The sequence below is a fragment of the Mesorhizobium sp. B3-1-7 genome, from assembly GCF_006439385.1.
GTDB lineage: Bacteria > Pseudomonadota > Alphaproteobacteria > Rhizobiales > Rhizobiaceae > Mesorhizobium.
Genome location: NZ_VFTL01000011.1, coordinates 113,024 through 162,456, shown reverse-complemented (window position 1 = coordinate 162,456; position 49,433 = coordinate 113,024). Strand labels below are relative to the sequence as shown.

At 64.7% G+C, this 49,433-nt stretch carries 41 protein-coding genes, 1 pseudogene and 1 riboswitch (1 of these 43 cut by a window edge); of the genes and pseudogenes, 26 read left to right on the top strand and 16 right to left on the bottom strand.

Annotated features, from left to right (window positions below):
- Positions 1 to 82 precede the first annotated feature (82 nt).
- On the bottom strand, positions 83 to 709 hold the full coding sequence (locus tag FJ417_RS11970) for a TetR/AcrR family transcriptional regulator (protein ID WP_140783558.1): 627 nt from the start codon (positions 707 to 709) through the stop codon (positions 83 to 85).
- 120 nt (positions 710 to 829) lie between these two features.
- On the opposite strand from FJ417_RS11970, the gene FJ417_RS11965 reads away from it, so the two are divergent.
- The 4 genes from FJ417_RS11965 to FJ417_RS11950 all read left to right on the top strand — a co-directional run bounded on the left by FJ417_RS11965 (position 830) and on the right by FJ417_RS11950 (position 5,699).
- Positions 830 to 2,014, top strand: a complete 1,185-nt coding sequence (locus FJ417_RS11965) for an MFS transporter (protein ID WP_140783557.1) — start codon at positions 830 to 832, stop codon at positions 2,012 to 2,014.
- 14 nt (positions 2,015 to 2,028) lie between these two features.
- Positions 2,029 to 3,309 carry a D-arabinono-1,4-lactone oxidase gene (locus tag FJ417_RS11960; protein WP_140783556.1) on the top strand — a complete coding sequence of 427 codons (1,281 nt, stop codon included), beginning with the start codon at positions 2,029 to 2,031 and terminating at the stop codon, positions 3,307 to 3,309.
- Positions 3,306 to 4,442: an alanine racemase gene (locus tag FJ417_RS11955; protein ID WP_140783555.1), complete on the top strand. Its 1,137-nt coding sequence runs from the start codon at positions 3,306 to 3,308 to the stop codon at positions 4,440 to 4,442. Before FJ417_RS11960 ends, FJ417_RS11955 begins: the two co-directional genes overlap by 4 nt.
- Before the next feature lie 321 nt (positions 4,443 to 4,763).
- The gene (locus FJ417_RS11950; protein ID WP_140783554.1) at positions 4,764 to 5,699 is read left to right on the top strand and encodes a bifunctional helix-turn-helix transcriptional regulator/GNAT family N-acetyltransferase; all 936 of its coding nucleotides are present in this window, start codon (positions 4,764 to 4,766) and stop codon (positions 5,697 to 5,699) included.
- Positions 5,700 to 5,735: 36 nt separating this feature from the next.
- Here FJ417_RS11950 and FJ417_RS11945 read toward each other — a convergent pair whose 3' ends face one another.
- Positions 5,736 to 6,569, bottom strand: coding sequence for an AraC family transcriptional regulator (locus tag FJ417_RS11945; RefSeq protein WP_140783553.1), 834 nt, complete (start codon positions 6,567 to 6,569; stop codon positions 5,736 to 5,738).
- 145 nt (positions 6,570 to 6,714) lie between these two features.
- Between FJ417_RS11945 and FJ417_RS11940 the strand changes: the two genes are divergently transcribed.
- Positions 6,715 to 8,208: a winged helix-turn-helix domain-containing protein gene (locus FJ417_RS11940; RefSeq protein ID WP_140783552.1), complete on the top strand. Its 1,494-nt coding sequence runs from the start codon at positions 6,715 to 6,717 to the stop codon at positions 8,206 to 8,208.
- A gap of 112 nt (positions 8,209 to 8,320) precedes the next feature.
- Here the strand turns inward: FJ417_RS11940 and FJ417_RS11935 are convergent, their stop codons facing one another.
- The 5 genes from FJ417_RS11935 to FJ417_RS11915 all read right to left on the bottom strand — a co-directional run bounded on the left by FJ417_RS11935 (position 8,321) and on the right by FJ417_RS11915 (position 15,121).
- On the bottom strand, positions 8,321 to 8,653 hold the full coding sequence (locus FJ417_RS11935; protein WP_246672278.1) for a hypothetical protein: 333 nt from the start codon (positions 8,651 to 8,653) through the stop codon (positions 8,321 to 8,323).
- 28 nt (positions 8,654 to 8,681) lie between these two features.
- Complete coding sequence (locus tag FJ417_RS11930) at positions 8,682 to 9,095, bottom strand: hypothetical protein (RefSeq protein ID WP_140783551.1); 414 nt, start codon at positions 9,093 to 9,095, stop codon at positions 8,682 to 8,684.
- Positions 9,096 to 9,169: 74 nt separating this feature from the next.
- A complete protein-coding gene (locus FJ417_RS11925; protein WP_281405919.1) occupies positions 9,170 to 12,274 on the bottom strand; it encodes an efflux RND transporter permease subunit in 3,105 nt (1,034 codons plus the stop codon).
- A gap of 118 nt (positions 12,275 to 12,392) precedes the next feature.
- Positions 12,393 to 13,967, bottom strand: coding sequence for an FAD-dependent monooxygenase (locus FJ417_RS11920; RefSeq protein WP_140783550.1), 1,575 nt, complete (start codon positions 13,965 to 13,967; stop codon positions 12,393 to 12,395).
- A complete protein-coding gene (locus FJ417_RS11915) occupies positions 13,964 to 15,121 on the bottom strand; it encodes an efflux RND transporter periplasmic adaptor subunit (protein ID WP_140783549.1) in 1,158 nt (385 codons plus the stop codon). The genes FJ417_RS11920 and FJ417_RS11915 overlap by 4 nt, the downstream gene beginning before the upstream one ends.
- 333 nt (positions 15,122 to 15,454) lie before the next feature.
- Positions 15,455 to 15,661: riboswitch (cobalamin riboswitch) on the top strand.
- Between the two features lie 195 nt (positions 15,662 to 15,856).
- Between FJ417_RS11915 and FJ417_RS11910 the strand changes: the two genes are divergently transcribed.
- From FJ417_RS11910 to FJ417_RS11895, 4 genes are all read left to right on the top strand, one after another.
- Complete coding sequence (locus FJ417_RS11910) at positions 15,857 to 16,240, top strand: DUF1636 family protein (RefSeq protein WP_246687436.1); 384 nt, start codon at positions 15,857 to 15,859, stop codon at positions 16,238 to 16,240.
- On the top strand, positions 16,237 to 17,025 hold the full coding sequence (locus tag FJ417_RS11905) for an ABC transporter ATP-binding protein (protein ID WP_140783547.1): 789 nt from the start codon (positions 16,237 to 16,239) through the stop codon (positions 17,023 to 17,025). Before FJ417_RS11910 ends, FJ417_RS11905 begins: the two co-directional genes overlap by 4 nt.
- A 32-nt stretch (positions 17,026 to 17,057) precedes the next feature.
- Positions 17,058 to 18,005 carry an ABC transporter substrate-binding protein gene (locus tag FJ417_RS11900; protein WP_140783546.1) on the top strand — a complete coding sequence of 316 codons (948 nt, stop codon included), beginning with the start codon at positions 17,058 to 17,060 and terminating at the stop codon, positions 18,003 to 18,005.
- A gap of 352 nt (positions 18,006 to 18,357) precedes the next feature.
- Entirely contained in the window at positions 18,358 to 19,344 is a 987-nt protein-coding gene (locus tag FJ417_RS11895) for an iron ABC transporter permease (RefSeq protein ID WP_140783563.1), read from the top strand.
- A gap of 7 nt (positions 19,345 to 19,351) precedes the next feature.
- Here FJ417_RS11895 and FJ417_RS11890 read toward each other — a convergent pair.
- Positions 19,352 to 19,532 (bottom strand): annotated as a pseudogene (locus FJ417_RS11890) (phosphatidate cytidylyltransferase); the annotation flags it as partial.
- Positions 19,533 to 19,661: 129 nt separating this feature from the next.
- On the opposite strand from FJ417_RS11890, the gene FJ417_RS11885 reads away from it, so the two are divergent.
- The 3 genes from FJ417_RS11885 (at position 19,662) to FJ417_RS11875 (ending at position 23,310) form a co-directional block, all read left to right on the top strand.
- A complete protein-coding gene (locus tag FJ417_RS11885) occupies positions 19,662 to 20,141 on the top strand; it encodes a MarR family transcriptional regulator (RefSeq protein WP_140641096.1) in 480 nt (159 codons plus the stop codon).
- On the top strand, positions 20,138 to 21,364 hold the full coding sequence (locus FJ417_RS11880) for an HlyD family secretion protein (RefSeq protein WP_140783545.1): 1,227 nt from the start codon (positions 20,138 to 20,140) through the stop codon (positions 21,362 to 21,364). The genes FJ417_RS11885 and FJ417_RS11880 overlap by 4 nt, the downstream gene beginning before the upstream one ends.
- A 413-nt stretch (positions 21,365 to 21,777) precedes the next feature.
- Positions 21,778 to 23,310 carry a DHA2 family efflux MFS transporter permease subunit gene (locus FJ417_RS11875; protein WP_140783544.1) on the top strand — a complete coding sequence of 511 codons (1,533 nt, stop codon included), beginning with the start codon at positions 21,778 to 21,780 and terminating at the stop codon, positions 23,308 to 23,310.
- Positions 23,311 to 23,340: 30 nt separating this feature from the next.
- Here the strand turns inward: FJ417_RS11875 and FJ417_RS11870 are convergent, their stop codons facing one another.
- Positions 23,341 to 23,847 carry a CAP domain-containing protein gene (locus tag FJ417_RS11870; protein ID WP_140783543.1) on the bottom strand — a complete coding sequence of 169 codons (507 nt, stop codon included), beginning with the start codon at positions 23,845 to 23,847 and terminating at the stop codon, positions 23,341 to 23,343.
- Between the two features lie 224 nt (positions 23,848 to 24,071).
- Between FJ417_RS11870 and FJ417_RS11865 the strand changes: the two genes are divergently transcribed.
- Positions 24,072 to 24,896: a DUF2189 domain-containing protein gene (locus tag FJ417_RS11865; RefSeq protein ID WP_140641104.1), complete on the top strand. Its 825-nt coding sequence runs from the start codon at positions 24,072 to 24,074 to the stop codon at positions 24,894 to 24,896.
- Between the two features lie 25 nt (positions 24,897 to 24,921).
- Here the strand turns inward: FJ417_RS11865 and FJ417_RS11860 are convergent, their stop codons facing one another.
- The 3 genes from FJ417_RS11860 to FJ417_RS11850 form a co-directional block, all read right to left on the bottom strand.
- Entirely contained in the window at positions 24,922 to 25,554 is a 633-nt protein-coding gene (locus FJ417_RS11860) for a LysE family translocator (RefSeq protein ID WP_140783542.1), read from the bottom strand.
- A gap of 87 nt (positions 25,555 to 25,641) precedes the next feature.
- Positions 25,642 to 27,615: a pilus assembly protein gene (locus tag FJ417_RS11855; RefSeq protein WP_140783541.1), complete on the bottom strand. Its 1,974-nt coding sequence runs from the start codon at positions 27,613 to 27,615 to the stop codon at positions 25,642 to 25,644.
- Between the two features lie 298 nt (positions 27,616 to 27,913).
- Positions 27,914 to 29,854: a pilus assembly protein gene (locus FJ417_RS11850; protein WP_140783540.1), complete on the bottom strand. Its 1,941-nt coding sequence runs from the start codon at positions 29,852 to 29,854 to the stop codon at positions 27,914 to 27,916.
- Between the two features lie 305 nt (positions 29,855 to 30,159).
- Between FJ417_RS11850 and FJ417_RS11845 the strand changes: the two genes are divergently transcribed.
- The 3 genes from FJ417_RS11845 (at position 30,160) to FJ417_RS11835 (ending at position 32,571) form a co-directional block, all read left to right on the top strand.
- Entirely contained in the window at positions 30,160 to 31,020 is an 861-nt protein-coding gene (locus FJ417_RS11845) for a TIGR01459 family HAD-type hydrolase (protein WP_140783539.1), read from the top strand.
- A gap of 32 nt (positions 31,021 to 31,052) precedes the next feature.
- Complete coding sequence (locus tag FJ417_RS11840) at positions 31,053 to 32,036, top strand: bifunctional riboflavin kinase/FAD synthetase (RefSeq protein WP_140783538.1); 984 nt, start codon at positions 31,053 to 31,055, stop codon at positions 32,034 to 32,036.
- A gap of 208 nt (positions 32,037 to 32,244) precedes the next feature.
- Positions 32,245 to 32,571, top strand: coding sequence for a hypothetical protein (locus FJ417_RS11835; RefSeq protein WP_140641115.1), 327 nt, complete (start codon positions 32,245 to 32,247; stop codon positions 32,569 to 32,571).
- 7 nt (positions 32,572 to 32,578) lie between these two features.
- Here FJ417_RS11835 and FJ417_RS11830 read toward each other — a convergent pair whose 3' ends face one another.
- From FJ417_RS11830 to FJ417_RS11820, 3 genes are all read right to left on the bottom strand, one after another.
- On the bottom strand, positions 32,579 to 33,133 hold the full coding sequence (locus FJ417_RS11830; protein WP_140641117.1) for an HdeD family acid-resistance protein: 555 nt from the start codon (positions 33,131 to 33,133) through the stop codon (positions 32,579 to 32,581).
- A 291-nt stretch (positions 33,134 to 33,424) separates the two neighbouring features.
- On the bottom strand, positions 33,425 to 34,855 hold the full coding sequence (locus FJ417_RS11825) for a glycosyltransferase family 1 protein (protein ID WP_140783537.1): 1,431 nt from the start codon (positions 34,853 to 34,855) through the stop codon (positions 33,425 to 33,427).
- Positions 34,856 to 34,865: 10 nt separating this feature from the next.
- Complete coding sequence (locus tag FJ417_RS11820; RefSeq protein ID WP_246687438.1) at positions 34,866 to 35,822, bottom strand: glycosyltransferase; 957 nt, start codon at positions 35,820 to 35,822, stop codon at positions 34,866 to 34,868.
- A 62-nt stretch (positions 35,823 to 35,884) separates the two neighbouring features.
- Here FJ417_RS11820 and FJ417_RS11815 point away from each other — a divergent pair, with 62 nt between their 5' ends.
- The 7 genes from FJ417_RS11815 (at position 35,885) to FJ417_RS11785 (ending at position 45,287) form a co-directional block, all read left to right on the top strand.
- Positions 35,885 to 36,934, top strand: a complete 1,050-nt coding sequence (locus tag FJ417_RS11815; RefSeq protein WP_210240643.1) for a hypothetical protein — start codon at positions 35,885 to 35,887, stop codon at positions 36,932 to 36,934.
- A 177-nt stretch (positions 36,935 to 37,111) separates the two neighbouring features.
- Positions 37,112 to 38,227 (top strand): glycosyltransferase family 4 protein, encoded by a 1,116-nt coding sequence (locus FJ417_RS11810; protein WP_140704285.1) that lies wholly within the window; start codon positions 37,112 to 37,114, stop codon positions 38,225 to 38,227.
- A 262-nt stretch (positions 38,228 to 38,489) separates the two neighbouring features.
- Positions 38,490 to 40,040, top strand: coding sequence for an acid phosphatase (locus tag FJ417_RS11805; RefSeq protein ID WP_140783534.1), 1,551 nt, complete (start codon positions 38,490 to 38,492; stop codon positions 40,038 to 40,040).
- Positions 40,041 to 40,063: 23 nt separating this feature from the next.
- A complete protein-coding gene (locus tag FJ417_RS11800; protein ID WP_140704281.1) occupies positions 40,064 to 40,276 on the top strand; it encodes a hypothetical protein in 213 nt (70 codons plus the stop codon).
- A 129-nt stretch (positions 40,277 to 40,405) separates the two neighbouring features.
- Positions 40,406 to 41,203, top strand: coding sequence for a MipA/OmpV family protein (locus tag FJ417_RS11795; RefSeq protein ID WP_140783533.1), 798 nt, complete (start codon positions 40,406 to 40,408; stop codon positions 41,201 to 41,203).
- Positions 41,204 to 41,452: 249 nt separating this feature from the next.
- Complete coding sequence (ileS, locus tag FJ417_RS11790; protein WP_140783532.1) at positions 41,453 to 44,410, top strand: isoleucine--tRNA ligase; 2,958 nt, start codon at positions 41,453 to 41,455, stop codon at positions 44,408 to 44,410.
- A 202-nt stretch (positions 44,411 to 44,612) separates the two neighbouring features.
- Positions 44,613 to 45,287, top strand: a complete 675-nt coding sequence (locus FJ417_RS11785; protein ID WP_140704275.1) for a hypothetical protein — start codon at positions 44,613 to 44,615, stop codon at positions 45,285 to 45,287.
- Positions 45,288 to 45,351: 64 nt separating this feature from the next.
- On the opposite strand, the gene FJ417_RS11780 is transcribed toward FJ417_RS11785, so the two are convergent.
- On the bottom strand, positions 45,352 to 45,807 hold the full coding sequence (locus FJ417_RS11780; RefSeq protein WP_140783531.1) for a nucleoside deaminase: 456 nt from the start codon (positions 45,805 to 45,807) through the stop codon (positions 45,352 to 45,354).
- 180 nt (positions 45,808 to 45,987) lie between these two features.
- On the opposite strand from FJ417_RS11780, the gene FJ417_RS11775 reads away from it, so the two are divergent.
- The 3 genes from FJ417_RS11775 to FJ417_RS11765 all read left to right on the top strand — a co-directional run.
- The gene (locus tag FJ417_RS11775; RefSeq protein WP_140783530.1) at positions 45,988 to 47,991 is read left to right on the top strand and encodes a pseudouridine synthase; all 2,004 of its coding nucleotides are present in this window, start codon (positions 45,988 to 45,990) and stop codon (positions 47,989 to 47,991) included.
- Positions 47,972 to 48,526 carry a 16S rRNA (guanine(966)-N(2))-methyltransferase RsmD gene (rsmD, locus tag FJ417_RS11770; protein WP_140783529.1) on the top strand — a complete coding sequence of 185 codons (555 nt, stop codon included), beginning with the start codon at positions 47,972 to 47,974 and terminating at the stop codon, positions 48,524 to 48,526. The genes FJ417_RS11775 and rsmD overlap by 20 nt, the downstream gene beginning before the upstream one ends.
- An 83-nt stretch (positions 48,527 to 48,609) precedes the next feature.
- On the top strand, positions 48,610 to 49,433 hold the 5' portion of the coding sequence (locus FJ417_RS11765) for a pitrilysin family protein (RefSeq protein ID WP_140783528.1). It continues 538 nt past the right edge of the window; the window shows 824 of its 1,362 coding nt (coding positions 1–824); the start codon lies at positions 48,610 to 48,612; the stop codon falls past the right edge of the window.

Sequence of the window (49,433 nt, the reverse complement as noted above, 5' to 3'; positions counted from 1 at the left end):
CCCCCCTCGTGGGGGAGATGTCCGGCAGGACAGAGGGGGGCGCGAAGGAACTCCACGGTTCCATTCTTCAGCAAGCCGAGACCTACAGAAACAACCGCAACTGCGTGTGAATGATCGACCGATAGTCGTCGATCGTGCGCCGGCCTTCTTCCTTGTCCTGCGTCAGCGCCAGCCGCACGACGCCGCCGGCAAGCTGGAAGATGAGGAACACGACACGCCCGAACGCCTCGCGCCGCTCCGGCGCGATCATCGGACCGACATGGTCGCAGAACATCTTCGCCTGATGCCGCGTCTCGGCGATGTCGAGATGCTGCAGCGCCTTGTCGGCCTGGATGGCGTTCTGCAGGTCCTGGATGGCCGGGTCGGCGGCGACGCGGGCATAATAGTCGTCGAGCAGGCGGTCGGCCGCCGCGGTCACGTCGCCCAGCCCGCCTATCCCGGCGATGATGGCGCCGAATCGCGCCCGGCTTTCCTCGGAAAACCGCTCATAGAGCATCGCCAGGATCGCCGACTTCGACGGAAAATAGTGGTAGACGGTGGCGATCGGCCCGCCGGCCAGCGCGCCGACTTCCTTCATCGTCACCGCGTCGATGCCCTTTTCGCCGATCAGCCGCATGGTGGTGGCGAGGATCGCGTCGATGCGCTCGCGGCTGCGCTCCTGCTTCGGCCTGCGCCGCGGTTCCGTCGCCGTTCGCCTTGTCTGCGTCATGCGCCAAATCCCGTGGGAGCTCGCGAATTCGTGGTTGACAAGAAACATGATCAAGTATCAGTTTCGTGAAATACTGACAACTTGTCAGTTTTTCGATCGAGCTGCAAGGGAGGGGCACTCGTGACCGCATCGCAAGCCGCGCAGGCGGAAAATGACGACTGGCTTGTCGGCAATCCGACCGGACTGCAGCTCGCCTCGGCGCTGTGGATCGGCTCGGTCGGCCTGCTCATCCTTGGCCTGCAGCCGGTGCTGCTCGGTGCGCTCTACACTGAAGGCCATGTCACCGGCGACGAACTCGCGCTGGTGGCCACCGCCGAGATGATCGCCATCGCCATCGGCTCGGGCGTAGTGGCAATGCTGCTCCCTGCCAGGAACATGCGCCGGAAGAGCGCGGTGCTGCTCGTGCTGCTCGCGCTCGCCAATTTCTGGACGGCTTATGCCGGTACTCCCAATGCGCTGATCGGCGCGCGCACGCTGGCCGGCTTGGCGGAGGGCGGGCTGGTCGCGGTCGCCACCGAATTGATCGCCCGCTCGCGTCGCGCCGAGCGCATCGGCGGCTATTTCGTCACGCTGCAGACCTTGGCGCAATGCGCGCTGGCGCTGATCCTCGCGCTCTATGCCGTGCCGCGAGCCGGCTCGGCCGGCGGCTTCATCGCGCTCGGCATCGTCTGCCTGCTGTCGCTTGTCGTCGCCTGGACCGTGCCGGACGACTATGCCGACCTGCCAAAGGAAGAGCAGTTCGCCAATGTGGCAACCGTCCCGGCGCTCACCGCGCTCTTGTCGATCTTCTGCTATTTCATGTTCTTCGGCGCCGTCTGGGCTTTCCTCGAGCCCATCGGCGCGCAGTTCGGCATTGATGGCCGCACCGTCGGTCTGATGGTTTCGGCGAGCCTTGCCGCGCAGGTGCTCGGCGCCATGACCGCGACAATCTTCGAGGCGCGCATCGACTATCGTTTTGCCATCACCGCCATCGGGGTCATCGCGGCGATCAGCTCGGTGCTGCTTGCCTCCGGCCCGGGTCTTTCGACGTTCTGGGCGGTGGCGCTGGTGATGGGCTTCATCCTGCTCTTCATCGTGCCTTACCAGATCCGCCTCGCCATCACCGCCGACGAGACGCGCACCGCGGCACTCCTGGTGCCGGCCGCGCAACTCTTCGGCCTCGCCATCGGCCCGATTGCCGCCTCGCTGCTGATCGACGGCGAGAATTTCCGGCCCGTGCCCGAATTCGCCGCCGCCACCGCCTTGGCCAGCGTGCTTTTGCTCGGCGTCTTCGTGCTGGTTGCGCGCCGGCGCGGTCGGGCCTGAGCGGGAGGATTGGGATGGCAGCCGCCTGGAGCAACTGGTCGGGCTTCGTCACGGCTTCCCCGCAATTGATCGCGACCCCGGCCGATGCCGGGGAACTGGCCGATCTGGTGCGCTCGGCGCCCGGACCGCTGCGCGTCGCAGGCGCCGGCCATTCCTTCACGCCGCTGGTGCAGTCCGAAGGAGCCATCGTTTCGCTGGAGAAGATCGAGGGGCTGGTCTCGCATGAGGCGGCGGCCAACCGGGCGCGGGTGAGGGCGGGAACCAGGCTCGGCGCCCTGATGCGCATCCTGCAGGACATCGGCCAGGGCCTGCCGAACATGGGCGACATCGACCGTCAGGCGATCGGCGGCGCGCTGGGCACGGCGACGCACGGCTCGGGCTCCGCGCTCGGCGCCTATCACACGCAGCTCGAGGCGCTGCAACTGGTGGATGGGCAAGGCAAGTTGCGCGAGTACAGCCGCGCTGGCGACCTGGACATGATCCACGCCACCGGCGTCGCGCTGGGCAGCTTCGGCGTGCTGACCGAAGTGACGATGAACAACATGGCGACCTATCGGCTGCGCCGCCGCAAATGGATTCTGCCGGTCGGCGACATGCTCAAAAACTTCGAGACAATGATGGCCGCGCATCGCTCGGCCGAGTTCTACTACATTCCCTTCGCCGACTACGTGCAGTTCATTGCCAGCGATCTCAGTGGCGCAGCGCCGACGCCGCGGCCGACCGAGGATGACGAGGAAGGATTGGCGACTTTGCGCAAGCTGCGCACCGCTTTGCGCTGGCTGCCGTCGCTGCGCCGCGCGCTGATCAGGGGCGCGGTGAAGAAAGTGGCCTCCGAGGACTATGTGCAGGATTGGCTCAACGTCTACGCCAGCGACCGTCGCACCAAATTCAACGAGATGGAGTACCACCTGCCTTACGAGGAAGGCCCCAAGGCGTTGGCCGAGATCATCGCGCTGACGGAGAAGCACTTCCCGGAAGTCTATTTCCCGATGGAGGTGCGTTCGGTGGCGCCAGACGAATTCTGGCTTTCGCCTTTCTACAAAAGGCTGACCTGCTCGATCGCCATCCACCACGATGCGGCGAACGACCCGCTGCCCTTCATGCGCGCCGCCGAGCCCATCTTCCACAAGTATGGCGGCAGGCCGCATTGGGGCAAGATGCACGGCCTGAAGGCAACGGATTTCAAGAAACTTTATCCGCGCTGGGACGACGCGATGGCGGTGCGGCGCGACATCGATCCGCAAAACCGTTTCGTCTCGCCTTACATGGCCGGCCTGTTCGGCATCCAACAATGAGCGCCTATTTCACCGCTCTGTCCGACGCATTGCGAGCCGCCGAGATTTTCCGGCCCTGCCTTGTTCTCGACCGAGACCGGCTGGACGGCAACATCGCGCTGGTTAAGGAGAGGCTGGCGCCGGGCCTGGCGGTGCGACTGGTCGACAAGTCGCTGCCTTGCATGCCGCTGCTCTCGCACATCGCGCGAGCACTCGAAACCAACCGCTTCATGACCTTCCATCCGCCGGTGACGCAGGCCGTGCTCGACGCTTTTCCCGAGGGCGACCTGCTCTATGGCAAGCCGATGCCGGTCGGCGCCGCCAGGGCCGCGCTGACGAGAGGCGGCGCCGGCTGGTGGTCGCGCGTCTGCTGGCTGATCGATACGCCGGAGCGGCTGGCGGAATATGGCGCGCTCGCTGCCGCGCTCGACACCGAATTGCGCTTCGCTTTCGAGGTGGACGTCGGCCTGCATCGCGGCGGCTTTTCCAGCCCCGCCGAGATCAAGGCGCTGCCGATACCGGATCGTCTGCACTGCGAAGGCATCATGGCCTATGAGGCGCATGCGCCGGAAATCCCCGGTTTATTCGGCGGGGCGGAGAAGGCGCTGAAGCAGGCCTCGACCAAGGCTGCCGGCTTCATCGATGCGCTGGAGCCGGAGGCGCGCCGCATCCTCAACATCGGCGGCTCGAAGACGGCGCTGCTGCATGGCTCGGGCGTCGCTAACGAAGTGTCGATCGGCTCGGCCTTCGTGCTGCCCAAGGATTTCGACACGCCCGGCCTCGGCGGCTTCCAGCCGGCGGCTTTCATCGCCACGCCGATCCTCAAGGCGGTCGATGCGATGCTGCCGGGGCCGCCGGCGGTTTCCAGGGCGTTGCAGTCGCTCGGTCTCTTCGCGCGCAAAGGCTGCTATCTCTATGGCGGCAAGTGGATGGCCGAGCCGGTGTTTCCCGAAGGCATGAAGCCGAACGGACTGATCGGTTTATCGTCCAACCAGCAGTTCATGAGCCTGCCGGCAGGCGCGGATGTTAAGCCCGGCGACTACGCCTTCCTGCGGCCGACGCAGAGTGAGGCGGTGCTGCAGCATTTCGGGGCGATTGCGGTGTTTTCGGCCGCGCGCATCGTGGAGTTCTGGCCGGTGCTGCCGATGGGGTGAGGGGCGCTTCAGCGCTCGCTATTAGCACTGGTGACCGTGAGGTCGTCATTCTAGGGCGGAGCGACGCGAAGCGGAGCGCAGACCCTAGAATCCATGCCATTCCGCCTACCGTAGAACGAATACGGTGTAGAAGAAGGTATCCGATGCCGGCGTTTCAGCGCCAAGGTCTGTGCCGTTGCTGCGCTTGTAGGCCCGCCTTCGTATTCCAGGGTCTGCGCGCGTCGCTGCGCTCCTTGCTCCGCCCTGGAATACGAAGGCGGGCCTATTAATTGACTCAGTCAACTAAATGATTGATCCTGTCCAAGACAGGAGGAAATCCCCATGACGATCCACGACCACCCCCGCAAGGAGCGCATCGACACAGTCCGGTCCTTCAACCGCTTCTACACCCGCCAGATCGGCTTGCTCGACGAGGGCCTGTTGAAGAGCCCGTTCTCGCTGACCGAGGCGCGGGTGCTTTATGAGCTTGCCAACCGCGAGGGGCTGGTCGCCAGCGACCTGGTGCGCGAGCTTGGCCTCGACCCCGGCTATGTCAGCCGTCTTCTCAAGAAATTCGAGGAGCGCGGCCTGGTCGAGCGCGAAGCCACCGAGGCGGACGCGCGCCGCGCCTCGATCGCGCTGACGCCCGCAGGCAGGCAGGCCTTCGCGCCGCTCAACCAGGATTCGCACGACCAGGTGCGCGCGCTGCTCGATCGCCTGGCGCCCATCGACCAGGAGCGGTTGGTCAAGGCCATGCGTACCGTACAGGAGCTGCTCGGCGACAAACCCGAACCGAAGGAAGCCTACATCCTGCGGCCGCTGCAGGTTGGCGACATCGGTTGGATCACGCGCCGCCAGGGCATGCTCTATACGCAGGAGTATGGTTGGGACGGGACCTTCGAGGCGCTGGTCGCCGAGATCCTCGGCGAATTCGTCAGGAAGTTCGATCCGAAATGGGAGCGTGCCTGGATCGCCGAGCGCGCGGGAGAGGTTGTCGGTTCCGTCTTCGTCGTGCGCAAGTCGCCGGAGGTGGCGAAGCTCAGGCTGCTCTATATCGAGCCATCGGCGCGCGGCCTTGGCATCGGCGCGCGCCTAGTCGACGAATGCATCGCCTTCGCGCGCGCCAAAGGCTACAAGACGCTGACCTTATGGACCAACGACATACTGGGCGCGGCCCGCCGCATCTACCAGGCCGTGGGTTTCAAGCTGGTCGACGAGGAACGCCACCATTCCTTCGGCAAGGACTTGGTCGGGCAGACGTGGGATCTGGAACTTTAGCTCTTTCCCTTCTCCCACAAGCTGAAGGGAAGGCGCTCACCCCTTCACCGGCAACCAGATCTCCAACCCGCCATTGCCGGTGCGCGCGTCGAATTCGGGTCCGTAGCGCTCGAATTCCGGTGCGTCGGCGATCTCGTGGCCGGAGGCCGGCAGCCAGCTGTTCCAGATCGTGTTGATGGTCCGGCGGATGGTCGAGATGTGCTCGCGATGCGAGAACACCGCATATTTCTGCGCCGGCACCCGCACACGGTAGAAATCCTTCGGCAGGTCGCAGAAATCCGTCACCTGGACGCCGGCGACATAGTCGAAATTGCCGGCATCGTCGCCATTCGTGCACACGCCGTAGAAGACGCCGGGCACTTCGCCTGGAATGTTGCCGATATAGGGGGCGAAGCGCTGCCATTGCATGGGAATGCCGGCACTGGCCTCGCAGCTGTAGCGTTCGCCGAGACCGGCGATGAGGAAGGGGCGGCTGGTCTCGAAGCACGGCGACTCGAGTGTGGCGAGAAGCGAACTGTCCATCAGAATGGGCTCCACGAGGTTGAGGTTTCGGGTCGAGCCTTGCGCGCGCACCAGCTCCGGCGTGGTGCCGAATTCATCGCGAAAGGCCCGTGTGAACGCCTCATGCGAGCCGTAGCCGGCATCGAGCGCGACCGAGAGGATGTCGCGCGCGCCGCCGGCCAGCTTGCGCGCCGCTTCGCTCAAGCGGCGCGCCCGCATATAACCCATGACCGACCGTCCCGTGGCGGCGCCGAAGGCGCGCGTCACATGGAAGCGCGATACGCCGCTGCTTTGCGCTATTTCGTCGAAACTGATCGCGTCCGGCAGATGGCTTTCGACAAACCACAGCGCTTTCTCGGTCGGGTTCATGGTTCCTCGCATTTGGCGCGGCGACATTAGCCCTCGCGCCGCCGGCCAGTTTGATCGAAATTGCGCGCTGGGCAATAATGCGCTTAGACCATGCCGCGTCGAGTGGAAGCGATGCGGCGCAAAGCATTGTCCGGGGGGTGTCCCGATGGCGCCGGCGACAGCCGATCAGGTCTTTCGTTTTGGCGGGTTCACGCTCGACCTTGCCATGGGCACGCTGCGCGGCGTTAACGAGCCGCTGTTCCTGCGCCCGAAGGCTTTCGCGCTGCTGTCCCATCTTGCCCGCAACATGGGCCGCGTGGTGCCGAAATCGGAACTGATGGATGTCGTGTGGCCGGACGTCTACGTCACCGAGGATTCGCTGACGCAGTCGGTGCGCGAGATCCGCAAGGTGCTGGGCGACGACATGGTGCGCACCGTCTCCAAGCGTGGCTACATGCTGGCAGCGGAAGCCGAAGCGGCGCCCGAGATAAGCACGCAGCCGATCGTCGCCGTGGTGCGCTTCCGCAATGAGAGCGGCGATCCGGCCGACGAGGCCATGGTCGATGGATTCGCGGAAGACCTGATCAATGGCGTCGCGCGCTTCGGCACCGTCACTGTGCTGGCGCGGAACTCCAGCTTCTCCTTTGCCTCCTTCGGCCGAGCCGAGTGGCCGCAGATCCGCGCCCGCATCGGCGCCGACTATCTGGTCGAGGGCTCGCTGCGCCGTCAGGGCGAGCATGTCGTGGTCGCCGTCAGTCTGGTGGACATCGCCACCGCGAGCCAACTCTGGGGCGACCGCTACCAGTCGCATGGCGAAGGCCTGTTCGCCATCGAGCGTGAGATCGTCGAGCAGATCGTCAGCCGCCTGGTCACGCGGGTCGCCAATGCAGGGCTGCAGCAGGCGTCACGCAAGCCGGTCACCAGCCTTGCCGCCTACGAGCTCCTGATACGTGGCTTTGCGCTGCTGCGCGACCCGGCCCAGACCGACCAGCGCGGCGCCGAAGCCTTGTTCGAGGCGGCGATCGCCAAGGATCCGAATTACGGGCTGGCCTACACCTATCTCGGCTTGGCGCGCTCGCTCGACGGCGAATTCGGGCGTGCCAGCGATGCCGTGCTGGAAAACGCGCGCGACCTTGCCGACAAGGGCCTGGCGCTGTCGCCGGACCAGCCGACCGGTCATCGCGTGCAGTCGCTGATCCGCCTCTACATGCGTGATCACGAGGCGGCCGAGCACCACATGCGCATTGCGCTGCAGCTCAACCCTTACGATGCCGACAGCATCGAGCAGATGGGCATGCTGCTGACCATGCGCGGCCGGCCGCTGGAAGCGCTGACCTGGCTGGCACGCGGCATCCGCATCGATCCCTTGCACCCGCATTGGTACCAGTTCGATCGCGCGCTGGCGCTCTACATGATGGGCGAGTACCGGCAGGCGGCCGACGCACTGGAACTGGCAACGCGTCCAGCGCCGTGGATCCGCACGCGGCTCGCGGCCTGTTATGCCCAGATGGGCGACATGGAGAAGGCGCGGCGGCAGATCGCACTCATCGAGGAGGGCGCCCCGTTCTCGCCGATCGACTATGCGCTGCGCGGCGTGCCGTTCGAGAACAAGGCTGATGCCGAGCATTTCGCCGAGGGTGTCAGGCTTGCCCTCGGCTAAGGCATGTCGCCCGGTGTGCAGCGGATAGCGACATGCATCAAAAACAGCGACTTAAAAGCGCGTCGACTGAATCCGTTTCAGGGCGACGCGCTTTAGCTGACGCCCGAGGCGATCAATCGGCCACGACCACGATGTAGCGGCCCTGATAGAGCCGGTAGTAAGTGCCGCCGCAGCGCCAGACGTCAAAACCGTTGACCTTGGTGCGGACGCAGCCGGTGGGCAGCGTCGCGACCCAGGCCGTGGTGTGCCGCAGCACGCGCCAGGTGGTGGTGCGGCGAGCGACACCGGCGGCGCTGCGCGGCGTCCACGGCGCCCCGATGCGGGCCTCGGCGGTGCTGACCGGCGACAAAGCGGGCACGGCGCTGCCGACGATTTCGACAGCGGTGATCGCAAGGGCGAGCAGAGCTGCGGCCGAGCGGTATTTCTTCAAGGATTTCATGGGCATGTTGGTTTCTCCAGATGTTGGTTGAAGTCTAGTGGGAGGATTGAGCGGCAAGCCGGGTCGAGCCCGTCAGCGCCGCCAGGTGAGCAACCACGAGCACCCAGTGCGCCGTGGTTGTGACGTAGCCGACGACGAGCACGTCCGCGGCGACGAAGAACTGCCAGAACAGAAGGTTCGCCGTTCCAAGCAGCATGTGCACGGCAGCCAGGACGGCATGCCAGTTGCGGGAATAGGCGATGCGCCAGAGCGTCACGCCGATGATCAGGGCAAGCCCGTGCGCCTCGATGAAGCCGATGCCGGTACCGGGCGCATCGCCGAGCAGGATTGCTTCCGGGCCGCGCCCGAAGAAGGAGCCGGCAATGTCGGTGAAGAGCCCGCCGGCCGACGCCAGCATCAGGAAGCTGGCGTTCAGGCGAACGAAGAGGTTTCCGTAGAAGGAGGACATGATCTTGCCTTTCTGTTTGTTGTTGGGATGCGGCCACGGCGGCGTCGCCGCCGTGGCTTGCCGTGCCTCGCCGCTCAGGCGGCGATGGCCTGCGGTTCGGCGGTGGCGGTGACCGGCTCGGTCCCTGCCGCGGCGTGTTCCGGCACCTTGATGCGGAACCAGGCGACGTAGAGCGTCGGCAGGAAAACCAGCGTCAGCACGGTCGCCACCATCAGGCCGCCCATCACCGCATAGGCCATCGGTCCCCAGAACACGGTCGGCGCGATCGGGATCATGCCGAGGATGGCTGCTGCCGCCGTCAGCAGGATCGGCCGCAGCCGGTGCGTGGTGGCGCTGATCACCGCCGCCCACGGCTCCTCGCCGGCGGCGATATGCTGGTCGATCTGCGCGATCAGGATGACCGAGTTGCGGATCACCATGCCGATCAGCGACATCACGCCGAGGATGGCGACAAAGCCCATCGGAGCCCCTGACAGAAGCAGCGCACCGGCGACGCCGACGATGGCCAGCGGAGCGGTGAGCAGCACCAGCACCAAGCGCTGGAAGCTCATCAGCTGGATCATCAGCACCGTAGCCATGATAAACAGCATCAGCGGAAAGACCACGAAGATGCTGGCCTGCGCCTTGGCGCTGTCCTCGATGACGCCACCCTGCTCGACGCTGTAGCGCACCGGCAGCTCGGCCTTAAACGTGGCGATCGCCTTCTCCAGCCGCTTCGACACGATGGTGGCGTTCTCGCCCGTCGCGACGTCGGCCTGCACGGTCACGGTCGGCAGGCGGCCTCGACGCCAGATCAGCGGCGGCTCGGTCTGGTAGCTGAGCTTCGCCACCTGTTCGAGCGGCACGCGCCGTCCGCCGGAGGCGCTGATCGTCAGGCCGCGCAGCGTGTCGATGCTGGCGCGTTCCGAATCCACGGCGCGGGCGACGATGTCGACGAGATAGGTGTCGTCGCGCATCTCGGTGATCTTCGAGCCGGACAGGATCGCGTTGATCGTCTCCGACAGCTGCTGCGAGGAGATGCCCAGCGCACGCGCCCGGTCCTGGTCGACCTCGACCTTGATGACCTTGGCCGGCTCGTTCCAGTCGTAGTTGATGTTGCGGACCGCTGCGTCGCTGCCGAGCACCTGCGCGAACTGCTGCGCGAGACTCCGCGTCTTGTCCGGGTCTGGACCGCTGACACGGAACTTCAGCGGCCAGCCGACCGGCGGGCCAAGTTCCAGCGGCGTGACGCGGGCCATGACGTCGTCGAAGCCGGTCGACAGCTCCTTCTCCAGCCGGTCGATGACCGCCTGGCGCACGGCATGGCCCTTGGTCACCACCACCGCCTGGGCGAAAAAGTCGTTGGCCAGCTGCGCGTCGAGCGGCAGGTAGAAGCGCACCGCGCCCTGGCCGACATAGAAGCTCCAATGGTCGATGTCAGTATCGGAAGCGAGCAGCTTCTCGACGCGCTCGACGACCGCGTCCGCCGCCTTGATCGAGGCGGTGCGCGGCAGTGTGAGATCGAGCATGACCTCCGGCCGGTCCGACTTCGGGAAGAACTCCTGGCCGACGAAGCCCATGGCAACGACCGAGAGCGCGAACAGCCCGGCGGTCGCCGACAGCACCAGCCACTTCGCCCGCATCGCGGTTTCGAGCAGCACCTGGAAGCCACGGGCAATGCGCGACGGCTGGTGGCTGCCGCCATGTCCCTTGATGCGGTCCGGCAGAATGAAGACGCCGGTGAGCGGCGTGAACAGCACCGCGACGACCCAGGAGACGACGAGCGCAATGGCGACGACCGCAAACAGCGAGAAGCAGTATTCGCCGGCGCCGCTCTTGGCGAAGCCGACCGGCACGAAGCCGGCGATCGTCACCACCGTGCCGGTCAGCATCGGGAAGGCAGTCGAGGTATAGGCATAGGTGGCGGCCGAGATCTTGTCGTAGCCTTCCTCCATGCGGGCGATCATCATCTCGACCGCGATCATCGCATCGTCGACCAGCAGGCCGAGCGCGATGATCAGCGCGCCGAGCGAGATACGCTGCAGCGATATACCGAAATACTGCATGGTGACGAAGGTGATCGCCAGCACCAGCGGGATGGCAACCGCCACGACGACGCCGGGGCGCCAGCCGAGCGCCAGCAGTGACACGGCAAGCACGATGGCGATCGCTTCGCCGAGGCTCTTGGTGAATTCGCCGACGGATTCTTCCACGACATGCGACTGGTCCGCGACCATGCCGAGCTCGGCGCCGAGCGGCAGCTCGGCCTCCATCTCATGCATCTTCTCCTTGACGTTTTCGCCCAATGCCAGCGCGTCGCCGCCTGCCGTCATCGAGACGGCGATGCCGACCGCTGGCTTGCCGTTGAAGCGGAACATCGGCTGCGGCGGGTCGGAATCGGCGCGCTTGACCTCGGCGACGTCGCCCAACCGGAAGTAATGGCCGTTGGCGTAGAAGTTGATCGCCTTCAGGCTCTCTTCCGACGTGAAGGAACCGGACACGCGGATGGCGATGCGCTCGGGACCGGCGTCGACCGTGCCGCTCGGCGTCAGCGCGTTCTGCGCCTGCAATGCCTGCGTCAGCGTGCCGACGTCGAGGCCGAGCGCCGCCACCTTCTGGGTCGAGAATTCGAGATAGATCTTCTCGTCCTGCTGGCCGATCAGGTCGACCTTGGCGACGTCCTTCACCGTGAGCAGCCCGGCGCGCAGGCTGGTCGCCATATCCTTCAGCTCGCGATGGCTGAGGCTGTCGGAGGTGAGCGCGTAGATCAGCGAATAGGTGTCGCCGAACTCGTCGTTGAAGAACGGGCCTTGCACCCCCGACGGCAGCGTCGGCTTGATGTCGTCCAGCTTCTTGCGCACCTGGTACCAGAGCGGCTGCACCTCGTCGCCGGCAACAGTGTCCTTCAGGTTGACGAAGACGACGGATTCGCCCGGCTTGGTGTAGCTCTTGACGTAGTCGAGATCGGGCAGTTCCTCGAGCTTCTTCTCGATGCGGTCGGTGATCTGTTCGACCGTGTCGCTGGTGCTGGCGCCTGGCCACATCGTCTTCACCACCATGGTCTTGATGGTGAAGGGCGGGTCCTCCTCGCGGCCGAGACCGCGATAGGCGTAGAGGCCGGCGAGTGCGGCCGCGATCATCAGGTAGACGATGAAGCTGCGGTGGCGCAGCGCCCATTCGGAAAGATTGAAGCTGGTCATGATGCAAAGCCCTCTCAGCGCGCGCGAAGGCGCGTTCCGCCGGCTTCTGCCGGCTGGCGAAAACAAGTGATGGTTTGGGTCCGGTCAGCGCCCGCCATTTGGCGGGCGCCGCGGCAAGTCAGGCCAGGCTGTGCATGGTGCCCGGTACGCGGTATGGCGCCCGCTCGGCCGTCCTTGGTTTGATGGCGAGGCCGGCGAGGTAGCGCTGGAAGCTCGCCGCCTCCTGCACCGGCGAGGCGAGCGCGACATGCCCGTCCGGCCTCACCAGATAGGCGGCGTCGCGCTGCAAGGCGGCTTTCGCGGCGGTTTCCGACCAGGCGAAGCCGTGAACCGGAATGCCGGTCGATGCCAGCATGGCCCGGAATTCCGCATTGACCTCGCCATAGACATGCACCTGCCAGTCCAGCGAGCGCAGCGGCTCGAAATTGTCGCTGCTTGGCATCGGCACATAGGGCAGGCGGTCGCCGCCGCTGATCTTTCCCGCTGTGCCCGAGCTGATCGGGCCGGCGCGGTACTGGATCGCCGCCTGCGAGATGACGCCGAAGAAGGCGCGCGAGCCGTATGACGTGTGCAGCGCGATGTTCAGGATCTTCGGCATCAGATAGCGCCGGAACAGGCCGACGAGCCGCGAGCGGCTGGTGGCGATGCGGAACGCCTGGTCCGTGCTCTCGATCAGTCTGTGGGCGAAGGCGATGCGCTCCGGCTCATAGCTGTCGAGCAGGCGCGGATCGGCGCGGCCCTGGACGACGGCAGCGAGCTTCCAGGCAAGGTTCACCGCATCGCCCATGCCGGTGTTCATCCCCTGTCCGCCGGCCGGGCTGTGGATGTGGCCAGCGTCGCCGCAGAGGAACACACGGCCGACGCGAAAATTCTCGGCGACGCGATGATGGACCCGGTAGGTCGAGAACCAGTTGACCTCGTCGACCGTTACGCCGGTGTCGCGCTCGACGTCGGCGCGTATCGCCTCGAAGCTGATCGTCTCGTCCGCCTCATGCGCCTTCGGCACGATGCCGATCAGCCGGATCGAACCCGACTGCCGGACCGGCATGACGATGGCAAAACCGTAGGTGCTGATGGTCGTGTCCATGCCGTTGCGGGTGATGTCGCCACGGCCTTTCACGTCGACGACGTAGAAGGACTGTTCGTAGGCGCCGCCGGGAAAGCCGATATTCAGCCCGTGGCGCACTGTGCTGTGGGCGCCGTCGCAACCGGCGAGGTAGTTGGCGACGACGGTTTCCGTCTGGCCTTCCTTGCTCAGCGTCGCGATGACCGCGTGGCCCTTGTCCTGGAAAGCGATGAGCTCCGTGCCGCGCTCCACCTCGACGCCGGCGCGCTCCAGATGCGTGATCAGCACGCGCTCGTGGATGTCCTGCGGCAGCGCGAAGGCGAAGGAATAGGGGCTGATGCCGCGGCCGAAATCGGCGAGCGGGAGTCTCGCGGCGACGCCTGCCGGCGTGTGCACGGTGAGCTGTTCGATCTTCACGCCCGCTGCAAGCACGTCGTCGACGATGCCGATCTGACGGTGGAATTCCAGCGTGCGCGCCTGGACGGCCAGCGCGCGCGAGGTTTCGCCGGGAGCGGCGGCCTTGTCGAAGATGCGCACCGGAACGCCGAGCTTGGTCAACCAGAGCGCGAGCGTCAGCCCGGTCGGGCCGGCGCCGGCGATGAGGACCTTGGTCTTTGACATGGTCATTTTCCTTCTCCCTCAACGATACGGACTTTTTCGTGTTCCCGCAGCCGGTTTACGCCGGCAGTGACGACCCGGTCGCCCTTGGTGAGCCCGGCACTGACGACTACGCGGTCGGTCTCGTAGCGGGCGATGGTGACCGGCTTGAGCTCGACAGCCGACGAGGCCGACACCACCCAGACGGCGGGCTTGCCTTCCTTGTCGAACAGCGCGCTGCCCGGCAGCAGCACGACAGGAGCGCCGGCGATCTCGACGCGGCCGGCGACACTTGCGCCGAAGCGCATCTCGTCAGGCGCATTCTCGAGCGAAACCTTCACCTGGAAGGTGCGGGTGGCGGCGTCGGCCATCGGCGCTATCTCGCGCACAGTGCCGGCGGTCGACACCGCCGGATTGCTGAGCAGCGAGACGGTGACGGCGGGTATCTTTCGACCGCGCCGGTCGCTGGTAAAGGCTGCTTCCGCGATAGAGAACACCGCGTCGCGGCTCTCCGGATCGGCGACGCGTACCACCATCTGCCCAACATTGACCGATTGGCCGGCCTCGGCGCCGGTGGCGGTGACGATGCCGTCGAATTCGGCCCGGAGCTCGGTGTAACCGAGCTGGTCCTTGGCCATCGCGAAGGCGATGTTCGCCGATTTCAGCTTGGCCTCGGCCGAGCGCAGATTCTTTAGCGTCGCGTCATGGTTGGCGCGTGTCGTGAAACCCTTGGCGAGCAGCGCGCTGATACGCGCTTCGGCGGCGCTGGCTTCCACCAGCACGGCCTCGGCCGCTGTCACATCGGCTTCCGCGCTGGCCAGCCGGTTTCGATAATCCTGGTCGTCGACCCGGGCGAGCACCTCGCCCTTTTTCACCGTGGCGCCGACCTCGGCGGTGCGCTGGATGAGCTTGCCGGAAACGCGAAGACCGAGATCGCTCTCCAGCCTCGGCTTGATCTCGCCGATGGCGACGCGGTTATCCGCGACGGGTTCCGGCGAGACCGAAACTGCCTTGACCAGCTTGGTTTCGGGCGTGCCCGGCGCGACGTTCGATGCTTCGCTTCTGGCGCCGTGCCAGACCATCACGGCACCGCAAGCGAGCGCGGCGATCGAGCCGGCGACAAGGCGGCGCCTGAGCGGCTTGTTGTGCCCAAGAGGACTGTTGTGAAAACGTGCGGCAATCATGTTGTCTCCATGCCCAAGGTTGCGGCCGCGCTTGGGAGGACGCGGCGGCCGGGAAACTGCGTTGGCTGGCAGGGGATCAAGGCGTTGCAACCTGTCTTTCGCCAGCCCGATCTTTTTGCGATTTCGGCTCCGGCAAATCCCGAACGGTTTCTGAAAATTTTCCGATGTTTGGGTGAGACGGCGCGAGGAGGGATTGACTGCTACGCATTCGCTGGTATGTAACGTTATTACATATCATAACGAGAATCGAACCACGAATGCATTTCTCCAGGCAGGTCGCTTCACGCGGTGATGAACGCGCGCAGAAGCCGTTGCGACTCGCGCGCGGACAACCTACGATGGCTGCGTCATGGTCCCCGAGCCGCAAGGCGAGGGGTGAAAAGGGAACACGGTGAGATCCGGTCTGGATTGAACCCGTGGCTGCCCCCGCAACTGTGAGCGGCGAGCTCCATCCGAAACGCCACTGGCCGGCAAGGCTGGGAAGGCGGATGGCGCAACGACCCGCGAGCCAGGAGACCTGCCATCGACATGAGTTGACCGGACGGGGTGTGCCGGGAGGAGACGCGGGCACCGGTCTTGTCGGCCGGCTCGTCCAGCATCCTTCCGTCGCCATTTTGGAAAGTGACGGAAATGTTGGACGCCTCGAGAGCAATTCCAGGAAAAGTGTGTAGCGGTTTTCCGTCTGGAATTGCGTCAAAACAAAGAGATAGAGCGGTTCGCCGTTTCCGTGAAACGGTGAAACGCTCGAGCCATCGCATCATCGTCTGTTCGCTGTGCCGCGATACCGTGACCGGGCTGAGGTCCGGCGAGGGTTTGTGCGCCGACCTGCGCTCCAGGCTTTCCTTGCAGCCGGCGCCTTCCTTTGCCATCGAGACCATCGACTGCATGGCCGGTTGCGCGCGGCCGCTCACCGTGGCCTTCATGGCGCAAGGCAAAGCCACCTATCTCTTCGGTTCCATCGACAGGGGCACCGACGCCGGCGCGCTGGTCGAATTTGCCAGGCTCTATGCCTCGCTGCCCGACGGCTGGTGCAATTCCGGCCAGCGCCCGGCAAGGATCGCCGGCAAGATACTGGCGCGCATCCCCGCCGCGGGTAAGGCCAGGGAGCAAGTCCGGTGAGCGCGCCCCTGCTTGAAGCCCGCGATCTGGGCGCCACGGCAAACGGCCGGACGCTGGTCGAGGATGTCAGCCTATCGCTGGCGGCGGGTGAGCGCCTCGCCATCATCGGCCCGAACGGCGCCGGCAAGACGACTCTGCTGCGCATGTTGTGCGGGGCGTTGTCGCCGAGCCACGGCGAGGTTCGCCTGGCCGGCCGCCGGCTGGACAGGATCACCGCCGCCGAGCGGGCGCTCAGCATCGCCGTCGTCGGCCAGACGGATCAGCCGGATCCACGGCTGGCGCTCATCGACTATGTCGAGCTTGGCCGCGTCCCGCATGCCGGCCTGAGGCGCCGGCACGACGACCGCGACATCGTCGTCGAAGCACTGCGCCGGACCGGGCTCTTGCCACTGCTCGCGCGCAGCATCGGCTCGCTCTCCGGCGGCGAGCGCCAGCGCGCGCAGCTCGCCCGTGCCATCGCGCAAGAGCCGAAGATCCTGTTCCTCGACGAGCCGACCAACCACCTTGACCCGCGCGCCCGCGCAGAACTGCTCGAACTGGTGGCCGAATTCAGCATGACCGTGGTCGCCGTGCTGCACGATCTCGCCTTGGTGGCGCCCTTCGCCACCAACGTCGCGGTGATGAGCAACGCCCGGCTGCACGCGCTGGCACCGCCGCGCGAGGCGCTGGCGCAGCCGCATATCCGCGAGGTTTTCGGCATCGACGTGCTGCGCCTGCGGCACCCGACCGAGGACCGCGAGCTCACCGTCTTCGAGCTGCCCACGCGCGCTTCCTCGCCATCCTGAACCTGCCCAACCCAAACAAGGAGCACCATCCCGTGAAACGCCTCGCTTTGTCGTTTGCCTTCTCGCTTCTCGCCTCGGCCGCCTTCGCCTTCCCGGTCACCGTCGACAGCTGCGGCAAGGCGCTCACCTTCGATGCACCGCCAAAACGCGCCGTCATCCAGGACCTCAACATGGCCGAGATGGCCTTCGCGCTGAAGCTGCAGCCGTCGATCGTCGGGCTTACCGGCATCACCGGCTGGTACAAGGTCGGCCCCGAGTTCAAGGCGGAGCAAGGCTCCATCCCGGAGCTGGCGCCAAAATATCCGACGCTGGAAAACCTGGTCGCCGTGCAGCCGGATTTCTTCTTCGCCGGCTGGTATTACGGCATGAAGCCGGGCGGCGAGGTCACGCCCGACACGCTCGCCCCGCACGGCATCAAGACGCTGGTGCTGACCGAAAGCTGCGTCCATCTCGACAAGAACCGGCCCGCCGCCTCGATGGACTTGCTCCATGGCGACGTCGAGAAGCTCGGCAAGATCTTCGGCAAGGAGACGGAGGCCGAAAAGCTGGTCGCCGGCTGGAAGGCTGAGCTTGCCGATATCACCGCCAAGGTCGGCGACCGCAAGGGCACGCGCGTGTTCCTCTACGATTCCGGCGAGGACAAGCCCTTCACCGCCGGCAAGTTCGCCATTCCCAACGCCATGATCGCAGCCGCCGGCGGCGAAAACATCATGGCCGACATGGAGACGAGCTGGGGCAACACCGACTGGGAGACGGTCGCCTCGCGCAATCCACAGTTCCTCATCCTGCTCGATTACCAGGACGGCGGCGGCTACAGGAAGCTGCTCGATTTCCTTAAAGTCCATCCGGCGATGAAGGAGACGGACGCCGTCAAGAACGAGCGGTTCGTCGCGCTGCGCTACGCCGAGCTGACGCCCGGACCCGCAAATATCGAGGCGATCGGCAAGATCGCCAGGGCCATGCATCCGGAAGCGTTTTAGGTTTGACGCACGGATGAGCCGGAGTGTTGCCGTTGATGGATAGCCTGCCTAGGAGAATGGCGAAAACGCTCCTCACTTCGTCATCCACGGGCGAAGCAAGGAGCGAAGCGACGCGGCGCAGACCCGAGGATCCATTCCGTGACTTTCGAGCGTTGCAACGGCGTAGAATTCTGCGCCGCCGCATTTCGCGAGCAAGCTCACGGCATGGATTCCAGGGTCTCCGTGACGGAGCTTCGCTCCTGCTTCGCCACGGAATGACGAAGTCGCGAATACCTCGGCTGATCCCGAACGCCAGTATCGCTGCGGCAGGTCCCGGACGGTGAACCTGCGCCATACCCCATTCTTCCTGGCAATGGTGCTGGGCGCGGCGCTGCTGGTCGCGCTCGGGCTGCTTTCGATCGCCTATGGCTCGACGCTGATACCTCTGCGCCAGGTCGTCGGCGCGCTGGCGCATGCGGCCGGACTGGGCAGCCAGAGCCCATCCGGCCCGGTCGGCAGCATCGTCGTCGACCTGAGGCTGCCGCGCACGTTGCTGGCGATCGCCGTCGGCGCCGGCCTTGGCGTGGTCGGCGCGCTGCTACAGACGGTCACTCGCAACGACCTCGCCGATCCGTTCCTGTTTGGCCTCTCCTCGGGCGCGGCAGCCGGCGCGGTCTCCGTCATCACCGTATTCGGCGACACGTTCGGCGTCTGGACGCTGCCGCTTGCCGCCTTCACCGGCGGCGTGCTGGCGGCGGCGATCGTGCTTCTGCTGGTGTCGCGGGTGAAGGGGCAGGGGCCTGAGCGGCTGATCCTGGCCGGCCTCGCCGTCTCATTTCTGTTCACTGCCTTGACCAACTATCTCGTGTTCGCCGGCGACCAGCGCGCCGCCCATTCGGTGTTGTTCTGGACCATGGGCGGGCTCGGTCTTGCCCGCTGGGACAATGTCGGCCTGGCGGCGCTTGGCGCTGGCATCATCCTCGCCTATGGCCTGCGGAACCACCGCCGCTTCGATGCTTTCCTCGCCGGTGAAAGCGCCGCCGAGAGCCTTGGCGTGCCGGTGGCGAGGATGCGCCGCGCGACATTCCTCGTCGCCGCCCTGGCGACCGCCATTCTCGTTGCGGTGGCCGGCGTCATCGGCTTCGTCGGCCTGATGATCCCGCATCTCAGCCGGCCGCTCTCCGGCCCCTTGCATCGCAACCTGGTCATCGCCTGCGCGCTGTTCGGCGCCATCCTGCTGTTGGCCAGCGATCTGCTGGCCCGCACCCTTTTGCCGCCGCAGGAACTGCCGATCGGCATCATCACCAGCTCGCTCGGCGCGTTCTTCGTCGTCACCTTGCTGATGCGTAACCGGCTCTGACCGGTAATTAAACCGTCCAGAAACAGCGCACGATGTGGAAGAAGATCGGCGCAGCGAAGGCCAGGCTGCCGGTGCGGTCGAGCATGCCGCCATGAACCTTCGATCAGGTGGCCCCGGTCCTTGACGCCCTGGTCGCGCTTGATCGCCGAGGCGACGAGTCCGCCGAGAAATCCCATCGTGCAGGCGACGAAGGCATCGGAGCTATCTTCACCGGACACTAACCATCGACGCATCGGGTGCCTGATATCTCGATTTGCCGGCTATCTGGCGCAAAGCATCCACTTGAATAGTAAGCACGCTTATTATATGTATCGCTCATGGTTTCAGATGGTATCGACAGATTGGGATTTTTGATCCACGACGTGCAGCGCCTGATGCGCAAGCGTTTCGAGGTGCGTGCCAGTGGGTTGGGTCTTTCCTCGGCGCAATGGCGGCTGATGGTGCGCGTTGCCAAGGAAGAAGGCATCACCCAGGCGCGGCTGGCTGAGTTGCTCGAAATCGAGCCGATCAGCGTCTCGCGCCTCGTCGATCGCATGGAGGAGGGCGGCTGGATCGAGCGCCGCCAGGATGCGACCGACCGGCGCGTGCGCATGATCTTCCCGACCGAGAAGGCGAGCGCCGCTTACGCCGATGTCAAAAGCCTTGCCGGCGAGGTCTATGAGGAGTCGTTGACCGGTGTTTCGCCTCAAGAGCGGCGCATCCTGATCCGGGTGTTGGACACGATCGTGCAGAACCTGACGGACGGCGAGGCATCGTCCCTCGAAAAGATAAAGAGCAGGGAAGGGGCGGCGGCATGAGCGCGGTAGCCAAGCGGGAAGACGACAACGTCACGAAGCTGAGCGCGCCGGCACAGCCGGTCGCCAATGCGCCGGCGCAGCCGGTCGCCGAGGCCCCCGTACAGCCGGCTGCCGCTCCGGTCGCGGTGGCGCCTGCGCCGCAGCCGGCTCCGGCCACGCCGAAGAAGAAGCGCCGTCTTGGCCGCTTCCTGTTGATGGTCGCCTTGCCGCTGGCCCTGCTCGTCGGCGGCGCGTATGTCTGGGTAACGGGCGGCCGCTATCAGGAAACCGAGAACGCCAATCTGCAGCAGGCCAGGATTTCGGTCGCCTCCGACACGGCCGGCCGCATCGTCCAGGTTGGTATCGCCGATAACCAACTGGTCAAGCAGGGCGACCTTCTCTTCGTCATCGATCCCCAGCCTTACAGGATCGCGCTCGCCCAGGCCGATGCGGCGGTCGCCGCCGCGCGCCTCAATGTCGAGCAGTTGCGCGCCGCTTACAGCCAGGCGACGGCGCAGGAAAGGTCCGCCTCCAGCGAAGTCGACTATGCGCAGTCGCAATATGGCCGCGCCGCCGATCTCGCGCAGAAGGGCATCAACGCCAAGTCCTCGCTCGACCAGGCCCGCAACGACCTCGACAAGGCCAAGCAGCAGCTGGCTGTCGCGGAGCAGGGCATCGTCAGCGCCAAGGCGGCGCTCGGCGGCAATCCGGATATCGAGACCGATAAGCATCCGACCGTGATGGCGGCCTTGGCCACGCGCGACAAGGCCGCCTACGATCTGGCGCAGACAACCGTGAAGGCGCCGGCCGACGGCGTCATCTACCAGGCCGCCTCCTTCAAGGTCGGCCAGTATGTGTCCGTCGGCACGCCGCTGTTCGCGCTGGTCGAGACCGGCGACACCTGGATCGACGCCAATTTCAAGGAGACCCAGCTCACCAACATGAAGCCGGGCCAGAAGGCCGAGATCGTCGTCGACACTTATCCGGGCCGCACCTTCGAGGCGATCGTCAAGGCGATCGGCGCCGGCACGGGCGCGGAGTTCTCGCTGCTGCCCGCGCAAAACGCCACCGGCAACTGGGTCAAGGTCACGCAGCGCATTCCCGTACGCCTGGAACTGACCGATCCCGATGCCAAGATGGCGCTGCGCACCGGCATGAGCGCCACCGTCACCGTCGACACCGGCGTGGCGCGCGGCCTGCCGTCGATCTTCGGCCACGCCGCGGCAGGGGAGCACGCGCAGTAACGACAGCAAAGCCCGTCGCGACGCGGCGCGAGCATTGAGGGGATTGGTCTGATGGGAGGAGTGACAAGGATCAGCGAGGCAAGCCGCATGGCGGCTGGTTCGAAAGCTGGGGCCTCGTCGCGAACCCGTCGGTCCTCAGGTTTCCGGGCGGCAGGCATCCGCTCCAACAGAGACTTTCGGTCGATGTAACCCCCACATCGATAGTCGCGTCCCACCGCGATGAAGGTCTCTCAACGGAAGGCTTTGCCGCCCGGAAACCTAGAGCCGGATGATTTCAGGTCTGTTAGGCCTGAAATCTGAATCCGCCTCTAAATCAAAGAGATAGAGCATGGTGTCGTCCGAAAACCGCTTCACACTTTTCGGCATCATGCTCTAGTGTACACGGTTTTGTTACCTGCTGGAAGTTCAGCATCATGAGCACGCCCGAAGCCTTCAAGGAAGTGCCGCATCGCGGACTGATCACGGTCGCGCTGATGCTGGCGACGATCATGCAGGCGCTCGACACGACGATCGCCAATGTCGCGCTGCCGACCATGACCGGCGACCTCGGCGCGTCGCCCGATAACATCAACTGGGTGCTGACCTCCTATATCGTGGCCGCGGCGATCATGACGCCGGTCACCGGCTGGCTTGCCGACCGGCTTGGCCGCAAGGAACTGTTCCTCGCCTCCGTTGTCGGCTTCACCATCTTCTCCATGCTCTGCGGCCTTGCCTGGAGCCTCGAAACGATGGTGCTCTTCCGGCTGCTGCAGGGCGTGTTCGGCGCGGCTATCGTGCCGCTGTCGCAGACCTTCCTGCTCGACATCAACCCGAAGGAGCGCCATGGCCAGGCGATGGCGATCTGGGGCGCCGGCATCATGCTTGGGCCGATCCTGGGGCCGACGCTCGGCGGCTGGCTGACGGAAAACTTCAACTGGCGCTGGGTGTTCTTCATCAACCTGCCGGTCGGCATCCTCGCCTTCCTCGGCATGGCCGCCTATCTGCCCGTCGTCGCCAAGCGCATGCGCGGCTTCGACTTCTTCGGCTTCGCCATGCTGTCGATCGGCGTCGGCGCGCTGCAGCTTCTGCTCGACCGCGGCGGCGAGGTCGACTGGTTCAACTCGGCCGAGATCTGGATCGAGCTCGCTCTGTCGCTCACCGGCTTCTGGGTGTTCATCATCCACACGGTGACTTCAGAGCATCCCTTCATCGATCCAAAAATCTTTCTCGACCGCAATTTCGTGACCGGGCTGGGCTTCATCTTCGTCATGGGCGTGCTGATCCTGGCCTCGATGTCGCTGTTGCCGCCGATGCTGGCAAACATCTTCGGCTACCCGACCGTGACCATCGGCGTCGTGCTGGGTCCGCGCGGCATCGGCACGATGATTTCGATGCTGGTCGTCGGCCGCATCATGCACAGGATCGATGCCAGGGTCCTCGTCGCCATCGGCTTCCTGCTCACCGCGCAGTCGCTCTATACGATGGCGAGCTTCACGCCGCAGATGGACAATTGGCTGATCATCTCTTCAGGCATCGTCCAGGGTCTCGGCATGGGCATGGTGTTCGTGCCGCTGTCGACGGTCGCCTTCGCCACGCTCGACGCGCGCTACCGCACCGACGCCACCTCGCTGTTCAGCCTGGTGCGCAATCTGGGCTCGTCCATCGGCGTATCGGTGGTCGCGGCGCTGATGGTGCGCAACACCCAGATCAACCACACCGAGCTTTCGGCCTTCATCAACCCGTACAACCCGAACCTGTGGGCCGCGTCTCCGGCGGCGGCCGCCGGCGATCCCGCAGCGCTTTCGCAGGTCGACCGTGCGGTGAATGTCCAGGCGATGATGATTTCCTACATCAACGACTTCAAGATCCTGATGGTGATGACGCTGGCCGCGATTCCATTCGTCGTTCTGCTGCGCAAGCCCAGGGCCGCGCCCGTAGGCGGGGCGCCAGCGGCGCATATGGATTGATAAAGTCGCTGATCTAAGCCGGCCGCCTTTTCAACGGCCCAGCACCAACGCCCAATAGCGCAACGCCGGATCTCGGCCGTCGCGCACGTAAGCCAGCCCGAAACGGCTGAAGTCCGTATCGAGCATGTTGCGGCGGTGGCCGGCCGAATGCATCCAGATGTCGAACAACTTCTCAAGGTCGAAACGGCCCTCGGCGATGTTTTCGGCGGCGGCGCCACGCACGCCATTGTCCTTCATGCGCGAGGCGAAATCCTTGCCCCAGCCGGTGGTGTGGCTCATGCGCTCGCGCGACGCCATATAGCCGGCCTGCTGCAGCGCCGCCTGCTCGAGTTGCGCGTCCGGCGTCAGCGCCGGCAGCCCGGCCGAGGCGCGAAGACCGGCCAGTGTCGCCGTGGCGGACGAAGAGACGCCGGCGCCTTCGCCGGTCGGCACCGTGACGGTGCTGCAGGCGGCGATGCCGGCAAGCGCCGCAAGGCCGGCGGCCTTGAGCAGAAAACGGCGGTTCAGGTCGGGGAGGGCTGTGATGGCGATGCTCATCCGGCCTCTGATACCGGCGATCGTGGCTTTTGCCGGGCAGGCGATGAAAATCGCGTGAGGCGGCGACTTTTCCCGAAAGATCGATTATGATGCGGTCGTTCTTGAAGTGGCAGCCACGGGCGGCCACCGCAGGCGGTGACCGACCCGCGTTGATCTGGCGCATGATTGCTTGGCGAGAACCTCCTGGTTTTCGGGCTCATGCACTGACAAACGGAGGGACGGTTATGGCCGGTTTTCATGTCATGACGGACGCGCGCGGGATGCATGTGCAGCCCACGGTGCGCCACATCTCCACCTCGGACCTCTGGGATGCGCTGAAGCTCGGCGCCGAGGATTTCTGGGCCAAGCCGTCGCACTATGTGTTCCTGTGCCTGATCTATCCGATCGTCGGCCTGATCCTGACGCGGTGGAGCTCCGGCTCCAACGCCATTCAGCTCGTCTATCCGCTGATGTCGGGCTTCGCGCTGATCGGGCCCTTCGCGGCCATTGGCCTCTATGAGATCAGCCGCCGGCGCGAGCTTGGCATGAGCAGCCGCTGGCATCATGCGCTCGACGTGCGCCATTCGCCGGCGCTGCCCTCGATCGCGGTCATCGGTATCCTGCTCTTCGCGCTGTTCCTTTTGTGGCTGTTCGCCGCGCAGTCGCTCTATACCGGCCTGTTCGGCGCCGAGCCGCCCGCCTCGGTCGGCGCCTTTGTGCGCGACGTGCTGATGACCGGCAAGGGCTGGACGCTGATCCTCGTCGGCAACGCCGTCGGTTTCGTTTTCGCCGTCGTCGTTTTGGCCACCACCGTCATTGCCTTTCCGCTGTTGCTCGACCGCGATGTCGGCGCCGTCTCGGCGATCGAAACCTCGGCCCGCGCCGTCATGGCCAATCCTCTGACGATGGCGCTTTGGGGGCTTACGGTCGCCGTGCTGCTGGTGGTCGGCTCGATCCCGCTGTTTGCCGGGCTTGCCGTCGTCATGCCGATCCTCGGCCACGCGACCTGGCATCTCTACCGCAAGGTGGTCGAGCCGGAGCAGATCCGGCCTGTACGCCGGCCGATGTAGACGGCTGCGTTCTTGGAGGTGACGGCTATCTTTGCGCCTCGGTCGCCATCTTCAGGGCCAGCGCCGTCAGCACCGTGCCCATCATCCAGCGCTGGACGACCAGCCAGAACGGCCGTCCGGCGAGGAAATTCGCGATGGAGCCGGCCGTCACGGCGATGATGGCGTTGACGGTGAGGCTGATCGAAATCTGCGTCACGCCGAGCACCAGAAGCTGCGACAGGACATGGCCATTGGCCGGATTGATGAACTGCGGCAGCAGCGACAGATAGAGCACCGCCACCTTCGGATTGAGCAGGTTGGTCATCAGCCCCATCACGAAAAGCTTGCGCGGCCTGTCTCTCGGCAACTCGCGGACCTGAAAGGGCGAGCGCCCGCCGGGCTTCAGCGCCTGCCAGGCGAGCCACAACAGATAGAGCGCGCCGGCGAAGCGGAGCGCGTCGTAGGCATAAGGCACGGCGAAGATGAGCGCGGTGATGCCGAAAGCCGCCGACACCACATAGAACAGGAAGCCCAGCGCCACGCCGCCGAGCGAGATCAGCCCGGCTTTCGGCCCTTGCGACAGCGAGCGCGAGATCAGGTAGATCATGTTCGGCCCAGGCGTGAGCACCATGCCGAGGCAGATCAGCGCGAAAGTGAGATGGTTGGCGGCGTCGGGCATCGATGGCTCCGGAAGTGCCCGAGATGTGCGCCGCTTCGCGGGAACTCGCAAGGGGTTGGCGGCTGGCACCCGTTGCGCCAGTGCGCCTTATCCGACCACGCGCAGGTTCGACAACTCGTTGGCAATCTCCTTGAAGTTGTCGGAGAGCGTTGCGCCGGTGGCGTTCCAGAACAGCTTGGCCGGTTTGCTGGGGTCGGTCGGATCCTTGCGGAAGCGGGAATCGGAAGAGCAGGCCTTCAGCGCGGCCATCGCCTTCTGGTCGCTTGAACTGGTCGACGACATGTCGAGCGCCACCGTCATCACCATGATCTTGGCCGCCTTGGCGTTGTCGCACAGCTTCGCCATCTGCTCGTTCATCGCCGCGGTGTAGTTGCTCGACGAGTAGTTGAACTGGCCGATGGCGCTCGACGTGCCGCCGAACAGGCGGGTGACCGAGGTGCCGTTATAGCCGACGCCGGTATAGCCGTAGGCGGCATAGGTCGACTTGTTGCCGGCCGGGTCGGAATTGACCGTCGAATAGGTGTTCTCGCCGTCGGTGAGAACGATGACGACCTTGTCGTTGCCGCGCTCGGATTCCGGACGGCCTTCGGTAAAGGGTTCGGCGCTCGATACGCTGCGCCAGCCCCAGGCCGTGCCTTCGGGCACATTGGTGTTGCCGTTGGGTTGCATCAGGTCGATCGCCGCCTTGATGGCCGCAAGCCCGTCCGCATTGGTGACGTCGGTGAGCGGCGTGATCGGCGTGGTGGTGCAGCTGTAATTCGGGCCGGCGCCTTTCGACAGCACCGGCGCATCGATCGGCCGAGGCATGAAATACTTGGCCATGTTGGATTGGCGGGTCTTGCCGGTGGTGCTCGACGGATCGTCGTTCCACCAGCTGTTGGCGGCGCCGTAGGTGACCGGGTTCGGCTCATCCGGATCCTGGGTCACCTTCCACTGGTTGCCTGGCTCGTCGGGCGCGAACATCGGCACGAACATCGTCGCCGGATCGCCGACGCCGATGCCGGTGTTGTTGGGCCCGCCCGAGGCCGGCGTGTCGTCGACATTGTAGGGATAGGGGCGCACTTCCACGCAACCCTGCCAACTGGCGAACGGGCCATAGGTGTCGTTGTAGTCGTATTCGTTGTGGCTGCGCTTGCAGGTATTGTCGGAGCGGTACTGGTCGCACACGACGCGTTTGCTGCCGACGATGCGCTCGTGGCTGGTCACCACCTGCATGTCGCGATAGAGCGAGAAGCGGCTCAGCACCTGGTCTTCGGTTTCCCCCCAGCCGGTGCCTTTCTTGTACCATATGCCGCTGATCTTCTGGGCGTATTTGTCGGGCGCATTCAGCGCCGACCAGTCGAAATTCTCATTCGCTATCGGCGACAGCCCATAGACGTCCACCCACGGGGCGTTGTCGTTGTCCGGCCCAACATTGACCGAGGCCGCGAACGGCACGAGGCTGAACTGGACCGGCTTGTCGATCTGCTTGATCTGCGATGCCTGCTGCGCCAGCGTGTCGACAAGCTGCTTGGCGGCCTGCTTGAGCAGGTCGATGCGCTTCTGTCCCGTGCCTGTGCCAGGCGTTGTCATGGAGCCCGAATTGTCGAGCACCATCGCCACTTCCAGCGTGTTCTTCAGCCGCACCTGGGAGTCCATGTCGAGGTTGATCGACTTGTTCGCATCGGCCGTGGATGCGCCGACAAGCAGCGAGGAGGACGGATAGAAGTAAGGGTGGTAGTTCAGCGTCGCGCTCATCGTGAGCAGGCCGCCGCCGGCCTGGCTGGTGGGCAACGTGATGTCGAGCGAGATGTTGGCGGGGTCGATGTTGTTGAGGTTGGCGTTGAAGAAGTCGACCGCGTAGGCTCTGATCTGATCGTCCGTGGCGCCTTCGGCAAGCCGCCGCGCCGCGGCGAAATTGGCGGCGTCGAGCGCGTTCAACACCATCTGCTTCTGGCGGTTGAGCTCGCTGAAGTCGACCGCCATCGCTACCGCCCCCATCAGCGGCACCATGGCGATCGCTGTCATGAGCGCATAGTTGCCGCGGCGGTCGCGGCAGAAGTGACGCCAGAATTCACGCATTTCAGGTAAGCGGCCCCCCGCCGACGGATTTTCTGTCGGGCCACACTTCCACAAAACGCTGAAGGACCGGTTTGGTAAACCGCTCGATTGCTTAACGGCGGCTTCACCAACCGCTAACCAAACCAGTTGCCATGGTATGGCCCACGATGAAAAACGCCCGCCTAGAGCAATTCCAGGAAAAGTGCACAGCGGTTTTCCGCCCGGAATTGCGTTGAAACAAAAGGCTAGAGCGTTTCGCCGTTCCGTGAAACGGTGAAACGCTCTAGCGGCGGGCGTCCTCGATCGTTTGCGGTGCGGCTCAGCTGACGATGCGCAGGTTCGACAGCTCGTTGCCGATCGCCTTGAAGTCGTCCGACAGCGTGGCGCCGGTCGAGTTCCAGAACAGCTTCGCCGGCTTGGTCGAGTCGGTCGGATCCTTCCTGAAACGCGAGTCCGATGAGCAGGTCTTCAAGGCTGTCATCTGCGCCGCCTCGGCCGTGTTGGTGGAGTCGAGGTCGAGCGCGATGGTCATGACGATGATATTGGCCGCCTTGGCGTTGTCGCACAGCGTGGCAAGATGCTCGCTCATGGCCTTGGTGTAGTTGGCGTTCGAATAATCGGTCTTGCTGACATTGGTGCTGGTGCCGAGGAACGGCCGTCCATAGGTGTAGGTGCTTCCGAACGGCTTCGTCTGGCTGCTCGAGCCGTTGCCATAGGCAAGGTATCCAAGGGACGAATAGATCGCCTTGTTGCCGGAGAGATCGTTGCCGCCCTGGTTCCAGTTCGATCCTGAATAGCTTTGCGCGGTCACCGACGTCGGCGTGTAATAGGTATTGGCGCCGTCGGTGAGCACGATCAGCACCTTGTCATTGCCTTTTTCGGTCTCGGCGCGTCCCTCGGTGAAGGGCGCGGTGCTCGACAGCGTCCGCCAGCCCCACGCCATGCCTTCCGGGACATTGGTGGCGCCGACGTCGACCATGGCGTCGATCGCATTTTTGACCGTCGTGGCGCCGCCAGAGGTCGAGACATCGGTCAGCGGCGTGATCGCCGTCGTGCTGCAACTGGTGTTGGGGCCGGCATTGCTGCCGTAGGCAGGGGTGACCTTGGTGCCATAGTTGAAATATTTCGGCATGTATTTCTGGCGCGTCGGGTTGTCGGTGCTCGGCGTGACGTCGAGGTGCCAGTTGTTGTTTGCCGGCCGGGAGTTGCTGTCGGTATTGTCGGTTTCGTCAGGCGCGAACATCGGCACGAACAGTGTCGCCGGCGTCGAGGTCGAGGCGGCCGTATCCTGGATGTTATAAGGATAGGGACGGGACTCGACGCAGCCGCCCCAAGTCGCTATCGGGGCGTAGGTTATGTTGGACGTGCAAACGTTGTTCCAGTCTTTGGTGCACGCCGAAATCCGCTGCATCCATTTGTAAAGCGAGAAACGCGTCAGCGGCTTGTCTTTCTGGGAGGCGTCCCAATCGGTGCCGCGCGCATACCAGATGCTGCCGACCTTCTCGACATATCTCTGTGGCCAGGGCGAATTCGCCTGGGTCATCGTCGTCCAGTCGAAATTTTCGTGCTGGATGGGCGAGATGCCGTCCTGGTCCATCCAGGCCGCCGACGCGTTCGCCGAGCCGATATTGACCGAGGCAGCGAACGGAACCAGGCTGAACTGAACCGGCTTGGAAACCTGCTTCATCAGCTGCGCCTGGCCGGCAAGTTGGTCGACAAGCTGCTTGGCGGCGCTCTTCAAAAGGTCGAACCGCACCTGGCTCGAGCCGTGGCCGAGCTCAGTCATCGAGCCCGAATTGTCGAGCACCAGCGACACTTCCAACGTGTTCTTGAGTCGGATTTCAGACCGCGCCGATAAGTTGATAGTGGTCTGGCCGGGTGTTCCGCCGAGCAGCGCGACCGCGGCCGGCAGGAAATAGGGCTTGTACTTCAGGCCGGCTTCGAGCACCAGCGTGCCGCCGCCGGCATTGTTGTTCGGCAATGTGACCGTCAGCGTCGTGTTCACCGGAAGAACGTGCCTGAGATTGGCCTCGAAGAAGGTTTTAGCATAGGCCTTGGCGTCCGTGTCGCTGGCCCCGCCGACGATCTGCTGTGCCGTCGCGATGCCGGCGGCGTCCAGCGCGTTAAGTGTCTCCTGCCGTTCCCGCACCAGTTCGGTATAGTCTATGGCAACCGCGACGCCGCCCATCAGTGGTATCATCGTGATGGCCGTCATCAAGGCGTAGTTTCCCCGCCTGTCGTGAAAAAAATCGCGGATCATTGTGCTTACCCCCGCCAAAGATCCATGTTGGAGTACGACCATGGTCGCAGTTGGTTTGGTACTATGGTCATAAATCGTTAAATTTCAGCTTTCGCGAAACTGTCAAGAACGCGGCGCCTCTTTGACTGCGCGTTAACCCTGTGCAACCGGCGGTCCGCCCATGGCGGATACCTGTTGCCCCGTCCGCGCTTGACGGAAGGACAGGTCGGGAAAGCTGGTGACAGGATGAGGCGCTTCGGCTATGCGGGGCGGACCGCGGCGGCCTTCAGCGCGATGCGGTTCATGATCGAAATCAGGGACACGGCATGGCGGATTCGCCTGACATCATCGCTTCGCTCGACGATCTTGTGGGGCGCTACGCCGCCATACTGTGCGACGTATGGGGCGTCGTGCACAACGGCGAATGGCATTTTCCGGCCGCTGCCGCCGCACTTGCAAGGGCGCGCGCGGCCGATGTGCCTGTCGTGCTCATCACCAATTCGCCGCGTCGCAGCGCCGACGTCGTCGCCCAGATGAAGGTGATCGGCGTCCCTGGCGATGCCTGCGACCGGGTCGTCACGTCCGGCGACGTGACCCGCGACCTGATCGCCGATGGCCCGAGGAAGATCTTTCATATCGGCCCCGAGCGCGATTTCACGCTCTATGACGGGCTCGATGTCGATCTGGTCGAGGAATTCGAGGCCTCGGGTATTGTCTGCACGGGCCTCTATGACGACGAGGTCGAGAAGCCCGCCGACTATGCCGAACTGCTGCAGCGGCTGCGTGCCCGCAATCTGCCGTTCATTTGCGCCAATCCGGATATCCTGGTGGAGCGCGGCGAGCGCACCATCTGGTGCGCCGGCGCGCTCGCGCGGGATTACGCGCAATTGGGCGGACGCACGCTGATCGCCGGCAAGCCCTTCGCGCCGATCTACGATGTCGCCATGAAGGAGGTCGCCGGCCTTCTTGGCCGCGCCGTCGAGCGCAGCGAGGTTCTCGCCATCGGCGACGGCATGATGACGGATGTCAAGGGCGCGGCCGACAACGGCTTCGACGTGCTCTATGTCTCGGGCGGCATCCACGCTCGCGACTATGGCGATCCGCTCCGCCCCGACCCCGAAAGGCTGGCGGGCTTTCTCGAAAGGCACGGCTACCGGCCGGTCGCCGTCATTCCGCGTCTGCAATAGGTTGGTGGTCTGGCCATGACGGACGCCTCGATATGAAGCAAGCTTTCGAACGTCTTTCCGCGATCGCGCCACTGCCCGCGCATCTGCGCGGCGGCGTCGTGGCGATCGGTAATTTCGACGGTGTCCACCGCGGCCATCAGTCCGTCCTGGAGCGCGCGCTGACCGAAGCCCGCCGCAACGGCGTGCCCGCTTTGGTGCTCACTTTCGAGCCGCATCCGCGCAAGATCTTCCGGCCACAGGTGCCGCTCTTCGTGCTGACGCCGCCACCGATGAAGGCGCGGCTGCTTGCCGGGCTTGGCTTTGCCGCCTTGGTCGAGCAGCCGTTCACGCGCGATTTCGCCTCGCTGTCGCCCGAGGCTTTCGTGACCGATGTGCTGGAGAAGAACCTCGGCATCCGCCACGCCATCACCGGTTTCGACTTTCATTTCGGCAAGGACCGCCAGGGTGGCCCGGCCTTTCTGATGGCTGCCGGAGAACGGCATGGCTTCGGCGTGACGCTGGTCGATGCCTTCCGCGATGAGGGCGCGGAGGTGGTTTCATCGAGTCGCATCCGGGGACTGCTCGCCGAAGGCAAGGTGGAGGAGGCTGCCGGCCTGCTCGGCTACCGTTTCACCGTCGAAGCCGAGGTGATCGGCGGCCAGCAGCTTGGCCGCACCCTCGGCTTCCCGACCGCCAATATGCGGCTTTCGCCGGAAGCGGCCTTGAAGGAAGGGATCTATGCCGTCCGCTTCCGTCGCGCCGACGGCACGCTCCATGATGGCGTCGCCAGCTTCGGCCGGCGTCCCACCGTCGACGACAATGGCGCGCCGCTGCTCGAAACCTACGTCTTCGATTTTTCCGGCGATCTCTATGGCCAGACCTGCCAGGTGTCGTTCTTCGGCTTCCTGCGGCCGGAGCTCAAATTCGACGGCCTCGATGCGCTGGTGGCGCAGATGAAAAAGGACGAGGCCGAGGCGCGGGCGCTGCTGGCGGGCGTTCGCCCGCTCTCGCAACTGGACGCCGAGATCGCGTTCTAGTGCGTTTCACGGGAACGGCGAACCGCCCTATCTCCTTGTTTTGACGCAATTCCGGACGGAAGGCCACGCCGAAGTCGCCGAGCCCAACCGCTACACACTTTTCCTGGAATGGCTCGGATCGTCTTCAGTCTGCCGCTCGATCAAAGGCTGACTCGCATGGGTGAAGCATTTCACCGACCGCGGGCGCTTGATTGCGCAGAAAGCGCTAATGAAGATAGACCTAATGGTGTGGGCCGTTGTCCTGCCCTGCGCGGCGCTGTTCATCCTCTGCGACGGACTTAGCGCGCATTGGGGCAAGACCGGCAGCGGCCGCAGCCTGGCCATCGTCATGCTGCTGTCGCCGGTATCCTACTTCATGTTTGCCTTCATCAACACGCGACTGAATCTTGCCGTTACCGGCGCTCTGGTCAATACGATTGTGGTGGCCGGCGCCGTTCTGGTCGGCGCGGTCGTCTTCAAGGAGGACGTTTCGAAAGCCCAATATCTCGGCATTGCGCTGGCACTTGCCGCAGTCACGCTTCTCAACGCCGACTGACGGAAGCCTACCGCTTCAGCGCCAGGCCGATGGCGATGAAGCTCCATCCCTGGAAGACCAGGTCGATCGCCAGGAAGATGCCAAGCACCCAAAGGCTGTTCACCGGCCAGCCCATGGCGATCATCAGGCCGAGCAGAATGGTGATGATGCCGGCCGCTAGCAGCCATCCCCAGCCTTGCTGCGGCCGGTGATTGAAGGCCACCCAGGACCGCAGAAGCCCCGAAGCGACGAGTGCGATGGCCAACAGCAGCGTCAGCACCGCCGAGGCCAGCAACGGGTTGTCGAAGGCGAAGAAGCCGGCGACGGCGTAGAGCAGGCCGCTCAGCAGCCAGTAGAAGAAACGTCCCCAGGTCTTGACCCCGAAGGCGTGGATGATCTCGATGACACCTGCCATCAGCATCAGCCAGCCGACGACATAGACCGAGGCGACGGTGGCGATGAACAGATTGCCGAAGGCGATGCCGCCGAAGATCAGCAGCAACACGCCGAGCGCCACGAACCATCCCCATTTATCCCGCGTCTGGCCGATCGCGTCCTTGAGAGCGTCGCTTGGCAGAGTCATGGTTTCATCTCCCTCGAAATTCACCACCGGTCGTGCGGCGAAAGGAAGCTAAACCCAACGGCATTGTCCGTCCAGCAACACGGGCCCAGCCCGCGGGCGGCCGGCTGTGCATGACCTTCCACCACGATCGAGAATCGCGACGATTTGATAGCCACGGGCGGGCGGCGCGAGAGCATGCGCTTTCCTTCAAGCGCCGGGGGTGAGCTCGGCCGCTACATCGTCGACGAAACCCTGAGCCGGTTCCGAAATACCGGACAGGCAAGCCGCGTATCCCGGCAACCATAAAGGCGGCTATTGTCGCGACGGCCGGACTTCGTCCGGGAACGGCGCAAGCGTCGCCTCCAGTGTCTCCCTGCCGGCCTGCTCCCAGCCTCGCGCCACGAATTCTCTGGCCTTCGCTTCGTATGGAGCACGGGCCGCGGGCGAGGTGACCCACTCCCGCATGGCGTTTTCCCATCCTTCGACGTCGAGCGGATCAAGGCAGAGTCCCGACGAGCCGACAACTTCGGCGATGGCTCCGCCCGTGGAGGCGATCAGCGCCTTCCCATAGGCCAGCGCCTCCACGGGCGGCAGCCCATATCCTTCATAGAGCGACGGATACACGCAGAACGCGCTGTTGCGGTAAAGGCGGGACAACGTTGCGTCGTCGACGTTGTCGAGATGGACAAGGCTCTTGCCGTAGTCGGGATGGCTGTGAAGCTTCGCCAGGATCCCGTCGACCATCCAGCCGCTGCGGCCGACGAAAACCAGCTTCATGCCGCTGCGCGCGACCGTTCCATCCAGGACGATGCGCCTCCAGACATCCATGAGCAGCGAATGGTTCTTGCGTGGTTCGATGGTGGAAACGAACAGGATATAGCGATCGGTCTCGATCCCGTCCGGCATGCGGCCGTCCGCCTTCGATTCGCGGGCGCTGTCGCAGCCGAGAGGGACTTGTTTCAGCTCCGGCAGATGGACGCCGAGCTTGGCGGCATAGTCCTCGACGTCAGTGGTGACGCGCCTCGACGTCAGGATGAAGCGGTCTGCCAGCCCGACCGCCAGGTTCACGTAGTCGGTGAATCTCTTGACGTCGTGCGGCTTGTACCAATCGGGAAACTGGATCGGAATGATGTCGTTCAAGAGTACGATCAGCTTTGCGCCGGCCAAGCGCGCCTCGCGCGAAATGACCTCGATATCGGTATGCGCCCAGTCGTTGTTCATCAACAGCAGATGGTCGCCGGGCGAAAGATCGTATTTGTCGCCGGCCACGGTCCTGAGCGGGACGATACGAGCGCGTGAACCGCCCCCGCGAGCGACCTGCCACCGCTCGTTTTCCTTCATCAGCCGGTTTTCGATCCGCTCGAGGAAACGAACAAAAGGGCTGCCGGGATGGCGCCGGCCGAACGCGCCAATTTCCGTTATCAGCATCCGGCGCGGTCTTATGATCGTCATCAGCAACCGCCGCGCCCATTTCGGCCAGCGATCGTAGAACCTTATCTTGATGCGGGCCGGGTCCGGGTAAAAGCTCATGTCGCATGAAATGTCGCCGGCGATGATTTCCGCTGCCATACCAGGCGAAACCTGTCTAAGGACCCGCTCGATCGGGTCGAACACGGTGAACGCCACATCGGAAGCCTTGAATGCGGCCGCCGCGGCCGCGTAGTGGCGTTGCACGCGGACCAGGCCGACCGGAGGGCCGAGCCAACGCACCATGCTCGAGAGATCGACGACGAGACGCATCATTCGGGCCGCATCAGTTGAGCCGCATTCTTGCGGGACGCGCGATCATCCTGCGCCAGGCCAGTCGAGGTCCCAGCGCGAGCGTCCTGAAGGAGGGCGCGCCGACAGCCGCGAGGAACAGCAGCTTTAGAGTGAGGGTGAGGGGTATGTCCGCGGTTCGCAGCAGCAACTCGATGTCGCGTCTTTCCTGGCTGGAGATGCCGACCCCCGTGGCGGCGCGCGACGCCAGAAAGCTTGCGATGGCCTGCGCGGCTTGGCCGTTCGCGTCGAACGGCTCGGCGCGATGGCGACGCAGCAGCGCCGACTGCCTGGCCAATGCCGCGGCAGCCTTTTGCTGATCTTCCTTCATGCGCGATACCTGTCCCGGATGCGATCTCAGCTTCACGAGCCGCGCATCCATGTTGGCCAGTTTTCCCGTTTCGGAAAGCCGCAGCCATAGATCGTAGTCTTCCGCATGGGTGAATGCGCGGCGGTAGCCTCCCGCGCGCCGGACGGCCTCGGTCCGAAACATCACTGTCGGATGAAGCATGGGATTGTATCTGGCAAGCGCTTCGCGCAACGGGTCGCCGCCGGCGGGGACGTCAAGCGGCCTCAACGGATTTCCGTCCCGGTCGATCTGCAACCCCGCCGTACCGAGCAGCTGCAGGTCGGCATCCGCGTCGAAACACGCCACTTGCAGGCGCAACCTGCCGGGCAGCGAGACATCGTCACAATCCATGCGCGCCACAAGAGGGGCCTGCGCGAGCGAAAGCCCCATGTTCAGCGCATCGACGATCCCCTTGCCGCGGTTGGCGACAAGCCTGACGCGGCTGTCGCGGTCGCTGATCGACGTCGCGATCGCGGCGCTGTCGTCGCGAGATCCATCGTCGACGACGATGACTTCGATATCCGCCAGATCCTGGTCCAGGATGCTTTGCAGGGCCTCGCCGACATATTGCGCGCCGTCTCGCACCGGAATGATCACACTCACTGTCGGCAATGGAACTTTCCTTGCGATAATCGGTCGTGACCGAATGGCCGTTGAATTGTCGAATGTCGGCGGCCTGGTTTCAAAATTCCAATTCCAAAGTTTCGTCGGTCTGTCGACTGTCAATCTCTTTGTCCGGCCGATCCGAGTGCGATCTCAAGCGCGGGAGCGAGCAGTCGCAGGACCGCCTCGCGCTTTTTCGCCTTCAAAGAAAGGTCGCCGTCGAGGCCGACTTCATGAAGCCAGCTTCCCCGCCATTCGCAATAGGCCTGTCTGAGCTCAATTCCCGGCAAGGCGGCGAATGCGGTTATCGGCCGTTGCGGCACCGCGTTGGGATCCGCATTCCGATAGAGCACTTCCCAATTGGCTCCGCCAGTGTCGAGGCCGGCGAACCAGTCGAGCCCGAAATCGAGAGGCTCGCGGCCGACGGCGTCGAACCGAAAGAAGCAATAGCCGGCCCACAAATACCATCGCGCGCCTGCCCAGCGCAGATCGCCGTAAAACGCCGCGTCTTCAAGAGGTTCGAAGGGGTCGCATGGCTTCGTCGGGAAAAGGTCCTGGTCGAGGAATCCGAACGCGGCCGGCGCGCCAGGCTTCAGGATGTTGTGCCACATCCAATTGAGCGCCGCGCCGTGGGACCGGCTCGGGTTCCTTACGGTCCATGGATTGACCGGCAGCCTGACATAGGCCGCGCCGTGAGCCGCGCATACCTGCCTGTTCTTGCGCGCGGAAGCTTCGCCGACGCTGTTGTCGGCCACGATGTGGAGATCGTGGCGAACAAGTCCGCTCGTCAGCCGCAACTGCAGATCCAGGCATTGAGCATCGCCGAAGGCAACGGTCAGCAGGACATGGCGACCCCGGGCGGACGCGCGGATGCCCTGGATGTCGCCATCCTTGGCCGGCTGGCGCAGAAACCTCCGGTCGATTTTCCGGTAACGGGCAGTTTTGACGGCGTGCAGCAGCGGCTGCAGCCTCAGCCATTGCCGCCAGTCATATTCGCGCAGGGCCCTTGGCACGGCTGTGGCGGCTTTCAGTCGAACCCGGCTTCGCAGGCGCGATCGCCCCGTGGAACTTTCATGAGCGCGCTCCGGTTGGTCTTGGCGGGAGAAAGCTAGAACGCGACAGCATCCAAGTCTCTTGATAACCGGCTATATACAGCATATTCGTGGTTTCAACACGGCCAACATTTAGGCGCCCGGCCGTGTTTGTTTGATTGGGGAAGTCTGGGGCGCACCCGGAGTCTCTCTCCGTCGATCCGACTTGGGGGATAAGGCGGCGCTCCGGAAAATGAGATGAAAATCTGCTGCGCAATCTCTGCCCTCTTCATGAATGGGGGGCTGCAAAGGGATTGCCTCAACATCAGCGACCGACTGGTCCGGCGCGGCCATAGCGTGACGATCCTGACGACCCGCCAGGTCGGTCATGTCGAGAGTTCGGCTGCGATAAAAATCCAGCCGGCACGGGTTCTCTCGAACCCTGGCACCGAATATGCGCTGGGTAGGACCGTGCTGACCGCCAGGCGGGACTTCGACTGCGTGGTCGGTTTCAACAAGATGGCGGGCCTGGATATCTACTATGCCGGCGACCCGCCCTATTTTGTGTCGAAGCTCGGGTGGTGGCGGCCGTTTTCGCCCCGCTTCATGCGCCAGCAGAAGCTCGAATCGATGATCTTTGCCCCTGGCAACGCCGTGCAGATCATCGCACTCAGCGAACACCAGGCAACGCTTTACCGCAACTTCTGGCGGACGGAGGAATCGCGCATTCACGTCGTCGGACCGACGCTCGATCCGAAACGCCGCAGACCGGAGCTGCTGGCTGTCGACCGCAATGAAATCCGCGATCGTTTTGGGCTTCCGCGCGAAACGGTCATCGCCTTGACCATCGCCAACAGGTTGAAGGTGAAGGGTCTCGACCGGGCGATAAAAGCGCTTCAGCCGTTCCCGGAGATCCATTGGCTGGTAGCCGGCCTTCGAAAAAACAGCGAGGAGGAAACGCGGCTTCTCGGCCTGATTGCCAAAGCCGGCATATCGAAAAGGGTCACTCTGCTGGGCATCCAGGAGGACATCCCGGCGGTCGTGGTCGCGAGCGACTTCATGCTGCACCCGGCTCGCCTGGAAAATACGGGCACGGTTATTCTCGAGGCGCTTGCAAACGGCCTGCCGGTCATCGCATCGGACGCCTGCGGATATGCAAAATATGTCGGAGCCAGCGGGGCGGGACTGGTTGTGGCCAGTCGCGACGACCCCGAAATCTGGCGGCAGGCAATCCTGAAAGCCGGCAACCCGGCGGTCCGGGACCAATGGCGCGAGGCGGCTCTTGGCTACGGCGCGTCGAACCCGCTTACCGGCGGACTGGAAGCAGCCTGCGATCTGATAGAGACGCTGCGCCACAACCGGCGCTCCGTTTAGCGCAGCGACACCGGCGATTACAAATCGTCAAGGGCGATGCCGCTTATCGGCGGCATTGGGTGAAAAGCGACCCCCACCGGCCACGGCCGGCCGATCGCGTCCTTCATGGCATCGCTTTGGTCGACTTCCCTCCAGATGTGGCCGGCGCATCCTGTCGTGAGGGAAGGTAGTCCCAATGGCACTGCCGTCCAGAGTCGCCGCTATTGCAAAGATGTGCCGAAGCTGGTGTCATCCCGTTTTGCACCACTGGTGAGGCACGGTGATGAAGCGCTCCTTTGGGCTTACCCTGTTTTCCTCAACTCTCGCTCTGTGCGCTGCCGCTACGGCGTCCGCTTCCGCAGCCCAGCCTGGCGATCCGCCGGCCGGCATTGCCAAGATAGAGACGGTGGTCGTCATCTTCGCGGAGAACCGCGCTTTCGACAATCTCTATGGCCATTTTCCTGGCGCTGACGGCATCGACAAGGCGAGCCAGGAAAGCCTGCAGCAGCGTGACCGTGACGGCTCCGTGCTGTCCGAACTGCCGCCGGTGTGGGACGGGCTGACCGCCAAGGGCGTCACGCCGCCGGTGACACAGGCGATGACCGAACACCTTGCGAACGCGCCGTTCACCGTGAACGACGCGAAGGGTTTCAACGTCCCGCTTACGGTCGTGACGCACGATCTCTGGCATCGCTACTACCAGAACCAGATGCAAATCGACGGCGGCAAGAACGACATGTTCGTCGCCTGGGCCGATTCGGGCGCCATGCCGATGAGCAACTGGGACGCCTCCAAGACCGACATGTGGGCGGTCGCGCAGAAATACGTGCTGGCCGACCACTTCTTCATGGGCGGGTTCGGCGGCTCATTCTTCAACCACCAATGGCTGATCTGCGCCTGCGCGCCCTACTACGCCGATGCCGACAAGAACCCTGCCAAGCCGTCGATCTCGGTGACGGACGACAGTGGCACGGCGCTGAAGGTCGCCGACAATTCACCGAAATCGGCGCGCGACGGCATCCCGAAATTCGTCTCCGACGGCAACCTGACGCCGGATTTCTACGCGGTAAACACGATGCAACCGCCTTTCCAGCCGAGCGGCAACGATCCGGCGCCTGGCGGCGATCCGCGCCTAGCGGATCCGGCCAAGCCGACGACCCTCCCACCGCAGACCGAGCCGACCATCGGCGACATGCTCAGCCTCAAGCACATAAGCTGGGCATGGTATTCAGGCGCCTGGCAGTACACCCTCGACCACGGCAACCACACGCCGATCCCGAATTTCCAGTACCACCACCAGCCGTTCAACTATTACGCCAACTTCGCGCCTGGCACCGAGGCCAGGCGCGAACATTTGCGCGACGCGGGGCTGGGAGGCGTGAGCTTCACCCAGGCGATCGACGATGGCGCCCTGCCGCAGGTTTCCTTCTATAAGCCGCAGGGCAATCTCAACGAGCATTCCGGCTATGCCGACATCCAGGCGGGCGACCGCCATATCGCCGATGTCATCGCGCATCTGGAGAAGAGCCCGCAATGGCCGCACATGCTGGTCGTCGTCACCTATGACGAGAATGGCGGCATCTGGGATCATGCCGCGCCGCCCAAGGGCGATCGCTGGGGGCCCGGCACGCGCATCCCCGCAATCATCGTTTCGCCCTTCGCCAAACACGGCTATGTCGATCACGCGCCCTATGACACCACCTCGATCCTTCGCCTCATCACGGAGCGTTTCGAACTGCCTGTGCTGCACGGCATCGTGGTTCGCGACCGGGCCGTTGCCGCGCATGGCGAGCCACCGCTCGGTGACCTTACCGGCGGGCTCGACCTGAATTGATGGCCCGTATCCGGAGAACGAGGATGGACGCTGACAGAATTGTCGCGCTGGTCACCGCTGGCGGCATCGAGCTCACCGACCGCCGGCGTAACGCTACGGATGACGGTTGGTCGCTCAGCTTCGCCAACGGCGCCACGGTGGAAGTGGGTGACGACGGCTCTGCGCGCATTGGCGGAAAAGGCACCAAGGCCGTGGCTAGGTTGCTGGACCAGCCGGTCGCGCCGCGCGACACTTGATCTAGTGGCCGTCCTCATCCGGATGCTGCCGACCATGTTACCGATTTTAAGTCAAATTTTACCGAACGCACGGCATGGCTTGAGCGCTGGCAGATGGTGCTGCCGGCGCGTTTCGCGTAAGGGGTGACGATGCGTATTGTCGGGACGATTCCGCTGGCCGTCGCCATGGGCCTGCTCAGTGAACCTGTCGCCCAAGCGGGCGAGGGCAGCTGGATATCCGGCGACTGGTACCTGACGCTCGGCGCCACCGCGCTGGTCGCGCCGAATTTCGAGGGCGGCAAGAAATACATGCTCAGCGCCCAACCGATCGTCTCGCTCGGCAAGGTCGGTCCGGAGGCGCGCTTCACCTCGCGCAACGACAACATCTCGCTGGCGCTGATCGATGACGGTTCCGTTCGCGCCGGCTTGACCGGCAAGTTCATATTCTCGCGCGAGAGCAAGGACGAGCTCAAGGGCCTTGATCCCGTGCGCTGGGGCGGTGAGGTGGGCGGCTTCTTCGAATTCTATCCGCTGGATTGGCTAAGGGCGCGCGCCGAGCTCAGGCACGGCATCCGCTCCCATAACGGCTTCGTCGCGGACATCGCCGCGGACGCCTTCTATGACATCACGCCGACCGTGCGCATTTCCGGTGGTCCGCGCGTTTCCTTCGCATCGTCCGACTATTTCGACGCCTATTACGGCGTCAACGCCAAGGAAGCTGTCGCTTCGGGCCTGAGCGAGTACCATCCCGGCGGCGGGCTGAAATCGACGGGGCTCGGCGGCGCGATCACCTGGAAAGTGACCGAGCCGATGACGGCGAGCGTCTTCACCGAATATTCGCGCCTGATGGGGCCGGCGGCCGATTCCAGCCTGGTCAAGGAACGCGGCGACCGCAATCAGTGGACCTTCGGGGTCTCGACCACTTACCGCTTCAATTTCACCATGTAGGCCGTGAAAGCGGCTCCATGCCTTGAAATCCGCGCTTTATTCCTGCCGCGCCATCCGCTAAAAGCCACGCCATGACGAGCTTTTCGCGCCTTTTCGCGATCGCGATACGAATTACGGGCCCGGTGTTCCGGGCGGCCTGAGCGCCGCTGGAGCCGCCGGGATTTTTCGCGCGCGCCCCTCGCGCTTTTCAAGAAAATGCTGGTTCAACGCCCGGGCTTCCCGCCGCCGGGCAACGCAGATGGCAGATCAATGACCGACACCGTTGAAACGATCGACTATTCCAAAACGCTCTATTTGCCGCAGACGGACTTCCCGATGCGTGCCGGCCTGCCCGAGAAGGAGCCTGGTCTGGTCAAGCGCTGGCAGGACATGGACCTTTACAGGAAGCTGCGCGAAGAGGCCGCCGGCCGCGAGAAATTCGTGCTGCATGACGGGCCGCCCTACGCCAACGGCAACATCCATATCGGCCATGCGCTGAACAAGATCCTCAAGGACGTCATCAACCGCTCCTTCCAGATGCGCGGCTATGACGCCAACTACGTGCCGGGTTGGGACTGCCACGGCCTGCCGATCGAATGGAAGATCGAGGAGCAGTATCGCGCCAAGGGCAAGAACAAGGACGAGGTGCCGGTCAACGAGTTCCGCAGGGAATGCCGCGAGTTCGCCGCCCACTGGATCAAGGTGCAGGGCGACGAGTTCCAGCGTCTCGGCGTCATCGGCGATTTCGACAATCCCTATACCACCATGGCGTACCATGCCGAGTCGCGCATCGCCGGCGAACTGTTGAAATTCGCCTTGTCCGGCCAGCTCTACCGCGGCTCGAAGCCGGTGATGTGGAGCGTGGTCGAGCGCACCGCGCTCGCCGAGGCCGAGGTCGAGTATCAGGACTACGAGAGCGACACGATCTGGGTGAAGTTCCCGGTCGCGAGCCTCGCCCAGCCGGTCGCCGGCGCCGCGCTGGACGAGGCAGCGCTCGACCTCGTCGAGGCGCATGTCGTCATCTGGACGACCACGCCCTGGACCATCCCCGGCAACCGCGCCGTAAGCTATTCGCCGCGCATCGCCTATGGCCTCTATGAGGTCACGGCGGCCGAGAACGCCTTCGGCCCGCAGCCCGGCGAGAAGCTGATCTTTGCCGACGCGCTGGCGCAAGAGTGCGCCGTCAAGGCCAAGGTCGCACTGAACAGGCTTCACAGCGTCTCGGCCGAACAGCTTGGGAAGCTTACGCTTTCTCATCCTTTCAAGGGCCTCGGCGGCGGCTATGAGTTCCCGGTGCCGATGGTTGCGGGCGAGCATGTCACCGACGATGCCGGCACCGGCTTCGTGCACACCGCGCCCGGCCATGGCCGCGAGGACTTCGACGCCTGGATGGAGGCCGCGAGCGAGCTGCGGGCGCGAGGCGTCGACACCGTGATTCCCTTCACCGTCGACGATGCCGGCTTCTTCACCAAGGATGCGCCGGGCTTCGGCCCGGGGCGCGAAGGTGGCGCGGCGCGCGTCATCGACGACAACGGCAAGAAGGGCAACGCCAATCAGACCGTCATCGACGAACTGATCGAGCGCAACGCGCTCTTCGCGCGCGGCCGGCTGAAACACAGCTATCCGCACTCCTGGCGCTCCAAGAAGCCGGTCATCTTCCGCAACACGCCGCAATGGTTCGTCTATATGGACAAGGACCTCGGCGACGGCACGACGTTGCGCAGCCGCGCGCTGAAGGCGATCGACGACACCCGTTTCGTTCCGGCGGCGGGCCAGAACCGCATCCGCGCCATGATCGAGGAGCGCCCCGACTGGGTGCTGTCGCGCCAGCGCGCCTGGGGCGTGCCGATCGCGGTCTTCGCCGACGAGGACGGCAATGTGCTGAAGGACGAGGCCGTCACCGAGCGCATCATGGACGCTTTCGAGAAGGAAGGCGCCGACGCCTGGTTCGCCGAGGGCGCGAAGGCACGCTTCCTCGGCAATCACGACGCCTCGAAATGGCACCAGGTGATGGACATCCTCGACGTCTGGTTCGATTCCGGTTCGACGCATGTCTTCACGCTGGAGGACCGTCCGGACCTCAAATGGCCGGCCGACGTCTATCTCGAAGGCTCGGACCAGCATCGCGGCTGGTTCCATTCCTCGCTGCTCGAAAGCTGCGGCACCAGGGGCAGGGCGCCTTACGACACGGTCATCACCCATGGCTTCACCATGGACGAGGAAGGCCGCAAGATGTCGAAGTCGCTCGGCAACACCGTCGTGCCGCAGGACGTCATCAAGCAGTCCGGCGCCGATATCCTGCGGCTCTGGGTGGTCACGACCGATTATTGGGAAGACCAGCGGCTCGGCAAGAACGTGCTGCAGACCAATATCGACGCCTACCGCAAGCTCAGGAACACCATCCGCTGGATGCTGGGCACGCTTGCGCATGATGACGGCCGGGACGTGCCGGTCGAGACGATGCCGGAACTGGAGCGGCTGATGCTGCACCGGTTGTCCGAGTTGGACGAAATGGTGCGCCAGGGCTACGACGCCTTCGAGTTCAAGCGCATCACCCGCACGCTGCTCGACTTCATGGTGGTGGAGCTTTCGGCCTTCTATTTCGACATCCGCAAGGACGCGCTTTACTGCGACGGGCCGTCTAGCCTGCGCCGCAGGGCGGCCGTGCAGGTGGTGCGCCACCTCTTCGAATGCCTGGTGAAGTGGCTGGCGCCGATGCTGCCCTTCACCACGGAAGAAGCCTGGCTCGACCGCCATCCGCAAGCCGTGTCGGTGCATCTCGACCAGTTCCCCGCGATCCCGCAGGACTGGCGCAACGAGGCGCTGGCCGAGAAATGGCGCAAGGTGAGGCAGGTGCGCCGCGTCGTCACCGGGGCGCTGGAGATCGCGCGCGCCGAGAAGCTGATCGGCTCTTCGCTCGAGGCGGTGCCGGTGGTGACGCTCGACGACGCGGCGCTGGAGGCCGCGATCGCCGATGTCGATATGGCCGAGATGGCGATCACCAGCGATCTCGTCGTCAAACACGGCAAGGTCCCGGAAGGCGCCTTCACGCTCGACGACGTCAAGGGGGTGGCGGTGGTGGTGGAGAAAGCCGAGGATCGCGGTCTGGTCAAATGCGCGCGCTCCTGGCGCTACACCGCCGATGTCGGGCAGGATCCGGAATTTCCGGATGTCTCGGCCCGCGATGCCGCCGTGCTGCATGAGCTGAAGGCCCTTGGGCGGCTGTAGTCCTGTCGATAAGCCGGTGCACAAATGCCACGCCGGGCGGCCTGAAACCGCCCGCGCGTTGCCCTTAACAAGTGGTTGAGGTAAACACGCGACACTCCGGCAGACAAATTGTCGCCGGATTTCCATCGCAAATGCGGGGAAGAAGGGGACCGTGCCCTTGGCCGGTGGCGACTGAAAGGCTGTTAGAGTGGGACTTTTTGGCATGACCGACAGAACGTTCGCGCGCGCCGCGCTGATGGCGCCGCTTGTGGTATCGGCCATCGCCCTGTCAGGCTGCGTGGGTTCGCCGACCTACGGAACCGACAAGACGGCAGCCGCGCAGCTCTTCGACGATGTCTCCGCGGCTGCCTCGATCACGCCGAAGCGCAAAGATCCGATCGACTACAAGCCGCGTCCTGATCTGGTGAAGCCCGCTCCCGGGCAGAAGGAAAGCCTGCCGCCGCCGCAGCAAAGCATCGAGACGGCGAGCGCCGACTGGCCCGAATCGCCGGAGGCGCGCCGCGCCCGCATCCGCGCCGACGCCACCGCGCACCAGAACGATCCGAATTACCAGCCGGAAGCCGTCGAGGATATCCAGACCAATCCCGAGGCGGTGAAGAAGGCATTGGCCGAATCGGGCTCCAGCCACCCGCCGGCCTGGTCGCCGGATGACAACTCGGCCGCCCGCCGTGCGCAGATTCAGCGCAGCCTTGCCGAACAGAAGCAGGGCGATCCGACCGTGCGCAAATATCTGAGCGAGCCGCCGCTTGCCTATCGCCAAGCTGCCGGCACCGCGCCGCAGAACGAGCTCGGCGAGGACGAATACAAGAAGGAGCGCCGCCTCAAGGCGCAGGCCGAAGGCAAGAAGGGCGGCTGGTTCGACTGGCTAGGGCTGTGAACAGTCAGTAGTCAGTAGTCAGTAGTCAGTAGTCAGTAGTGACCTACTCACTACTCGCTTCACTTCACCCGCCATTCCGTCTCTCGCGAAAAAAGTCCTTGAGGATGAGGGCGGCATCGCTCTCGCCGATCCCCGGATAGACGTCCGGCGTGTGGTGGCAGGTGGGTGAGGCGAAGAAGCGCACGCCGTTGACCACCGCGCCGCCTTTCACATCGGCGGCGCCGAAATAGAGCCGCCGCAGCCGGGCGAAGGAGATCGCGCCGGCGCACATCGCGCAGGGCTCCAGCGTCACGTAGAGATCGTGGCCGGTGAGACGTTCGCTGGCGAGCTTCCGGCAGGCCTCGCGGATCGCCAGCATCTCGGCATGCGCGGTCGGGTCCGAGAGCTCGCGCGTGCGGTTGCCGGCTTTCGCGACCACCGTGCCGCCGTTGGCGATCACAGCGCCGACCGGCACTTCGCCGCGGCTGGCGGCCGCCTCGGCCTCTTCAAGCGCCAGGGCCATGAAATCCGGTCGTTTCAAGCGGTTTCCATTCCGATTACTTCTCGCCACCCGAGAGTGATCCTGTTATTTAGCGCGAGACCCTGAAAACCGGAATCGGTTTTTGCCGCGCCGCTGGATGCGCAAAATCAAGATGACACTGCCTGCGTTGGGCGTCCGCAAGGGCGCGCGGCGCTGTAGCAGGTGAAGACGAGCAAAGTAATGGACGACGACAAGAAATCTCCACGCGGGCCGCGCAAGGGCTACTCCAGACCGACGGGCGGGCGTGACGGAAAACCGGCCCACGGCGCCAAGAAGCCGTTCGCCAAGCGTGAACGACCGATGGCTGCCGAAGGCGAGCGCCGCGACTTCAAGCGCAGCTATAAGCCACGCGAGACGGGCGAGGGCGCCGGGCGCGCCGAAAAGCCGTTCCGCAAAGGTCCGCGCCCGGAAGGCAAGCCCTTCGAGAAGCGCGAGGGCCACAAACCTTACACACCGCGCACACCGCGCGGCGACCGGCCGGTGGCGGCCGAAGGCGAGCGCCCGGCCCGTGATTTCAAGCGCAGCTACAAGTCGCGCGAGATGGGGCCGCGTGAAATGGGTGAAGGCGGGGAGCGTGGCGACAGGCCGTTCCGCAAAGGTCCGCCGCGCGAAGGCAAGCCTTTCGAAAAGCGTGAGGACCACAAGCCTTACGCACCGCGTGGCGATCGACCGGCGGCTGCCGAAGGCGATCGGGGCGAACGACGTTTCGACCGCCCCAAGCGGGCATTCGACGACCGTCCCAAACGCGATTTCGCCGACCGGCCGAAGCGAGACTTCAGCGATCGTCCACGCGGAGCTGGCGGAAAGCCGGAAGGCGGCTTCAAGCCACGGCCGCGGCCCTCGGAAGCTGCGCCCGAAAGCGGCGAGCGCATCGCCAAGCGGCTGGCGCGCGCCGGCATCGCCTCGCGCCGCGACGCCGAGGAACTGATCGCGGCCGGTCGCGTCAAGGTCAACGGCAAGGTGCTGGACTCGCCGGCCTTCAATGTCGGCGCCAACGACATCATCCATCTCGACGGCACCGAGATCCCGCCGATCGAGCGCACGCGTCTCTTCCTGTTCCACAAGCCGGCGGGCGTCGTCACCACCAACCGCGATCCGGAAGGCCGCAAGACCGTCTTCGACGTACTGCCGTCCGACCTGCCGCGGCTGATGACGATCGGCCGGCTCGACATCAACACCGAGGGCCTGCTGCTTTTGACCAATGACGGCGGGCTGTCGCGCGTGCTCGAATTGCCGGCCACCGGCTGGCTGCGGCGCTACCGCGCGCGCGTCCACGGCAAGGTCGAGGAGAGCGCGCTCGCCGGCCTGCGCGAAGGCATCGCCGTCGACGGCGTCTTCTACGGCTCGATCGAAGCCTCGCTCGACCGCGAGCAGGGCACCAATGCGTGGCTGACCCTGGGCCTGCGCGAAGGCAAGAACCGCGAGGTGAAGAACATCCTCGGCGCGCTTGGCCTCGACGTGACGCGGCTGATCCGCATCTCCTACGGACCGTTCCAGCTCGAGGATCTTCCCGAGGGCCATGTGCTGGAGATCAAGGGCCGCGTGCTGCGCGAACAGCTCGGCGAACGGCTGATCGAGGAATCCGGCGCCAATTTCGATGCCGACATCCAAAAGCCGTTTTCCAACAAGCCGGTGCGCGGCGGCGGCCCTCGCCGCGAAGAGGTCGACCGGCCGAAATTCACGCGCGACGGCGACCACCGGCCGATCGGCGAGGGCGGTCTGATCAAGGCGCGCAAGCGCCGCGAAGGCAGCCGCGACGAGGCGCTGAGCAAGCTCTCGACAAAGCCGGACAGGGCGTTTGGGCCGGACCGGGCGTTCGGCGAGCGCGGCCCTAAATCCGACCGCGGCGGTTTCGGCGAAAAGCCGCGCGGTGGGTTCGGCGACAAGCCCCGTTTCGGCGGCAAGAAATCCGAGCGCGAGCAGCGGCCGATCGAACCGCCGGGCCAGCGCAAGGCCAATGTCTGGATGGCGCCGGGCGCCCGGCCGATCGGCAAGGGCAGGGCGGAAGCCGATGCCGCCAGGGCCGCCGAGGCGAAGGCGCGCAAGGCGTCCTACAAGCCGGGCGGCAAGGGCAAGCCGGGCGCGAAGCCGTTCGGCAAGCCCCGCGGCGAGCGCCCCGAAGGCGATGGCGGCGACAGGCCGCGCGGTCCGAAGAGGGGCGGCAATGCGGATCGTCGGCGGTGAGTTCCGCGGGCGTCCGCTGGCGACGCCGAAAAGCAATGCCATCCGCCCGACCACCGACCGCACCCGCGAGGCGGTGTTCAACGTGCTGGCGCATCGCTATGCCGAAAAGCTCGAAGGCGGCCGCGTGCTCGATCTCTTCGCCGGCACCGGCGCGCTCGGACTTGAGGCGCTGTCGCGCGGCGCTTCCTACTGCGTTTTCATCGAGGAATCGACGGAGGGGCGAGGCCTGATCCGCGAGAACGTCGAGACCTATGGGCTCACCGGCCGCACCAAGATTTTTCGTCGCGACGCTGCTCATTTGGGTGAGGCTGGCACGCTCTCGCCCTTCGGCCTGATCTTCGCCGACCCGCCCTATGGCAAGGGGCTTGGCGAACGCGCGCTGCGCTCGGCCAAGGCCGGCGGCTGGCTGTTGCCCGGCGCGTTGTTCGTGGTCGAGGAGGCGGCCTCGGCGCCGTTCGAGGCAGGCCCGGGTTTTTCCGTGGTGGACGAGCGGGGCTATGGCGAAACGGTCATTCGCTTCATCGAGGTTGGCTAGCGCCGCCTCGAAAATGACTCACAATTCACTTTGCCTTGCCAACAACCTTGCCTATCGTCGCGCAACCGCGACCGGAGAACTTGATGAGACGAACAGGAATTGGGCTGCGCGCAGCGTTTCTGGCCAGCGCGCTGGCGCTTGCGGCGGCCGCTCCGGCCCGCGCGGCCGATGATGGCGAGGTCAAGGATTTCCTGCTCGACAACGGCATGGAAGTGGTGGTCATCCCGGACCACCGCGCCCCGATCGTCACTCACATGGTCTGGTACAAGATCGGCAGCGCCGACGAGCCTCTCGGCAAATCCGGCATCGCGCATTTCTTCGAGCACCTGATGTTCAAGGCCACGACCAACCACGCCGCCGGCGAGTTCGATCGCGCCGTGTCCGAGATCGGCGGCTCCAACAATGCCTTCACCTCTTACGACTACACCGCCTTCCACGAGACGGTGCCGCCTTCCGCCCTCGAACAGATGATGGGCTTCGAGGCCGATCGCATGCGCAACCTCATCCTGACCGACGATGTCATCAAGACCGAGCGCGACGTGATCCTGGAGGAGCGCCGTTCGCGCATCGACAGCAATCCGCAGGCGGTGCTCGACGAGGAGGTCGACGCGACGCTCTGGCAGAACCAGCGATACCGCATTCCGGTGATCGGCTGGATGCAGGAAATGGAGCAGTTGAACCGTCCGGACGCGAAAGCCTTCTACGACGCCTACTACCGGCCGAACAACGCGGTGCTGGTGGTGGCCGGCGACGTCGATCCCGACGCGGTGAAGGCGATGGCCGGGCGCACCTACGGAAAGGTCGCCCGCGGCCCGGACCTGCGGCCGCGCATCCGCCCCGTGGAGCCGGAGCAGAACACGAAGCGCACGGTGACGCTCACCGACGCGCGCGTCTCGGTGCCGAGCTT

Coding starts and splice junctions, on each gene's coding strand:
- FJ417_RS11970 (WP_140783558.1), bottom strand. CDS start 709: ATGACGCAGACAAGGCGAACGGCGACGGAACCGCGGCGCAGGCCGAAG.
- FJ417_RS11960 (WP_140783556.1), top strand. CDS start 2,029: ATGGCAGCCGCCTGGAGCAACTGGTCGGGCTTCGTCACGGCTTCCCCG.
- FJ417_RS11955 (WP_140783555.1), top strand. CDS start 3,306: ATGAGCGCCTATTTCACCGCTCTGTCCGACGCATTGCGAGCCGCCGAG.
- FJ417_RS11950 (WP_140783554.1), top strand. CDS start 4,764: ATGACGATCCACGACCACCCCCGCAAGGAGCGCATCGACACAGTCCGG.
- FJ417_RS11945 (WP_140783553.1), bottom strand. CDS start 6,569: ATGAACCCGACCGAGAAAGCGCTGTGGTTTGTCGAAAGCCATCTGCCG.
- FJ417_RS11940 (WP_140783552.1), top strand. CDS start 6,715: ATGGCGCCGGCGACAGCCGATCAGGTCTTTCGTTTTGGCGGGTTCACG.
- FJ417_RS11935 (WP_246672278.1), bottom strand. CDS start 8,653: ATGCCCATGAAATCCTTGAAGAAATACCGCTCGGCCGCAGCTCTGCTC.
- FJ417_RS11930 (WP_140783551.1), bottom strand. CDS start 9,095: ATGTCCTCCTTCTACGGAAACCTCTTCGTTCGCCTGAACGCCAGCTTC.
- FJ417_RS11925 (WP_281405919.1), bottom strand. CDS start 12,274: ATGACCAGCTTCAATCTTTCCGAATGGGCGCTGCGCCACCGCAGCTTC.
- FJ417_RS11920 (WP_140783550.1), bottom strand. CDS start 13,967: ATGACCATGTCAAAGACCAAGGTCCTCATCGCCGGCGCCGGCCCGACC.
- FJ417_RS11915 (WP_140783549.1), bottom strand. CDS start 15,121: ATGATTGCCGCACGTTTTCACAACAGTCCTCTTGGGCACAACAAGCCG.
- FJ417_RS11895 (WP_140783563.1), top strand. CDS start 18,358: ATGGTGCTGGGCGCGGCGCTGCTGGTCGCGCTCGGGCTGCTTTCGATC.
- FJ417_RS11885 (WP_140641096.1), top strand. CDS start 19,662: ATGGTTTCAGATGGTATCGACAGATTGGGATTTTTGATCCACGACGTG.
- FJ417_RS11880 (WP_140783545.1), top strand. CDS start 20,138: ATGAGCGCGGTAGCCAAGCGGGAAGACGACAACGTCACGAAGCTGAGC.
- FJ417_RS11875 (WP_140783544.1), top strand. CDS start 21,778: ATGAGCACGCCCGAAGCCTTCAAGGAAGTGCCGCATCGCGGACTGATC.
- FJ417_RS11870 (WP_140783543.1), bottom strand. CDS start 23,847: ATGAGCATCGCCATCACAGCCCTCCCCGACCTGAACCGCCGTTTTCTG.
- FJ417_RS11865 (WP_140641104.1), top strand. CDS start 24,072: ATGGCCGGTTTTCATGTCATGACGGACGCGCGCGGGATGCATGTGCAG.
- FJ417_RS11860 (WP_140783542.1), bottom strand. CDS start 25,554: ATGCCCGACGCCGCCAACCATCTCACTTTCGCGCTGATCTGCCTCGGC.
- FJ417_RS11855 (WP_140783541.1), bottom strand. CDS start 27,615: ATGCGTGAATTCTGGCGTCACTTCTGCCGCGACCGCCGCGGCAACTAT.
- FJ417_RS11850 (WP_140783540.1), bottom strand. CDS start 29,854: ATGATCCGCGATTTTTTTCACGACAGGCGGGGAAACTACGCCTTGATG.
- FJ417_RS11845 (WP_140783539.1), top strand. CDS start 30,160: ATGGCGGATTCGCCTGACATCATCGCTTCGCTCGACGATCTTGTGGGG.
- FJ417_RS11840 (WP_140783538.1), top strand. CDS start 31,053: ATGAAGCAAGCTTTCGAACGTCTTTCCGCGATCGCGCCACTGCCCGCG.
- FJ417_RS11835 (WP_140641115.1), top strand. CDS start 32,245: ATGAAGATAGACCTAATGGTGTGGGCCGTTGTCCTGCCCTGCGCGGCG.
- FJ417_RS11830 (WP_140641117.1), bottom strand. CDS start 33,133: ATGACTCTGCCAAGCGACGCTCTCAAGGACGCGATCGGCCAGACGCGG.
- FJ417_RS11825 (WP_140783537.1), bottom strand. CDS start 34,855: ATGATGCGTCTCGTCGTCGATCTCTCGAGCATGGTGCGTTGGCTCGGC.
- FJ417_RS11815 (WP_210240643.1), top strand. CDS start 35,885: ATGTCGGCGGCCTGGTTTCAAAATTCCAATTCCAAAGTTTCGTCGGTC.
- FJ417_RS11810 (WP_140704285.1), top strand. CDS start 37,112: ATGAAAATCTGCTGCGCAATCTCTGCCCTCTTCATGAATGGGGGGCTG.
- FJ417_RS11805 (WP_140783534.1), top strand. CDS start 38,490: ATGAAGCGCTCCTTTGGGCTTACCCTGTTTTCCTCAACTCTCGCTCTG.
- FJ417_RS11800 (WP_140704281.1), top strand. CDS start 40,064: ATGGACGCTGACAGAATTGTCGCGCTGGTCACCGCTGGCGGCATCGAG.
- FJ417_RS11795 (WP_140783533.1), top strand. CDS start 40,406: ATGCGTATTGTCGGGACGATTCCGCTGGCCGTCGCCATGGGCCTGCTC.
- ileS (WP_140783532.1), top strand. CDS start 41,453: ATGACCGACACCGTTGAAACGATCGACTATTCCAAAACGCTCTATTTG.
- FJ417_RS11785 (WP_140704275.1), top strand. CDS start 44,613: ATGACCGACAGAACGTTCGCGCGCGCCGCGCTGATGGCGCCGCTTGTG.
- FJ417_RS11775 (WP_140783530.1), top strand. CDS start 45,988: ATGGACGACGACAAGAAATCTCCACGCGGGCCGCGCAAGGGCTACTCC.
- rsmD (WP_140783529.1), top strand. CDS start 47,972: ATGCGGATCGTCGGCGGTGAGTTCCGCGGGCGTCCGCTGGCGACGCCG.